Consider the following 57,671-nt stretch of genomic DNA (forward strand, 5'->3'; position numbering starts at 1 on the left):
CTCAAATTACCCAACATCGCCAGCTTTTAGATTTTGTGGTGGATGCGATCGTTAAACGTGCAGAAGGACATAGCCCCTTAAAAGCCGATGAAGCCGAAAGTCTGCGTCAAGAAATCCGGCGACAAGTTATAGACCGTTTAGATACATGGCAACATATTGCCGTGCAAGACCAACGCCTACAATATCAACGCAATGAAATAGAGATGGCGGCCCCTTTACTACTTGATGCCCTTGACCCCAAGGCGGACAAAGAAAGTAGCGATCGGCAAAAATTCAAAGCCCAACGCAGCTTGCGGGATGTCGAGCCAGTAGTGAAACTTTTTGTGCGTGACCCTGTTGGTTTAGAAATAGAGGAAGAAGTTTAATGAAAAAGTCAAATAATAAAATAAAACCACAAGCAGAAATCCGCCAAAGCCAGCTTTTATCAACCTTTGGCCCAGGAGCGATGGTAGATTTACCTAAATACTCAGTAGTAATTGGGGGATTGACCTACTGGAAAGGCGAAATGCAGCCCATTCGTGAAGACCGTTTGAAAGATAAAGTTTGCGAAATGCTGCAAGTTAAGAATATCGAACTATTTAGTCCACCAAGAGAGACTTCAGACCCTAATATGCCCCTCACTGGTGTGGATGCATTTATTTTTCCTGCTTGGTTTGTAGCTCAAGTCGATCAAACCATTCGCTTCAACGGGAAAGATTACCGTACCCGTCCCCTAGCTAACTGGCGAACAGTTAAGGAGGGATCAAAATTTGAAGGACAGCGCGTGTCATACGTACCAGTCCGCTTTGTGCAAGCTTGTATAAATGGACATCTAAGCGATATAGACTGGTACGCCTTTGCCCATAATGATTTTAAAACCACCTGTCGGGGACAACTGTGGCTAGATGAAGGTGGCTCTGGGAATGACTTTGAAGAAATTTTTGTGCGCTGTGATGGCTGTAAAAAAGCCCGTCGTCCGCTTTCCATAGCTAAAGCCAAAAATTCCAAAGTTTTCGGACAATGCCAAGGGCATCGTCCTTGGCTGGGTGCTAAAGCTCAGGAACCTTGTTGGGTCTGTGTCCCAGATAAATCAGGTAATATTGTCCAAACCAACGAACCAGAACATAACCGTCTTTTGGTACGTTCTGCTAGTAATGCTTATTTTGCTCAAACCCTCAGCGTGATTTCGATTCCAGATGCTGATGAGCAATTGAAAAAAGTAGTGGATCGCCATTACTTACAGGACTTGGAATATTTGGAAGACTTGGATGAAGTGCAAAAAAATCTGAAAAGAAATCCTAAGTATGCTGACTTAACTAAATTTGGAGCAGAGGTGGTTTGGGCAGAAATTCAACGCCGTCAAAGTGGAAGAAGCAGCGATTCTAAAACCATCAAACAAGTAGAAATTGAAGCCTTACTTTCTTGTTCAGCAGAAATAGGTACTTCTAATGACGAGTTTTACGCTAGTAAACGCAAGTTAGACAATTTCAATCCCGCACTATTGCCATTTATAGAACAGGTAGTGTTGGTGCATCGTCTGCGAGAAGTAATTGCCCAAGTTGGCTTTACCCGTTTTGAGGCATCCATCCCTAATATTGAAGGAGAAATTGATGATTTAAGCATTAATGTGCGGCGTGCTGATTTGGATTTTGAACGTCAATGGGTGCCTGCGATTGAAAATAAAGGCGAAGGGGTGTTTATTGCCTTCAACAAACAAGCGATAAAAGATTGGCAGCAACGGAAGGCTGTTAAACAACAAGGGCAAAAATTAGAAAGGGGTTTCAATGTCTGGCGCGATCGCAAAGGCATTCCCCCAGAAAAAGCCATTTTCCCTGGACTTCCTTATATTATGCTGCATTCCCTATCACACCTCTTGATTACAGCAGTGTCTTTGGAGTGTGGTTATGCTGCTAGTTCAATTCGTGAACGCATCTATGCCAGTGATGCAGGTTATGGCATCCTTTTATATACTGGTTCTCCCGGTTCTGAGGGGACTTTAGGGGGACTTGTACAAGTAGGGAATCAACTTGAAGAACATTTGAATGTTGCCTTAGAGTTGGGAAAACTTTGTTCTAACGATCCAGTATGCGCTCAACATCAACCAGATAATGTACAAGAGGAAAGATTTTTACACGGATCTGCTTGTCACGGATGCCTACTGATCGCGGAAACTTCCTGTGAACGCCGCAATGAGTTTCTCGATAGAGCATTGGTTGTGGCTACTGTTGAAGGACTAGGAGCAGAATTCTTTCCAGATCAGGTACTTGTTTAATGGGTTTTCTCAACCTCAGTCGTCCAGCCCTTGTTAATTTGGCAGTAGCTTTAGAAACTGGCAGACTTTCCCCGCCCTTTTCTATATCCAATGTAGCTAACTACATCCCTGCGGCTTTAAATCGAGACATAGTTGATGAACTCAACCGCCTTAATGTTATGGGCGTACATTCTGAGCATATTGCTTACACGCTGCGACTGCTGGCAGAGGAACGAAGTACATCTCAAGCTGTGAGCGATGCCTACGGCGGGCTACGCCTACGCATTGACTTGGTTTGGACTGGCCCAGAAATTGCTGGTTCTCAAAGCCGCGATACTAGTGTTGTTGTGCGCGAGTTGTTTAGTACAGCCAAAACAAGTGTTCTGATTTCTAGCTTTGCTATTGATAAAAGACAAAAAGCACGAGAGTTATTTATGGTGCTGGCAGAACGAATGGATTTTAACCCAGAATTAAATGTGCGAATGTTTCTTAACGTTAATCGACCACACAATAATGAAGTACCAACATCTACTTTACTACGGGAGTTTGCCAGTAGTTTTCGCCAAGATATTTGGCCAGGAAAAAGACTACCTGAAGTATTTCACGATCCGCGATCGCTGACGGTGGGTGTGGAATCAAAAGCTTGTTTACACGCCAAGTGTGTTGTTGTAGATAAGGAGCGTGTACTTGTTACCTCCGCCAATTTTACAGAAGCGGCTCATGAGCGCAATATTGAAGCTGGTGTATTACTCAATGATCCAATAACTGCTCAAGCTTTACAAATGCAATTTGAAAGCTTGGTTATAAGAAATATCCTATGTCGAATTCCTGGAATCTGACTATTTTAAGCAAGATGTTATGACCTATTAGCTTTTTTAAGACAACCACAAATACTACTGCATCATTACATCAATAAAACAACTTCAACTCGGAATGCTAGCTTAGTGGATGAACTTTATTTAATGTTTAACCTAAAACTCTTATAAATGATTAACCTAACTACCTTTCATTCGTGTATTGCTCAATCTAATGCTCGTGGTTATGACCTGGATAACAAACAGAAGGAAGCTGTAGAGTATAGCGGAGGTTCTTTATGGCTGATAGCAGGGCCAGGTTCAGGGAAAAGTGAGGTATTGGTTACACGCACCTTAAAACTGCTTTGTGTAGATGGGATTAAACCACGCTCAATTTTGTTAACCACCTTCACTCAAAAGGCAGCGCGTAACCTTGAAGACAGATTGGCTACTTACTTGGTAGCATTACAGAACGCCGATTCTAGTCTTCGAGACGTAGACTTAGCAGAGATAAGGATAGGGACATTGCATAGCCTATGTAATGACATCCTCCAAGAATACCGTTATCCGAAATATCAAAATGTTCGACTTCTGGATCAGGTAGAACAGGATCTATTTGTTTATCGTCATGCTTCAATTGCAGATCATCAAGATTTAAACTTCTGGACACAGTTTGCTCATGCTGTTCGTGATTGGAGAGACAAAAAATATCCTCCTAACAAGTGGAAGCGTGCTAAGGCAGCAGTCACACTTTTTAACCATATTGTAGAAGATTATGTTGATGTCCAAAAAATGATTTTGGCTGGTGAAAACTGGGCAACTCTTGCAGGTTTTTACCAGCAATATACTCAAGCATTGCGGGATAAATATCGTTGTGACTTTGCTCATCTTCAAGCTTGCTTTCTTGAATTCCTAACCTCTTCTGCTAGTAAACGATTTTTAGAAGGAGATGGTCAAAATCAGCTTCCACTGCTGCACATACTCGTTGATGAATACCAAGATACTAATCCAATCCAAGAGCAGATATATCTTGCCCTTGCTAACCAGACACCACACAGTATTACCGTAGTGGGGGATGATGATCAAGCTTTATACCGTTTCCGAGGTGGAAATGTATCCTGCATGGTTAATTTTGACAAAGCTTGCCTAGCAGCCTTCGGTGTATCTCCTAAACAAATTCAACTAGATAAAAACTACCGTTCTCACTCTAGTATCGTTAATTTTTTTAACGACTACATCACTTCTTTTCCAGAAATGAAAACTTCTGGGGTACGTGCGCCCGGTAAAAATCCAGTCAATGCAGCATCTTCCATTACTGGCTCATACCCTGCTGTTTCTTGGATAACTCAGAAAAACGCAGGTAATTTACCAGATGCTGTTGCCAGTTTAATCAAAAACCACTTAATAGGTGATGGAATCATATCTGATCTTAGCCAGTGTGTTTTGCTGATGCGTAGTGCTAAAGACTCAAAAAACAACGCCGGATTGTATCTTGCTGCATTCCAGAAATATAATATTCCCGTTTATAATCCTCGCTCAAAGTCATTTATGGAAAGCGAAGAAGTGCAGTGTTTACTTGCTGCTTTGGTACAGGTGATTGATAGAAAACACACTTTTAGTTATAAATACAAAGATCCAACTGGAAAACCTTTATCATGGGTTGCAACCATTGATGAATGGTTTAAAACATTGGATATAGTTAGAAGTAAATCTCAGGTTGCCACACAACAATTAGATGACTACTTAAAACGTAGTAATGAAGAACTGCCCAAGTTGTGTGCATTCAACAATCAAAGTGTTTTTCTAAACCTTAATCTACTAGAAATTATCTATCGAATTCTCGCCCTAGAACCATTTCAAACATGGCAACAAGACCCTGTAAGAAATTTACGTCTTTCTAAGGTTAGTCGTCTTTTTGATGGATATCACAGTTTTAAATTAGATGGTTTGCGCTCAAACTCAGATGGAACTGATCTTGATCCAGGTTTTCTGCATCGTTTTTACAGCATGTTTATAAGCTACCTGATAGACGCTGGGATTGATGATGACGAAGATGAAGAAGTAATTGTACCCCAAGGGTATCTACCAGTAATGACTATTCACCAAGCTAAAGGTTTAGAGTTTCCTTTTGTCTTAGTTGGACAACTGGGTAAAAGAGGAGAGGTTGGAGCCGCACAAATTCTGGAGCGAGATTTAGAACCATTTAGGCAGGATATTTATCCTAGAAATACACGAACTCCAGAATTACTGGCGGTTGAAGATGATATCCGTTTACTATATGTAGCTTACTCACGCGCACAGCATGGTCTAATTTTAGTTGGCACACAAGATCATATTAAAAATCATGTAGCTGCACCTGGACGTAACTACACTAATTTTCGACAAAATACACTCGTAATTTGAATAAATTATTTATGACAAAACCATTTAAAGGGATTTCTGTACCTCTATCTAATAATACTGTGGTAAAACGCCGATACAGTGTTACTCAAGATGTTGTTTCTTTTCGGCGCTGCGCCCGTCAGTATGGTGCTTTTAATGTTCACAAATATGCACCTGCCCAGCAAACTCAAACTTACTTTGGTACTATAATTCACCAAGTTTTAGATCGCTGTCATGCCCATTATCATGGAATAGTTGATCCGTCAAACAAAGGCTTGCTTCCTGATAATGGACTTACTCTCAGTGAAGAAGAGATTCGTGACTATTTTAATGAAGTTAAAGGCGCACAGAAGACTGGGGAAGCAGTACCATCACCTCCAAGCGATATTATCAGGTATTTTATTCAGGTTGAGAATGGTTTGAATAGCAAAGGAATTCTGGCTATTAGATCAGATACGCGAGTTCAAGCTGTAAAGATTCTCCAATATTTCAATGCTCTCGAAGGCCCGACACTTTATCCACGCGTTAAAGACACAGAACATAGATTGCAGGCAGATCAGACTAATCATGTTCTTCATGGAGTTGTGGATCTGCTTGTAGATATAAGTGATGAAAACTTAGACCCTGCAAACTGTGAGATGTGGGACTACAAAGGTAGTAGTCGCGTTGGTTTAAAGCCTAAAGACTTAGAGACGTATGAATTCCAAATGCGAGTTTATGCCTATCTCTACCAACGCAAGCACGGCGTTTTGCCACGAAAAGCGGTTTTGTATTTCCTTAACGAACTTGACGGATCTACCTGCCCATCTAAACGTCCCGTTAATGCTCTTGTGGAAGTCAGTATTGAGCCTAGCGAAATTCAAGTGGCGATAAATGAGTTTACTAAGACGGTAAATCAGATTGAACAATCACGTTGTACTAACAAATGGGAGGCTCCCGCTCCGGGCGATATTAGTGAACAAGATTGTAAAAGCTGTGATTTACGTTGGTATTGCAAAACTCCTAATGGTGGCAAGGGGGTAAAACCTATATATCCATAGCTGAACTAATAAGAATTTAGCAATAAAAGGTGCAACTTGTTTGTTACCAATGGTTCAAGGATAGGGAGTAGGATAGCAGTTTATTTAGTTGATATTTTAGGCAATTGATGATAGTGCAATAGAAAAAAATAGTGAGATAGGAACCATATTTGATTTTTGAAAAAAACTCATTACACTTATACTCCCTTCTTCTCTATTCCCTGTTTCCTTCCTACGCAAGTAATTTCAAAAATCAAATCGGGCTGCTATATCAGAATGTAATAAGCAATGATGTATCAGCTTTTTCAAGGCAATCCAAATATTATCTCATCATTTAAAGTATCTGATTTTTTAAGTAAATACCCGGTTATAGAACTTGTAATAAAAGAGCAAAAATAGCCTATGAACATTACTACTATCCTTGACCAAATTGACATGGGCAGTATTGCCCTACCAGAATTCCAACGGGGTTACGTTTGGAATCGCGATCAAGTGCGCGGTTTAATGAATTCACTATATCGCAGGCATCCCATCGGTAGCTTATTAGTGTGGGAAACTAAAACTGAACAAGCAATTGACCATGCTCGTGGCGATGGGAAGCTTTCTACGGGTTCAGTTAAACTGCTACTAGATGGGCAACAGCGCATCACCTCATTCTATGGGATCGTGCGGGGCAAACCGCCTCAGTTTTTTGATGGCAATGTGGAAGCTTTCACTGGTTTGCATTTCCACTTGGAGGAAGAAATATTTGAATTTTACGCTCCCCTGAAAATGAAGGATAACCCTTTGTGGGTAAATGTCACTGAATTGATGCAACAAGGCGTAGGAATTTTCATTCAGCGGTTACTAAAAATTCCAGAGCTTGCTCCTCAATTGACCACTTATATCAATAGTTTGAATAAACTTGAAGGCATTAAAAATATAAATTTATATATTGAAGAAGTCAGTGGTGAAGATAAAACAGTTGATGTAGTTGTGGAAATTTTCAACACTGTCAACAGTGGAGGAACCAAGCTATCTAAAGGTGATTTAGCACTAGCAAAAATTTGCGCTCAATGGCCTGATGCTCGCAACGAACTCAAAGCACGCCTCACAAAATGGAAAAAAGCAGGGTTTGAGTTTCGTTTGGAGTGGTTGCTCCGGTGCATCAATGCAGTTATCACCGGAGAGGCAATGTTTTCCGCACTCAAAGATGTCAAGACTGTGACATTTCAGGACGGGCTATACAAGGCAGAAAAAGCTATTGATATGCTGCTCAACCTGATTTCTGGTCGGCTTGGACTCGACCACAATCGCGTACTGGGCGGCATTTACGCCTTTCCTGTCATGGTGCGCTACCTTGTTGGGCGTGGCGGACATCTTAGAGATCACAAAGAACGCGACAAGTTATTGTACTGGTATGTACATACTTTACTGTGGGGACGGTACGCAGGTTCAACTGAGAGTGTTTTAACCCAAGATTTACACGTATTGGAATCTGAAGATAACCCGCTAGACCAACTCATCGCCAACCTACGACAAAATCGCGGGGACTTGGAAATCAAAGCTATTGACTTTCAAGGCTGGGGTATGGGAGCAAGGTTTTACCCGTTACTTTATATGCTTACCCGCGTGCATCAAGCACAAGATTGGGATAGTGGCATTGAACTATCCAAACATCTTCTAGGTAAGCACAGCTGCTTACAAGTTCATCATATTTTCCCCAAGTCGCTACTTTACAAAGGCGGATACCCAAAATCCGAAGTTAATGCGATCGCTAACCTCACTTTTCTAACCCAAGAAACCAACCTTAAAGTCTCAAACCGACACCCTTCGGAGTATTTTGAGGCATTCGAGCAAACACAACCCGGTGCGATCGCAACGCACTGGATACCGATGGAACGCAGTTTGTGGCAAATTGAAAACTACCATTATTTCTTAGCCGCACGTCGCGATCTTCTAGCTCAAGCTGCCAATAGCTTTTTGAATAGTCTATTAGCTGGGGATATTCCAGAACCAAAAATGACAGATTCAATCTTAGAGCAAGAAGTCGTTGAAATCTCCACTGCGGTTGTACCACTGACTGACGAAAAAATTCTAGAAGAATGTAATGCATGGGTACAGAAGCAGGGATTGCCGATTGGTGAATTGATGTACGAAATTACTGATTCCACAGGAACAGTGAGTGCAGTACTTGATTTAGCGTGGCCCAATGGCTTGCAGTCAGGGAAAAGTCAACCAATTGCCCTGCTAATTGATGCAGATAAGGAAATAGAATCAGCTGCAAATCGTCTTGGTTATCGCTATTTTACGGACATAGACACATTCAAAAGCTATGTTATCCAAGAGGTTTTAGCTATTGATTTTCCGACAGTGGACGATTATAAGCAAGCTTTTGTAGCCATCAGGAGCCAACTGACGGATAGCCATAAACTTATGCTCAAAGCTCACTATTATGCACTTGGACAAACTATCACTGCAACTGGGTTATCACAGGCAGCTGAATATGAGCATTTTGGTGGTGCAAATCTCCAATACGCCAGAATAGCAGAACTGCTTGCAAATTACTTAAACTATTTGCCACCTGAACGTGACGACAATGGTAAACCGTTCTGGTCACTAATGTTGGCTTCTGGTTATTGGAAAACTCTGGAAGATACCGAAACTACTACTCAACGAGAATGGTACTGGCAATTACGTCCGCAGGTTAGTCAAGCTTTAGAGGATTTAGGTTGGGTATAAACCAGATATAAATCCTTCAGCGATCGCAGAAATTATCTAATCTTCTGAAAATATCAGTAACTAGGTTAATATCGGTGAACGAATACAACTAAGTAACGAATTAAAAAAGATTTTTGTCATTATCAGAAAATTCCAAAGGTAAATATGATTAAACGCTTAAAAGGATTCTTTTTGACTACAATTCTGACTGCTTCCTTGATTGGAGCAACTGCTACTCATGCAAAAGCAGATACTTACCGTGCTGGAGAATTTACCATTACTTTGGATGATGGGGAAAATGGCAAAACCTACAGAGGTTGTGATGTTCAGGGTAAATGTATCGACTTAGACTACGGAACATCCTGGCGTGATAACGGCTATCGAGGTATTACTTGGGAAAATGGCGATTATACTTATTCAGTTTCCTGGCGTGAAAATGCCAATGAAGGAATGTATTTGATTATTTATAACAAAGATAAGCAGATATTACGCCGTCAACTAGTAGCAATCACAGAAAATGTAGCAACTCTGAAGTGGGCAACTTCTTGTGATGTAGTGAATATTAAATCTGGGCAATTGGCACTTCGTGATAGTCCGAATGGACAATCTAGGGCAGGTCTTAATAATGGTAATAATGTTTTATTGAAGGAACAAGAAGGTATATGGGCTTATGTAAGTGTAATTCAAGGCCCCAATACTAGAGTTAATGGTTTGTCAGGATGGGTTAATTCAAATTATCTACATTGCACCAAAGAACCAATTGATTAGCCAACATTACCCTCTATTCATAAATGATTGCTCTTCAGTTTTTAAATTGGTGGGTGTAGTGGAAGTTAATTTTCACTTAAAAATGATTTGAAAAGCAATATCTCTCGCTGACTGCTTCAACACTTGCAGATAAGCAACAGCATCATCACGTCGGCGGAATCTTTTCACAACAATATTTTCTTGATTGGGAATATCACGGACAATACACCACGGTTTTAATTGCTCACAATAAGTCATATTCTACCCCTTAAAAATGCTGTAAAATAACCATGTTATGTACTTTGAAATCGCCAATATTTACCTTAAACGAGGAAGTATACTCAAAGACAGGTCAAATTGATATTGACAATTAGAATTATGTGTGTATTAGATTTATTGGACAGATATATAGCGTTCCGACTGGAATGAAATATTGTGTACTGAGTCTGAAAACCTTGCAGGGCAAAGTTTTTGTTTTAAAAACCTTTCAGTAATCAAACCGGATTGCTATATGTAGATAGAAATGTTATTGATATCAAGGCGAATGAGTCAGACATAGCAATTGCCAAAGTTGTTCGGGAACTTCTTCAAAATGTTCCAGTAAAAAGTCCATAAATGCCAAATGTCGTAAATCATTAGGCTGAGGATAGCGTCTAAATTTACCTTGCTTAAACCAACCTCTGACCGTAGAATCAGAACGACAGCATATTAAGGCAATTTGTTCATAACTCACATCCCATTTGGCATAAAATTCTTGTGGTTTCATACCAAATTCCCAGTGACTGTAGAGTGAAATTAGATGAATTTCTCTTGCCCCTAAAATCCGGGGGTTAGACATTGATACACCTCAAATATGTAAATATTGGAACTCATTTTTTACATCAGGTATTTGTCAGTCACAGAGTTTATAGACACACCAATAAAACCCGCTTAGATGGGTTTTAAACTCTTGATTCACCCTCAATCTGCGTAAGCAGATATAGTTAAAATAGTTACGTTACTTATAATCGCTAGAATACCGATTCAGGAATAGCCAGAAATAGTGGATAGGGTGCAATACGCTTGGGTTAAGCCTTTTTTCTCCCCCTGCTTCCCCTGCTCAAGAACAGCCCGCTCTAACAGATAAATGTCCTTAACTAAACGGTATTGGGATAGGGCGAGGATAGTGCTTCGGATCAAAAACGAAACGCCCTCTAACCACATTTTGCACGAGCTATACTGTGAGGAGGGCAATTGAGTTTTTGACTAATCTTCTCAGAAGAGTTTGATTGCAAATCCAACTTCAGTCGGACTCGGCAAGTTGGGATAGTTCACCAGCTATTTGATGTTTTAATATCTATAACAACTGGAATAGGGCTGAGAAACTTTTGGGCAGCAGCAACCATACAATTGTGTAATATATGGCTAACTTGGTCAACTTCAGTCTCTGGACATTCCAGTACAATTTCATCATGTCTTACACAGATGAGTTTTGTTCTGAATTTAGCTAATGGATTTGAAAGTTTTACCATAGCTAATTTGTTGATGTCGGCATTTAAACCTTGTACTGGATGGTTAAATAGCTCTGATAGTCGGGGCTTGTTTACCCATCTCCGTCGTCTATTTGCTAGTGTACGACTTTCCTTAATGCCTTGGATGTATTTACGTTTGATGTTTTCATGCCACCTAGCTATTCCAGGATAAGCTTCAAAGAATCTTTTCCTGAAAGCTTTTGCTTGTTCTAATGTCATTGCTACTCCATATTTTACTTGGGCGTAAATTTGGAGTTTGGCAGCGCCCATACCGAAAATTAATCCAAAGTTTATTGCTTTTGCTAATCTGCGGTCTTCCTCAGTCACTTCATTGATATGTTTTCCAGTTACTAAAGATGCTGTTAATCGATGTAAGTCAGCCCCCTGGCGATAGACTTGGCACATCTTTGTATCACCACTAAGCCGAGCCATAATTCGTAGTTCAATTTGGGAGTAATCGGCTTTGATAATTTTATAGCCAGGGGCAGCAATAAAGCAGCTACGAGCTGCTTGATCACGGGGAATATTTTGTAGAGGTGGTTTGCGGCAAGAAAATCTACCGGATTTTGCCCCTAATTGATAATAGTTGGGATGAATTCTCCCAGTTTTGGGGTGGATATGCTGGGGTAGTTTCTCGGTAAAAGTGCCGATAATTTTGGATAGACGGCGGTAATCTAGCAATGCTTGAATTATGGGATACTGTGCAGCTAAAGAAACTAATTTACTTTGATTAGTTGAGTTGATTTTGATACCAATAGCTTGGAGAGCAGCCAAAACTTGCTGAGGTGAATTCGGGTTTACTGCATCTGTCAGTTCTGGCAGCAATGACATCTGAGAGCTAGCAATACGGAGTTGCTTGAGTTGGCTTAAAGCATCTGTTTTTTCAGCTTCTAGTTTTGCACCCAGTATCTGCCATCGAGACAAGTCAAATAGCATCCCGTTAAGTTCCATTTGAGCTACAACAGGCATACACTGAAATTCCAGTTGGGCAATTTTGAGTAACTTTGCCTGTTTTAACTTCTTGAGGAGAATTGGGTAAAGGTCAAGTAATATGGCAGCATCTACGGCAGCATAGTGCAATTGAACCGATTTAAGAGGTTTACACCAATCGCTGATTTGTTGAGTTTTATCTAGTTGAATGTGTAGTAGCTTTTTAGTTATATTTTGTAAGGATGAGCTTGTTTTTAATCCTGCGGTTAGAACTTTATAAGCAAGTTGGGTATCAAAGAATTGACCAGAGGGTTGAAGTCCTGCGAGTGTGAGAAATTGCCAGTCGAACTTGGCATTATGAGCAATTTTGATAGCAGAGTTACCAAGCAGTTTTTTGAGCAGTTGGCGATCGCTTTTGGGAATAGCTGGTAAATCTATCAGTAGTACCTGATGGTTTGGTGCAGCTATTTGAATCAGTCTAATAGAATCAGTTAGAGGGTCAAGTCCTGTTGTTTCACAATCTATGGCTAAAACTTCTGCCTGAAACAGACCTTGGAGAGCAGAATTAAGAGTTGAAACATTGGAAACAAGAGTATATTTGGGGGTAAAAATACTGGAATTATTTGTATTTATTAAGCCTGTATTCATAATGAATTAAATTTTAATTTCTCACCTAGAAGCGATAGCTTGTATATCTAGCAACTTCAAAATATTTAGCTTTTTACAAAGATTTTAAAACCTATTAAAGAGAGGTAATACTATAGCGGTGTGCAGTTGAGGGAGATACAAAAACTTTGCTGAGAAGATTATACAGCAAGTACTTTTGTCTTCTCATCCGAGCGATAACCGCCATATCGATATTCCTCTCTTTATATGATTAACTGACTTTACGTTTACCTGTTTTTGCAATGTTAGAATGCTGAATATTCTCTCGAACAGATGTCAAAGCAGTAGGAGCCAATTCTCTAATAATGGGTGTTACAATTTCTGGTGCCAGTTCTAAACGATGCTTAATCTGTGCTTGCAACCAGGCTAAAGGAACACTTTTACTGTTGACTTTTTGTTTAATAATTAAGTCAGGATTGGATGTTGAAGCTTTTTTTATAGCAGTAGCAATTTTTCTGGCTGTCCGTAAATCAATTTTGTCTACATCAATGCTAATAAAGTTGTCTGGTTGAGGTTCTGGTTTTGATGTAATACGGTTAGTTGATTGATTTTGATTTTCCAACTTGAGAGATTTATTAATATCAATAGATTCCAGGTGTGATTTTTCAGATGTTGTGTTGTTGGTATGGTATTCGATGTTGAGTGTAAATTTCTGCCACAGATGGACTATTCCCACAACGAAATCAACGACCATCACAATGGCATATATGGCTGTAATTCCAATGATGAGATGATTTAAAACTTCTTGAATTTCTTGAGTATTCATGATGACTAACTTGAAAATTTATGTTCATAATTAAAGAAGCGATCGCTTCCATTTAACAGAAAAATCCTCAGATGAAAATTTGAATAGACTGAGGATTTTTTTTAAATTCAGAACAAGCTAATTTGCACAGTTGAATTTGATGAAGGTTTGGGAGTTGGAGTGCTTTGGGTCGAGTCTAAGTTAGACTTGGTATTGACATTACGCTTACCCCATCCCTCTTGTGCTGCGTGTTTAACTATGCTGCGTCGAATTGACCTGCTAAGATAGTTGAATTCATTTTTTACCTGATTAAAATGAATGATGTAATTATTGCTGGCATTGCTCGTATCACCATCACCTATAAATTCATAAAAACTCTTGCAACCCTTTGGTAATTTATCGTATTTGGTTAAAACTTCATTACCTACCCAAAGATAAAGGTCAGCGTAGTCCCTATGCAGAGGTGCTTCGTAAGTTGCTGGCATCATGTAGGTAAGAACTTCTGTGGCTGTGCTGAAAACACCAACCTGATTCTGTTCGTATTCAGTGAAGATAAGTTCTAATCGCTCCTGAATACAAGCAAACTTCAGCCATTGGGGAATCGTATCACTCCAAGGACTGCGATGAATTACCAATGGCCCTGCAAGGTAGCGAACATGGTGTAGGGAAAATTCAGCTATTTCCAAAAGACTTGCTAATAATTCTTTTGGTGTATTTAAACTTGCCATAATTTGTAGCATTTTTCGGGTGTTGTTTGGCAGTTTGGTACTATTAGCATTACTGATTTCTGCCATGATTTCTGGTGCAATTAAATTCATTTGCTCCATTTGTCATCTCGATATGAGCGCATCACCAAAAATAGCCAATCGGCTAAAAAATTAATGTCCAATAGGTGAAGGCTGATACTAGATAAATCTTTTTATGCTGGCATTGATACAGGTTTTTTAGGTAATGCCAATGAATAACGAACCCACAATTAACCAAAATCTTGATCCTGACGACAGTAGTAATTATCAGTCTGGCAGTGGCTATCAATCTTTATGTTACGGTGTTGAGCAATTAAGTTCTGGAGATAGTAGTAATTCCTTGCAAGCAGACCAATTTAGGGATGGTTATCAAGAGAATATTTTTGAAATCAATCTTGGGGATACACCTTACACTGAATCGGCTGCTAATCCCAATCCTCAATTATCAGGATATGGCTCTGGCTCCGGTTACAAGTCTAATAAAAGTCAACAGTCAGCATCCCCAGAGCTAGAGTTATAAGTCATATTTTCACTCTCTTCCTATACCCCATAAGCAACAATTAATTGGGTTTTTATTCAATAAATTACTTTGCTTGTTGGGGTATAGTTGCTGTCATTTTTAAAGCTGGGATTATGAAGATACCAAAAGCATGGATATCTCTTCTGATTGTCATTGCTTGTATTATTTATAGTATCGCTACACAAGCTACAATCAACACATTTGGTGATGGCAATTTACCGACTCGAATTGTAGAAGTTGCAAATCCTCAGTCTCGACTACCTGCTACTAAAGTTTTGCTGCCAGACTGGAGCCGCATTTCTCTGGCCCAGCTACCAGGTATCAGTCAATCCGGTGCAATTGATGGCAGTCCCTACAGTCAAACACTGGGTTATGACCTGAGTCGCACTTGGAATGTGGGTATGACTCCTGACCAATATTTGAAGTTAGGAGATATCAGTGAAGCATTGCAGGCAGAGGAGTTTTCTTTGCAGGCGATCCAGGCGATCGCTCTGGGCACAGTACCAGAGGCGAACACAGGCATTAACAGTATAGATTTAAACCAAATTGCCTTGAGTGAATTTCCCCTGATTGGGGAGCAGACATTGAGCCATTTAGCTCAGGTTGTTCCAGAATTAGCTAATACACGAGTAAACAATATTACACCTGTTGCAACCTTACTAAAATCAAAGGGAATTGCTGCATCTAATTTAACACTAGCTCAGGTACTAACACAGTATGAAGTTGGGCAAATGAAGCTGGGAGAAATCGACTTGTCAGAGTTTTCTATCTCTTCAATTCCTAACTTAGATGCAGTACAGCTACAACAATTTACAGGTTGGATGAATAGCAATGTTTCGGATATTCCTGGTTTGGGACAAGTACCTTTAGGATTAATGCCTAATCCCATCACTGAAATTGGTAGCTTAGTAATGCGGATTGATGTAGTTCATGGGCCAGCAGAAAACCGCCGTAACAATACGATTTCTGGTTCAGATGTGCAAGGATTTTCTGTGCCTTGTACTGTAAAAGACTGCGCTTACTTAGAATTGGATGATTTGGAAAATGCAGGTCGTAGCGATCGCAGTAAGTTAGAAGGAAAGCAGTGGATTTCTGGTAAATACCAAGAAGTCGAGGGCGGGCGGGGTATCCTGAAAGCAGTGAATAACGGTCGGGAACCAACAGGAAGGCTACCGTTTGGTAAAGCTTTTAAGGTGGTGATAATGGAGCCGGATGAAACTACTGATACGGTAGATACGGCGTTGTTCTTTCGGTTCTGTGCTTGGCGAATGGGTTGTACACCTTATTTTATCGGGCCTGTTCCTTTTTTCAGCTACAAGGTTAACTCCCTGATATTTGTAGGCAATTTGAGTGAACAGAGGACAAATACTGCATCTTTACCAACTGGAGCTACAAGAGAGCCTAAAGCTAGCACTACCAACCGTACCGGAGTAAGAGAGAAGATTAATCCATGCACCTTTAGTAGTGCTAGTCAATCGATAACAGATCAATCATTGTCCGGTATTGATTTGCGATCGCTCTCAAATGCGATCGCGGAAATTGAGAGTGCTGGTAGCGAGGATTACAAAGCAGTTGGCATACATACCTGTGCGGATGGGGGTTTAAATTGTGGTCGCGCTCTCGGTCGCTACCAGTTCATGAGTTATAACCCCTATGCAGTGCAGTTAATTGCTGCCAAGCCTGGAGGTCAAGAGTTTCTGAGTCAAGTGGAGCAAGGGCATCAAGCAACAGAGGCTGAACTATTTGAGTTTTTTCCTCCAGCTGACCAAGATAGGGCATTTATGGCTGATATGGCTAACAAAATTCAAGTGACACAAGAGCAAATCGATCCGGCTACAGGACAGCCATTTACGGGCGAACGCCTAATTGAACGAGTGGCTCAAAAGCATTTTGGTGGTGATTACAGCAAAGTTGATGGAAATGGCTCAGATGCCCTCGGTCGCCTCAGTCTCAAAGATTACGGCAAAACCGCTTTAGCTAGTTATCGCAACAGTAATAGCGATAATGGAACGCTGACCTGTTCTCCTAATGTAAATTCTAGCTACATCAGCACTGCTAAAAATACTGAAAATGGGAGGTAGAGTATGACAGATTTATCTAAAACTTCTATTACTTCACCCCATGAGATAAAAGAAATACTGGATACTGAGTTGCATTCAAAAATACACTTTGGGCAAACAGGGGAAGGAAAGGGAGTTTATTCTGACTCCGCCTCCCCTACTCAGTCTCAACCACTGAAGACAACTGCATATCAATTACCAGCACCTTCTATGAGGGTACGCTACTGGGTTCATTGGTTTCGCATTGGTTTGGGCATCTTTTTGTTGCTGTCGATTCTCATGAGCTTAGGGGGTTGTAGCTTAAATGCGGCAACTGTTACTTGGAACAAAGCTGCTAATGTTGTGCCTGCTTCAGTAATTGAACAGGTGATTGTAGAAAATACAGAGTTGAATACCAAAGCATCTGCTAAAAATATACTGGCTTGGAGTGTGGAAGGGAAAGACGGCAGGTTCGCAGTTTTCAACTTGAATACACCTGATGTCTGTGGTGCTTTGGGATGTCTGTATACTGGTTACTGGCTCAGAAAGGACAAACCAATTACTCAGGTATTCTTGAGTTACTTGAATCCCAATCTGCCACCAGGTAAGCATTTGTTGTCAGTGGGAGAGAACCGAGGTCAGGCATTACCGTGCATTAAAGTACTGCAAACCGAGCAAGAGCAGCTACGCCAATTGAATTTTTGTTTCAATGGCACTGGCTATCAACTTGCTGATAGTCAGCTTTTCACAAGTCGTAAAAATTCCCAAAGTTGATAACTCGAAAGCGGGGTGGCCGCCTTGAAGCGTTCGCTCGAGCGCCGTGTTAGGCTGTGTGGCCGGACGATGGAAGCGGACAGACTTCCATGGCTTGAATCAAGCCTTGTGCAATGGTGAAACGATGACCGACGTGCTCATCGGCAAGAACGGCTCCAGCCAGGTCGCGCACGACCTGATGCACTTCGACCAAGATACGCCCGGCCTCCTCCGGGTGAAAAGTCACCGGCTCCACGTGCGGGTTGATCTCGCTCCATTGCTCCGTCCAGTAAGCGCGGACTCCTTCATGGCCAAGGGCAGAACCGCCTTTGAATGCTTTCGGCCAGTCCACGTCCGGAGTCATGAGGGCGAGGGCGGCGTCAATGTCCCGCGCGTTAAAGGCCGCGTAGGCCGCGCGGAACAGTTCGATTAGGAGTGCCGGTTGATCTGGCATAAGCGGTGTGGTGAAGGATACGCAGTAGGGACTAACAATTGATTGACAGAAAGTTTCCGCCTAAGATCCGCAGTGGGCGGATAGACAGAAAGTTTCTGTATAATACTCCAAAGCCGCTGTTTAAGCCGAATCTTTCCGCATAATACGCTCATTTGGGTGTATAGGTCGAAAGTTTCTGCATAACATCCTACAGGGTAGAGGCTAAAGGGTAGAGGGTGGACTGGCTCTATCTACCTTCCGAACCGTTGGCTTGAACGGCGTGAAATCCAACACTCGTTGGGTTTTGTTAACGATCGCTTGACTTTTAAGACAGTCGCTACGATTCTGTGCGCCTTCAAAGAGAACTGGTATTAGCTACCCAACTATTACCTCACTGTTACTATCTACATAATCCGTACTTACAGTCACCTGCCGCCAAGCATCCAAATCCGTTTTGACCCCTGACAGTTTTTCCTGAATCAGGCTCATGGCATCGGTGCCTAATGCCAGTCGCATCGGTGGATGAGGACTTTCCACAGCTTGAATGATGGCTTGCGCCGCTTTAAGTGGATTGCCAGGTTGCTTACCATCCATCTGTTTGAACCACTGCAATGAAGCACCGCTCACGGTCGCATAGGCATCAATGGAAAGTTCTGCTGCTGCCAGAGAGCGTCCGTTGAAGTCCGTGCGAAACGCCCCAGGTTCAATTAAAGTGACTTTAATTCCGAAGGATTCCACTTCTTTAGCCAGGGCTTCAGACGTACCTTCCAGAGCAAATTTAGCGCCACAGTAGAGGCTGCTTCCACCAAATCCCACTAATCCTGCTGTGGATGACATATTGACAATGTGACCGCTGCCTTGCTGACGCATCACAGGCAAGACCGTTCGCATCAGACGGAGCGCCCCAAAGAAGTTGGTTTCAAAAAATCGGTGAATATCAACATCACTGACTTCTTCGAGTGCGGCAATGAGTCCATGTCCAGCATTGTTGACCAGCACATCAATTCGACCAAATGTAGCGATGGCGGTATCAACTGCTGCTTGTATGTCTTGAGACGATGTTACATCCAAACGTACAGCCTTTGCGGTTTCTGGATAGTGTTCAATCAAAGCGCGAAGTTGCTCTGGTTGGCGAGCAGTAGCTAGCACTTCGTCGCCCTTCTTCAACACCGCTTCTGCTAGGGCCCGTCCGAACCCTGTTGAACATCCTGTAATCAACCAAACTTTAGGAGCGACACGATTTTTGTCTCTTGTCATTTGTTTTCTCCAATACAAAAACGATGAGATGCGAGGATCGGCGCAACTGCAATTCTGTAACTTACTTTCCACATTAAGCAGCCTGAATAAATATGTCCAATATGATTTTTGTCTTAGACTAAGACTTAAAACGTATTAATTGACAATGGAACTTCGACACTTGCGTTACTTCGTGACTGTAGCTGAGGAACTTCATTTTGGTCGCGCCGCGCAACGACTACAAATCGCTCAACCGCCACTCAGTCAACAAATCCGTCAACTCGAACAAGAACTCGGTGTCGAGTTGCTGTATCGGACAAAGCGAACAGTCCGACTTACTGAAGCAGGACTTGCCTTCTTACAGCAGGCACGACAAATTCTAGTGCAATCTGAGCAAGCGATTGAGGTAGCCCAACGTGCAAGTCGAGGTGAAGTGGGTCGTTTAGCGATTGGATTTGTTGGATCTGCCACGTGTAGCCTGCTGCCTGCTGCCGTGCGGTCATTTCGCCGTCAGTTTCCTGATGTCCGTTTGATGCTGCATGAAATGACCACGAGCGAGCAAATTGAAGCACTGCATGACGATCGCATTCAGCTTGGCTTTATTTGTCCGCCCATCAACGATGACGAACTCAGCGTGGAAACGGTTTTACAAGAATCGTTCGTCGCTGTATTGCCAGAAGCACACCCACTTGCGACGCAAACACAACTGTCATTAGCATCCCTCGCCGAGGAGTCCTTCATTTTATCTCCACGTCATCTAGGAAGCGGCTTTTACGACCAGATTATCCGTTTGTGTCAACAAGCAGGATTTATTCCCCAAGTAACTCAGGAAGCAATTCAGATGCAAACCATTGTCAGCTTAGTGGCAGCAGAATTAGGAGTTGCGCTTGTCCCAGCTTCACTCCAGAATTTGCAACGAGCAGGGGTCGTCTACAAACCGCTCGAAGACCAAACGCTCTATGTCAAGTTAGCAATTGTTTGGCGAAGTGCAAACACCTCGCCCGTGCTACACCAATTTCTAGCGCAATCAAGAGCCGTTACACGATTTAAGCAATGCTGTTGAGGCTTATCAAAACGCTTGTACTCCCCCAATTCATAGATGCGCCCATTGGACTATTCCTCATCATCTAGTTCATCGTCTTCCTCCTCAAAATCATCATCGTCTAACTCAGCTTCCAAATCGTCGGTTTCATCGAGGAAGTCGTCATCGTCAATAAGTTGAATTTTGCGAGGTGGCTTGGTCGCTGGTTTGGATTTACGAACGCTTTGAGTTTTGTTCCTATTCTTATTTGGTGGCAATACTTCCACGTCTACAGATACCGATTCTCCTGGCAAAGCAGGTAGGGATTGAGGTTCATTAAAACCAGCGATCGCATCATGTTGTTGCCAAATTAGGGCTTTAGCTGTGGGCTGACCCAAATAAAATTGAGACAGATTTTCAACGGTGGGTTTGGTGTAATCTACAGTCTTACAACAGTCGTGTTTATTCTTACCTTCGCCCTCTTTGACAGCTTTGAACTCGACTGACAGCACACCTAAGCTACGCCACCTATCGTTTTTGCCGCTAAATGGCACTTGGAAATAGTCAGCAAAGGTTTTCTCCAAAGAACGGTAAAACTCCTCACGCACCGACTTAAAACTCCAGAGAGCTACATTCTTAAAGCGGACAACGACAGGAGTAGTATGCAGGGGTTGATTATCCTCATCCAGAAACACCAGTGCATGTTCTGAACACACATCCATTGTTTTCTTGTCAAGGTTATGTTTGTATTCATCATAAAGCCCAACAAAAGAACCACCCAAGTCTTCAACATCTGATTTATAACGGATATACTCTGGCACAAAAGCTAAAACTAGTAAACGTGCTTGAGTAATTAACAGTCCAGTAACATCTTCAGTTAGGGTGACAATAGTTAGGTCGTTTTCATCAGGCATATCAAGCCAGCCAGCCTTTTCTAGCTGGTCTTCTGGAATTAGAAGTCCGGCAGGTTTGTCATTAACGACAATGCCGTAGGGTAGTAAGGGTCGTCTAACTTGGTTATAACTGTCGCTGAGAAGTTCTGGGTCAATATCGTCAATATCAAGGTCTGACAATTGAGTGTTAGAAGCTTTAGATTTAGCTGCTTGAGCTTTGGTATTAGCTTTGGGATTAGAAGCAGCAGTTTTGGCAGTAGATTGATTGGAGCGATTAGAGTTGTTTGAAACCCTAGATTTAACCATTGGAGTACATAAATATGATTGCCCAACGCATGAGGCGTTAGCCTCAAAACTTAGTTGATCGCTTTACAAACTAAAAAAAATGGTTTGTGTCTATGGATGATTTTTTTATTGAAATACTCTAATAATATATAAACATCAAATATTCATATTGATTCTTGCACACTAATAGTTTTTGACCTTACTCCGTTTCCGTAAAAATAGAAGATGTAGCAGGAAATCTTTTTTTCTTCACTCAATAGCAGTTCGTGGTCTTGTAACTGCGACCAAGAATCATATTTGGTAATGATGATGGCAATCAAATAGCTCATATGGCGGTTCTGCCTCAGCCATTCTTCCATACTAGATTCATCTGTATTAGAAAGACGTGATGAACCTTGAGGATGTGAGTGAATAATACCTTTGAATTCCGCATCTCGAATTCCTGCATATAACTCCGGTGAGGGAGTGTAAGTATTATGATCCGTTCCAGCATGTTTATCTAATATAAAGCTGTCAATAATTGTTTCTTCTTCCGATCCAAGTAATGCACCTCCATATTCAATATTATTATCTATCGGGATAGCCTGGTCTATTTGGTGTAGCACTGAAGAAGATATATATATCAGATTTGGTGGATTAGACATAGTTACGCTAATAGAGATATTTAGTCTGAACAGTAATAACTTTAGCTACTTCATGCTCTGGTAATGGAGCCATTATTTACAGCACCCCTTGACTGTAACCTATCCTATAACTGCGATTGATTGTCTCCCAATTCTGCCAAAATACGTTTGTATGCCGGACAGGAGATATCTTTAATCAACAACTGATGATCTGCTCTAACAATTAGTTAGTTGAGTTCAACTAACATATCAAACTTTATCCTCTTTATTCAAACTCAGGATAAAAAATCTTTAAAAAGCTTCTCTTCCCTCTCTAAAAAAATGTCCAAAAGGTCAATCCCCTAGCTTTAACTTGGCAGGTAAAATTTCTGTTAAATCCATACTTAACGGCTATGAACCTTTACCACAAGAATCTACCAGACAACCAGATCACTGCTAACTCAACATTAATTGAAGTCTCATCCTTTCAAATACCTCTGGCTAGCATTGACTTTGGCAAGTTGTTTCAGCAGTATAACAATCCCCAAGGTTGGATGATGGTAGGTGGAATGCTCTTCGTTTTACTGTTGTTGCAAATCAGTGGTACTGGTAAAGGAAAAATCACCACTGGTAAAGTCTCCGGTATCAGCGAGAAACTAGCAGCAACTAACCTAGCACTCAAGCAAATCAAGGAGTGCAAACACAATAAAGTTACCCTGTGGTCTGGAACTCCTCGCTATTGGGTAAAAGGTAAATGGCGATCGCTAATTACTAATCTGCAAACAATGTTAGGTGCATCTCCTAGTGTTTGGTTTCCCAATGCCGAAAGGGGAACACTGGTAATAGGTGCGCCTGGGTCTGGTAAAACCTACTCTACCATAGACCGGATGTTAGAAAGTGCGATGCAGCAAGGTTTTCCGATTTTACTCTACGACAAGAAGGGCGACCAACTACGACTCCATGCACCCCTAGCTGCACGTTATGGTTACAAAGTACGAGTATTTGCCCCCGGTGAACCCTTTAGCGGTGTTATTAATCCTTTGGATTATATGCGTGATGCACGCGATGGGGTAATGGCAGGAGAAATTGGACAAGTGATTAACCGCAATGCTTCCAGTGGTGGTAAAAGTGATGAGTTCTTTGCTAAAGCCGGGGACTTGTTAGCTAAAGCACTTTTGCAGTTAGTTAAGGGTTCTCCTTACCCAGATATGGCGATGCTTTATGCGGTGCTGCGGTTGCCAAAACTTGTACAGCGTCTTGACCATGCGGTACAGTCAAAAAGGTTGGATGAATGGGTGGCGACTTCATTTATTCAATTTTTGAGTGCCAAGGATGCAGAGAAGACTATTTCGGGGATTTTGACCACAGCAGCAGGTACTTTCTCATCTTTCATTCAAGCTGATTTGCTGAGGGCATTTATAGGGAAATCGGATATTCCCACTAAGCTTGAAGGTAGAGAAATGGTGGTGTTCAAGCTAGATGATGAACGTCGTAGTGTGGTTGGGCCTCTGCTGGCAGCGGCAATGCACTTGATGATTGTTGGTAATTTGAGCCGTCCCCGCAAAGATCCATTGATTATTTCTTTGGATGAATTACCATCAATTAAGCTGGACAGATTACCACAGTGGATTAATGAATATCGTTCCAACGGTGCCTGCTTTATTCTAGGTATCCAAAGTTTAGAGCAACTTTACGATATTTATGGGGATAAAATGGGGAGTGCGATCGCTTCTGCTTGTAGTACTCATGTTTTGTTCAATCCTGGTAACTACAAAACGGCTGAAGATTACTCCAAACGCTATGGTGAGAAGGAAGTGCTGATTAAAAATCGTACCACAGGGCGATCGCTTGGCGGACAAATGAGCCGTTCAATTAGCTGGAGTGAGAATTTGCAAAAAATGCCTGTAATCAGTGCTGACGAAATTTTGAAATTTCCTCAAGGCAAGTGCGTAATTACCAGTCCTGGTTATAGTTCCGAGGGACAAGCTTCTATTCCTTATCCTTTAATTATTCCTGTGTCCAAAGCCGATGAAAAACGGGCGCATGATAGTGAGTCTCTTTGGGATACACAAGTTAAACCTGCTTTGTCAAGTCAGGTGACAATTCCTGATATTAAAACGCTAACACAAGCATTACATGAACGGATTGAGTCAGCAGCGCGGATGTTGCCATTACCAGAGGAAGATGTAGCACCTGCACATGAGTCTAGTAGCAGTGAAACTGATGTTTTAGAAAATTTCCCAACACGAGTTTATCAAACACCCGGATTGCAAGGATAAGAGGCTGGTAGCTTTTAAAAAGTGAAATATTGTTGAATATCTTGTTGATCGCGGTGTAGAATCCTCAGTGTTCGCTGCTGGATTTGGGCAGTCTTTTTTCGCTTGTTTAGGTTGTATTCACCCCCGTTTAACTCAGTGTTATAAGGTGTCGCGGCTGTAATTTTATAGAGCATTAAAGAGTTACCAATGTTGCAGAGCCTAAAAAGTGCAAGTTATACGCAGGATAGCTTATTTTTTCGGAAATTGGCGAATATATTGAAATCAAAATTTTACAAATTAATGCTGAATCTTAGCAAGACAATATCACCTTTTACCCTTAACTTTTTTCAATGCTGCTTGTCGTACTTCTGCATTGAGCAAATAACCAAAACCCACCTTTTCTAAACGCAGCACAAATTCCTCTCGTGTATTGCCTAATTTACTAGCTGTAGCATCCAAATTCCAATTATGCTCTGCTAACTGACTCAGCAAATAAACTCGGCGAGTCTGCATACCTGATAAGCGATAAGTTTTCAAATACTCCAATTCACCATTTTCTCGAATAATCGCTTCCCCAATATGATTTTCTTCGTTGGGGTTGAGGTCAGTAATAAATCGTTGTAACATGAACGAACCAGCAGTATAGACTTTTTGGGAAATTAACTTGCGTCCTAACAGTCCCTCGGCCATGAAACCCTGAAACGATGCCCAATCTGAACGCATATTTTGTACTGCTGCTCTCAAAGCTGTTAAATCATTAATTTTTGACTCATCTAAAGATACACTCATTGGAAAAGTAGTATCGTGCAGTAAAGCGTATTGGTACAATAACTCACCATAGAAATCTTCTAATAAGCTATTGTGCAAAAGTCGATAGTCCTCTGGTGTCGGTACTACAAAAGCTGATGCTAATGCTTCGGCAACAAATACTAATACCCCAACCTGTCGAGAGTGAATTTCAAATACCCGCAAAGCATCTTCAAGTCCAGCAATGTAACGTCCACTAAAAGAGCTTTCCATTCGGCTACCCAACCCATGAGAAAGGGCATACTTAGAATATTCACTCCAGGCAATATCAGGGCCAGAGAAAAACATAGATAAAAAGCCTTCCATTGCCAAGTGGAGTGGCAAAAATCTCAGTTGATTACTAGATTCCCGCTTCACCATCCGGTGCATCAACCGGACACTGGCACAACCATAGTTTAGCTGTTTACCATCTCTTTGAAAAAGCTGTCCCCCAAAAGCCCCCACAGGACTGCCGTCATTAGTCCAAGACAACACGAGTCCGTGAGGAACATAGGAAAAATATTTCATTCCTGCTGCTGTCATTTCTCCTGCTAAGGAAACAACTGCTAAATCTTCATCGTAGCTACGACGCAGCAAGCGCAAGTCGTTACGTACTTGATGGCGCAATAATGGCACAATCCGCACTGCTCCCCGTATTTGAGAAGGAGCAATTTCTAGTCCTTTAAGTGATATGTCTGCTAAGAGATTGCTTTTGGATGCCATAGGATGGTGGGTCTATTTTTATTAACTTTAAGCAATACTGTATCTTGAGCAATATCAGTTTCTCTTATGTTGTCCTGAATCCAGTTTTTTGTCTTTAATATCTACAATTTGATTTTGATAGTGATATTGTAGTGAGTGTAGCTATACTAAACCTAACACTTTCCGAACTTTACTAACTTTGATCCACAGCTTATATTACCAGGATTTATTGTTTTGATATTGTTATCCTGCCGCTTCAGATTCCCGATTACTTTAATACTCGCTAGAGATAATGCTATTTTTAGTAATTCTGTTTTTTGTTCCTCGCTTAATGTTACTGGATATTTCCCATTTACTTTGTCTTTTATCTTCAATTGAATATTTGATGTAAGTAATCCTAAATTAAACTCTACTCTATCGCCATTCTGAGAAATTGGCAAAAAAGAATACTCATCTTTGCTATCAAACCATTGCCTACTCACATAGGTATATTTTCCAGTATGTTGACCAAGAAAAGAGTACTTAAAATGTCTCTCCCATTGCTCAGATTTATTGTTTTTATAATCCTGTTGGAACTCTTCAGGTATTCCTTGCTGGTTATCCGGCCACTTAGCACTATGATCTACAACAAAAACTGTATCTAGCTGAATAGTATTTTTATTGGCAGCATCTCCACTACAGAAAAAAATATATGATCCTGCTGTGACATGAGAAGATTTTGATATAGGTTTTCTTCTTAATTGAGTAGCATGACAGTATGAATAAAGCCAGCTTTCTGAAAATACGAATGGGTCTTCGTTTCCGCACGGTTCATCCACCCAAACATTACCTTGCCAATCTGTAAGTTTATCATCCATCAAAACCTTAGCTTGGACTTCAGTTTTTTTTCTTGCGTAGTCAGGATGAAATATTAAATAATGTAGTGGTTTCATAAGGAATCTAAATTTAAGTAATCTAACTATTTTATGTTCCGATAATTGTGGGATAAACTTTACAGAGAATAAATTTTTTGGGCGACGGTATTTTATTTAAGCTATTGAAAATAAATCAATTTAATTGTTGCAAACTCTATACTCTACACCCTAACATTTGCTTGACTCGCTCTGCTAAATATGATTCTAATTCAGCTAAAGATGCAGAACCTTCAGCAAACCGGGCAAAGCCCAACATTGTAGGTAAATCTTCTGCATCTCGTAATCCTACTGTGGGAATTGCGGGACTAAGGGGGTGTAAAGAAAAGTCATCGGCGTTGTAAACAGGGTTGCAATGAATAATGGAAGTTTTTTGTTTCGGATCTAAACGATTACGATATACACGTAGAATTTCCGATGCTCCACTGGGGGGATCGTTTTCCCAACCATCGGTTACAAGTACTACTAAATCTGCGCCCCAGTCCAAAGCATCCAGTAGGGGAGTCGCTAGGTCTGTTTGTCCACGAGCTAGAATCAGCAGTGGATCGCTGGTTGATGCTGTCCAAAAAGCTTGGTATTCCTGGGATGCTGCTTTTAGTAAGTAATGAGTAGCTAAAGCTACCCCTAAAGGACGACGATGTTTTTCGGCTGAACCGGAACTGGAGTAGCTGCAATCTAAAACTGCGGCTACTCGTCCTAGTTTTAAGGGTGATTTTCTTAATGTGAAGGCAGCAGATTTCTCTAATGCTTGGTTTAAGATATCCCACTGCTGTTTGCGAGTATCCAATGGCAAAGAGAGGATATACAGCGCCAAACGAGTTAGAGGGAGACGACCTAAATTAATGTCGATTGCTACTTCTGTGCGGTTGGCTGAACCTTGAAAGCGCAATTTTTCATTCAAAGTCATTTGTTCTTGAATACGGGATAAAAAGACCTCTCGTTTAATTCCGTGTTTTGCTGCTAAACCTTCGGCAACTGTAAAAGGTAGTTGATAAACTGCTTGAGCGCTATAGTGTGCTTGGCGAAATGTCTCGAATAGCTCTGTTTGGTAAACTTGCTGTTTCCATTTACCAAAGAGAAAATTACCTAATTCGCCTGGTAGGGTGAGGTGAGCATGGGAAGCGATCGCTCGAAATTTGGAGCGATACTTGACAGCATCAAAGTTGATGTCACGTTTTTGCTGGAGATAATCACGAGCGATCGCTCTGCTACGACGATTATTGATACTTCTTTTCCGCAACTGTTGCAATACTTCCCAACCTCGTTGTGGTGGTAAGGCTGTTAATGCTGCGGCAATTAATGCACCTTCTTCTTGTCGATGTTCAGGGGGTGTATGTTTTCCTGTTGCTAGTAATTTGAGGATAATCTGCGCTTGGTTGAAGTGGTTAATTCCTGCTGCCAATGTCCGGGTATAGAGTAAACGGTAATTACCTAAAATATAGTCGTGCAAAAAGTCAATAGATACGCGCTGCCCGTAACCATCACCGTAGAACTCACGCTGTCCTGTGCAGGAAAGGCAGGCATTAATAAACATGACTAAATCTTCCCTTGCCACTTGCTGATGCTGGTTCGCCCGATTAATGTCCATTGTTGGCATAGTGGCTTTTTTGAAGGGGGTACTGTTCGGGGAATGACGACACGACAAGCTAGGATAGCGTTACAGGCTAGGTTCGGAAGTCGCACCAAAGTCCCGCAAACAGTATTAACGACTATTTTAAGTTCTAGATTAGAAAATAGCTATAGGAATCTGACTTAAATCTTACTAAGTATACTGAGGCTCTAACCTCTATGACGCAAGGCTTCTATTTTCTCAGTTTTTCAAAAATTAAATAGGAATCCTATAGTTGTTAAAGTAAGTCTGCAAATTCATGAGATACGTCCTGATTTTCCCCATACAGCACTTACGGCAGCTATGAGGTACATCTCCATATCTGAAAGCTTTGATAGGAGAGGGCAAAGAGAAAAACTGTATTGCATAATAGCCGGAAGCGCTGTATACAACTTGCATAGGTAACTTTGACGGCGCTAATAGACAGCAAGTGCTATTTTTCAACATTATTATTTTGCCATACCTCTTTGATAAACTTTTTGAACTCTTCTAGAATCAGAGGTAAATCACTATCAATTTCTTGGGTTTGTTGCCCATTTGTAATTGGACGAAACAGACGACGACCTCGACTATCAAAACCAATTTTATCCGCAACTGCCATAAAGATTGAGTAGTCTTTTGGTACTGGTAAATCTCCACCTTTGCGCTGAAGAATTAAAAAGCTGGTGATAATTCCTAATCCACATTCTACCTGAAAGTTTTCTGTAGGTAACTGAATGGAAGCAATTAGCAAAGCCATGTCTTTTAATAGCCATTGGCGAAAGTGTGCTTGGTTAGATGAAGACAGAATTCCATTAGATACCAAGATACAGACTATTTCACCAGGTTGCAATTGATTTAAACACTGTTCTACAAATAAACACTCTTGTTCTGCTTGGATTTTCAATTTGGATGTAATAACGTAGCTTCCATCTCCGTGTTGTATCCATTTATAAGCCATCTCAAATCGGGCTAGTTCTGAATCGGAAGCGAGATTAATTTTGCAATAGGGAGGATTGGCAAGTGCTACAGTAGGCAAGGAAATTGGCAGAGGAGGATTCCTGACACAATTTTGAAATAGTTGTTGCCACTCAGTAATTTTAATTTTTATCAAAATAAACTTCCTTGCAACATATTTTCTGCTTTAGTATTTTCATATTTGATACCATTAATCAGCAAACTATTATTTAGCTTAGGTTTAGGTGCTGATGCGGGAGCTTCATACTTTAAATTTGGTCGGATAAAAGAAATACCCTTGCCAGTCAGGGTGTTTCCGATAATTAAATCTCCACCCAAACAAGGAATAGGCAATGCCAAGTAGGGAGCATAAAGCATGAAGTTTAAACTTGCTATTTTCATTAGTAATGAATCCCACTCCCAGCCTGTCAAACTGATGGCATAATTGGACATTTCCAATGCTAATCGTCCTGTACCAAGTGCTGGTTCATATATATGAAATGGTGCTATTGCAGCAGAACTTTCAACTGCTGCAATAGCCATTGTCCTGGTCGTCCAAGTAGGAGTAGGATAGAATTTAGCCCTTGATTGTCCGTAACGATTAGCAGCCAACAAATGACCGAAGTAATCGAAGGGACAAGAAATCAAAAGCTTCAGTTCCAGTTCTTGAATAAGACGATTACTCGCACCGTTACATCCCTCTGGCTCATGAGGCAATTTAGCAACGCTGGGATGCCCTAGAGCATAAAGTAACCAATCAGTGAAATAGGGAATAAATCTTGAAGGACTGCCGCATCCACCTTTAGGAATAGATTGCAGACAGCTTGAGAGCATCTGTAAAACTTGAGGATGTCCTAAGTCTAAAAACTCAGTTTGTGGTATTTTTTTAGGTAGTTCTCCAGTTTCCATTGTGCATCGCCATTGCTCCCACCTACCTTGATATTCATCATCTAATTTCAGTAGTTTTGATAATAGCCATCTATGCTCAAAAGTTGATTTGAGTACCATTGGTGTTATCTTTAATAAACATTTGCTAATGGCAGAGGCATTAGCCTCTTAAATCTTGACTTCTGGAATAGCTTCTAAATTGACCATTGACGATAACTCAGGAATGACTATGTTTGATTGTGATTTGTTATCTGGAGATTGAGTCAGTAGTTTAATTAACCATTTTTCAGTCTGCATCTGATCCTTTTTATTCCAGCGTACATTTAATCTTTGGGCTGGTTTAACAGGATTTAATGCTAAAATTACGAGTTGTATTTGGTTAGGATTAACTGAGTATTGTCTAGCCGTAGTCCACAACTTTACCCGGTCTTGCCAGCTTAAATGTGGATGGCGTATAGCCCATTCATAAAGTCTGGGAATACCTTGTTTAAATGCTATATTTGTTAATACTTGAATAAAGTAGTTATCGTCATTAATTGCAAGAGGTGCAATAACTGGATTATCGACTAATAACTTTTTCCGAGATTGAAAAATTTCCGGTGCAAGTTCCTGTATTTGATCAACCCACTGAGCAATTTGAGGATAGGCATTTAATAAAGGTTCTACAGTCAGTCCTAAAAATAGTTGTCTCATCACCAAAGAGAAGTTATCTGCAACTATAGAGTCAAAGGCAGAGCGATTTGGATGATATTTTTGACTGGGGAATAGGACTTGTTGTTGTGTTTTAGTAATTTGTTGAATATCGGCAAGATTAATTACTGGCATGGTTGGGAGAATATAACATCTCTCCCATGCAGCGGTAAGCTGCAAATTAATTACTTCGATTAATTATGCTTCAATACAGATATACAGCGTATTGCCGGTTGCAGGAAGTCCAGTTGCAGGAAGTAGAAAATTTAGTTACAAAGCTACGCACCAATTGGGTTTTAATGTTGATAGTTGAAGGCTGATGTAATTAGGCAAGATAGCCAGGGCAAGCGTATGTTTAATAGGAGTAAGTTTTTTGATTGAGATTATTAGAGTTCGTGCTACACCGGGGCAAATTGAGCAGATGCTACAAGAGTTAAAGTTTTATATTAAGGTAGCGGTAGATATTGAACATCGGATTCTGGCTGGGGGAGGTGAAATGCACTTTTACTGTGAACAGGCGTTGCTAGAAGATGGTAGTAAGCAGAGTGATATTTGGGCTGCTAGTTTTAGACCTGATACACAACAGATAATCTATGAGTCTATGGTTAATCTCCGTCCCCGACAGAATCGTTCAATGGAAATTATGGACGTTAAGATTAGAGAACAGGTTGCCGCAATTATTATGGAGTTTCTGGGATGAATAGTGGCTTAACTTATGAGCAAGAAACCTTTGTGCAAGATAGTATCTCTGTTAGATTGGGAAAATTGGTAACTAATTTAGCACGGATAAGTCAAATTTTCAGTGACTCTACGCATGAGGATGTGGTCAAAAGCCTGATTAGAGAGACTATGTATTTTATTGAGTGGATAGCCCCAGATATAGATATTGACAATGCTTTTGAGTTAGCAAACTTAGGAAGGTTTCTCACACGCTGGCTGTTTAACTGGGAACAAGCCTGGAATAACACAGAAGCTAAAAACCAGATTATTCAAGAGCTTGGCACTTGGTCAGACAGTGTTTTGCAAATGTCAAAATTACCTGCTGTACAACAATCCTAATTGATAATGACTCAATCCCAACCTCCATTACCACAACCCAAACTCGAAGGATCTGGTATTACCTCTGACCAGTATTTTGAGTTTACTCCAGAAAAACTAGAACTGAGTAACGGATATTTGGGTTATGGTGGACAAGACCAACTTGGGTTTCATTTGTCTGTTCTCACCAACATGGGATTGTTGACAGCAGTTCGACATACAAATTTGTCGCTGTGGCTAGAAGCGCTCAAAGGTGTGGTAAGGGAAAAACTACCGACTGTCAACGCCCAACCAGAAGTAGCAGAAGCAATGCTCAATCGATTTAATCGGGCGATTGCAGACTTGGAGGCAGTGATTGAGTATCTGGGACATTGACACTCTCTTGACTGCGAAACTAACGCAAGCACTCAGTTTTACAGTCAGGAGAGTGTTAAACATCAGGTGTAGCGATCGCATCTAACAACAATAATCCCATTTGCTTCAATAAAGCAGTGTTACCATCAGGGCAACCATGTTGAATTAGGCACTTGGCACAGCCAGTATCACAATTACAATCTCGTGCGATCGCTCTAGCAGCACTAGCAAGTTTTGGCAGATGTTTAAACACAGCTTCAGCCGCACCATTACCACCATCACTGGTATCATAGAAATAGCCTGTGTAATTGTTATTTTCCCCTAACTCCTTCACTACTGTAAAATTCACCTGTTTTGGGTCAACTCTAGCCACCAGCTGTAACGCTCTCATAATTTGATGCCCAAAGCTATGGATAGCAATCAAGGGACTGGAATATTCCCACAACTGTTGATAGCCTGGTGGAATCGGTTCTCCACTGCGGGTTAAATTGGTTCTAGTTTCCAAGGCATTGTGCTGGAGGTATTCCCGCGCATTTGAGTTAACTGCTACTTTGACCATTGGTGCTGAAAAATGAGTACGGAAAGGCTGCTCAAACTTTTCTTCTGACAGGGTTTTCACAATTACAGCTTTGCGTGTGAGTTTGCTACAAAGTGGACAACGATGTTTTTTAGGTAGCGATTCCTTGTAGTTAAGACACCGCTTGTTCAAACAAGTCTGCTCATAGATTTGGGTCATTAAACTGTAACCACTGGTAATGTGCTTAACCTCACCAAAACTAAGTTCTAGGGTTAAGTATTCCTGACAGTCATTAACTTCACTGACTTGAGAAAACAGCAATGGTAACTTTACCGGATCTGTCAGCACTGTTAGGCTACTGGTTTCTGATTCCGTAACTGCAACTGTAAACAGTGAGCTATCTGCTGTCTGTTTTAAAATTGCTTGCTTGCTGTTCAAGTCAAGGGAGATGCACTGATAAGTCAGCATTCGTCCATTGGCATCTTGTCGTTTGTAGATGGCTTGGGGATGGACTTCCCGGTGAGCAATATCTTCTGAGATTTCCTCTAGTTCTTCGCCAGATTCTGCATCTACTAGCTTGATAGTAGTTTGGGATAAGCCACCCCGAAAGTTAACATCTTTATGGGGATAACCCTTTGCCCACAGTCCATTACGACCTTTATTTAGATGCCCTTGGGCTAACAGGAGTTTTGCTACCTCATAAGCTGCTGTGCCAAAGTAGTGCTTGATTTTATTAGTAGGAATACCAGTTTCTGCTGCTGCACACATCAAATGTTTAGCAGCAAAGATGGGATATTCGTCGTTAAAGAACACTTCCTCAGCTTCTGGCGATACCAGCATTTCTGGATGTTCTGCTACATAGCAGTCTATGGGATTGAGAGCATTGGGAAGCAGCACTGTCAGTCCAGACTGAGAACGTCCGGCGCGGCCACTGCGTTGCTGGTATGCCATTTTGGAACCAGGCCAGCCACGCAAAATGCAACATTCTAATTCTGGTAGGTCAATTCCAGCTTCTAATGCTTCTGTGGCAATAATCCACTTGATTGTGCCAGACTGGAGTTGGTCAACTACTTCTGCCCGACGCTCAGAAGTTATGCCACTGTAGAAGGCGGCTACTTGGTTTGATTTGAGTAATTCTGTTAGTTCCCGCACGCTGCGACGGGAGTTACAAAAGGCGATACCTGATTTACCTTGATTGAGTAAAAATTGAATTATCCGAGCGGTATCACCAGTTAGATTGTAACTGGGCTGAGTGATAATGATTTGTCTAGATGGTGAAGCGGCTCCACTTTTGCGAATCCAAATCAGGGGTTTGGGGTTGAGTTTAGTTGGTTTCAAACCAGAGATTTTCAGAGCCAGTTGTTTAGGATTACCACAAGTGGCACTCAGGAAGATAAATTGCAGTTTCTTGGAGTCACCACCGTAATGATCTACTGCTAGTTTAATGCGACGAATCAGCCAGGACATATTTGCGCCATAACTCCCTGAGAGGGTGTGAGCTTCGTCAATCAGTACATAGCGTAATCGCTGATAAAAGTTTGCCCAATGCGCGGATTTCCAGGCTTGCTTGAGTTGAAAGTGGATTAATTCTGGTGTGACACCTAATATATGCGGTTCACTCTTGAGGATTTGTTCTCGTTTTTCTGATTTTACATCTCCAGTGATCATTGCCAATATAGGTCTGGATTGTGTTGGCATACTTGAGAGTAGTTGAGAGATTTTATGGAACTGGTCTAGTGCTAATGCTCGCAGTCCATAAAATGCTAATGCTCGGTGTTCTTCATTTATGCAACCTTCCACAATGGCGGGGTATGTGCTGAGAGTTTTGCCACTGGCTGTGGGAGAGGTGAGGATTAAACTTTTACCTTGTCTAATTGCTTGTAAGGCTTGAAGTTGGTGAGAGTAAAGTTGGGTGATTCCTAATGAGTGAAGTGCTTTAATTAATTTATTTGGTAGGTCATTAGGGATATTCTTCAGATTAGGTTCTTTGGCAGGAATAGTCTGTTGCCAGAGTAAATCTTCACCTAGAAATTCAGCAATATCTGTTGGTTCAGTAGGATGGTTATTTGAGTTGGAATTTTCTGTAATGGGTGTACGAGGTGGTGTCCAAAAGCTTTGTAGTAATAGACTATAATTGGGCGTGTTCATAGCGGGATTTTTCGCTCATTGCCCTAAAAAATCCCCCATTGGGGGAGTGATATTAAGTTGACAGAAGTAAACTCAGAATTTATAACTTAGAACTGAGGTGTCTAAAATTTTTGAGGAATCGATTTATCGTCCATTTGGTGTTATTCGTCAGTAAGTGTGAGTTGATTTTTAGCTTTTTTGGGCTTCTAATCGCTCACGAAGACGAGCAGCGCGATCGCGTACAGATAGTATTTCAATACCAGCTACAACTTCTGCTTCACTAGCTAATTCTATAGCTTCATCTTTGTTACCTTCTATCTCAGCTAGTTCAGCCATTAATATCAATACATCAGCCATTGAATCAGTACGGTTAATCTCCTTACTAAGTTTAAGACTTTCTTTATAAAATCTTCTTGCTTGTTCATAATCCTGTTGCAAAAAGTGCCATTTACCCAAATTTAATAACGGGTTAGCTAAATAATAATAATTTCTATCTCTTAATTCAGGATATTTTTCTAGTAAAACATAGTAATTTTTTATAGATAGATCGAGTTGGTGATAACTTTCCTCAAAATTTCTTAACTCTAAATGAAGACATCCAATAACATTAGCTAATTCAGCTTGTTGAAAATCCCATTTATCATCATTCTCATATTTTTGATGATTGGATTCTAAAATACTCCAAGCTTGATTGTAATAATTTAGAGCAAAATCTAGTAAATTTTGTCGATATGATAACACTCCTAAATATCGTAATAAGCGACATTCTCCTTTAATATCATTAACAAACTGATATTTAGTTAATGATTCATTAAAATATTGCTGGGAAGTTATAAAATCTTCCCATTCCATACAGATCCAACCGATTTCACTTAATAACTGAGCTTCTTTATGAACATAATCTAGGGATTTAGCAACTCTAAGCACAATGTTTCCACAACGAAAATAGTCATTCCAGTAGCACAAGAAAAACAATTTACCACTAGTTTTTTCCCAAGATTGATATAACAAGTTAAATGCTCGCTCGCTCTGACTATTTAATGGCAAACACATCTTTTGACATTGCTGTAAAAAACTAAATAGATTTGCTCTTTCTTCAATAATTGTTAAATCTACTATAGTCATACTTTAGCTACCCTATTGATTTTATATATCAAACTTTGATTTAGCAATTTGTTCTAAGTCTTGAAGCGATGGTTGCCAATTATCAACCAAACCATTACGTACACAGCTTCTAATCCAAGGATGCAAATCATATCTCAGATTGCTCTTTTTATCTGTTGTGTCTTCCACTAAATACCAACGTCTCAATTCAGATAGTGCTGTATTTAACTGCAAATCCGATAATCCTCGAAAAATAGATAACTCTGCTTGAGTAACACCTGCATCATTCTGACCCATATAACGCAGCACATCTTGTGATACTTTGTTGATACGTTGCCATGCTGTCTCTAAAGTAAACTTATAGAACTGTTCTACTTCTCCCTGAGCTTGTTCTAACCCAGCTAGGACTGGCTCAATTGCATTGTAATTTAAAATACTACTGACCACAAAATGCAGTGCTAAGGGAGCGCCGCAGGAAAGTTCATGTACTCTCTCAAGTTGTACATCACTTGCTTGTAGTAATACAGGCATATTATTATATTCTGCCTCATCCTTCAATAATTCACAGGACGATGTTGGGTCTAGTCCTTTAATTGGAACCAGCCCTACATAGGGTGGCTTGGTTTTTACACGACTGGTTAAAAGCGCCCGACTAGGATTAAGTATCTGGTTAAGTTGTGAAAGAATACTTTCTAAATCTGCTGTTTCAGCGTTGTCCAATATAATAAGTAATTTTTCTTCTTTGAGACGTTGACGAATTCCTTCTACTGGACACCTTAGTTGACCAGCTATTTCATGAAGAAACCTATTCCAATTTAGCACTTCATACTGATTTTGTTCGCTAATACGACCGTCCACTAATTCTGTTTGTCTAGCTGTTACCCACAGAACATCTGCAAAAATATTATCTTTCAGGGCTGTTTTAGCAATTTGTGTAGCAACCTCTGTTTTTCCATAACCTGCACTACCACTAAGAGAAAGAATAGATAGTTCTTGCGGGTTATACAAGCGAGACAAAACTTGGTTGACTAGCTCATCCCGCCCCCATAAGTACCGACAGCGAGTATTCGGAATATACAATCCACGTGGTTTATTTTCGCTAATAGTTGCTGCTTCACTTTCTATAGCTTCAGAATTAGGGATATGAGATGAGATATTTTCTTCCGACTTTAGTTCTACAGTCTCTTGCAATATATCTGAACAATCTGCATTGTTTAAATCAGCTACATCTTGCCATTCTAGGTCTAAACGTTTGCAAATTTCTATAAATATTAAGCGGCTAATTCGCTTAGCATTGAAAAATTTGGAAACTGTATCTCTGCTAATACCTAAATCTGTAGCTAAATCCTTTTGGGATGTATATTCACTTCGTGTATATGCAGCTTCGATATGATTAATCAAATTCGGATGAACCCAAAGAGACTTACCTGACATATTTAATACTCAATATATATAGATACATAGACAAGACTTATTTTCGCTATCCTAAATCAGTAACGCCTAAGTCAGTAACAAGTCATACATAAATCTTTAACCTTTCAGCATCAAGACATACACAGTTTCTACATATCTCAGTAATCCCTCTGTTTTAATAAATTCACGGAGATAAAAGTCCCGTAGTCAGCCAAATACTACAACCATCCATGATTTAAAGTTTTTTGGCTTTCCATAGGTATGATCCGTATTTAATTTGTGGAGAATTATGAAGACAAAAAGTCTAGCTGTAATTATCGCATTAGCAGCCATACTACTCCCTGGAGTAAGTAACCATCTGGCAAATGCACAGCTTACAAATAGGAGAGTACAGGGGTTTCCATGGGCAACTGGGCAAACCTGGAAATACAGTCAGGATTTACATGGCAGTATCAACAACGGTCTTGATTTTGGAACACCTAATGGTGTAGCAGGAGATGTATATTCTGTTGATAGTGGTACAGTTTATCGAGTAACTGATAATTGTACGATTATAATTAAACGTGCTGATGGACTTTACCACGGTTATCACCATGTGAAGCCAGACTCTACTATCACTGAAGGTAAACAAGTATCTTATCAAACTAAGCTTGGTACTACTGCACTTTGTGGTGGTTCTAATGCCCATCATGTTCATTTCTGGCTTTATGATCAAAATACAGTAAACAAACAAAAGAGTTTTAGTCCTATTGGCTTCTATTTTGGAAATTGGCAATTAACACAAGAGCAAGATTCAAGTGAACCACCTGGTAGCGGTAATTATCCTGTATCTGGATATGATTATGTTTTGAAGAACGGTACAACAATTGCTTGTGCTGGTACAACAATGCAATATGGCAAAAATATCTGCACCACTAACCAGCTAACGAATCAAATTACTTTTGTATCACCCAGCAGCAAGCTTACTGTTACAGCTTTAAATCTTGACCTCACTATCAGCGCTACCAATTTAAGCGGGAAAACTGTATATGTTCAAACTTGGCGGCCAGCTGTTAACGGATATCCAGCAAAATATTTCCCAGCACCACCATTAACCGCGACAGGAAACACCGTTACTTTTTACAACCTTGATGGAGACGGTTCAACTCTTGCTGGAGTGACTTATTACACCGTTGTATCACTAGAGCCAATTATAACAAATGAAGCTGAAAAACAACGAATTTCTTGTTTTGATGCTACAGGGGGAAAGTACCTTTGTGATGCAGCACGTCGCTAATTAAGTCTGGCATATCAACAACAGCTTTGGCAAATTAAGCCTTGGCTGCTGCCATTAATTAAAGATAAATATGAAAATTAAAAATAGATTTTTGCTAAAAAATATGGGCAAATTATTTTTCTCTTTATTTCTGGTTGATTATTACCCGTAATCCTCAATTTTTCTCCATAGTTACACCGCGAATTATTACTATTTAGGAATTAAAAAACTCTCTTTTGACTGACTTAAACAACTGATTTTGGATTTTAGACAGAAATCAAGTATCCAATCTAAAATCCAAAATTATCCGTCAAGTTTCTGTTGATAAAACTAACTTAAATAACCTACTAACACCAAGAATTACTGGCAGTAAATCCTTCGCATCAGCACCCCTCTTAATAGACATCTCTAAATCCAGCATCATAGTTACTGCCTTAGCTAAAGCATTGATGCTTGTATTTGCTACCTCCTGACGCAAATAGTAAATGCGATTAGGATTGCTGATACTGCACAGTTGAGCTAATTCACTATCTTTCTTAACCCCAGAAGCGTAGGCGTAGCCCGTCGCAGACATCGCTGATTTAACCCACAGCCAAGTTCTAAACTGCGTTAGGAGAGTAGCAACAATCACCATTAATGGTTCCGAGCGTGACAGTAAATCATCCAGCAGGTGCAAAACTTGATTGCTTTCTCCTTGGCGAATAGCAGATGCCAGTTGTAGGCTATTCTGAGTCTGACATGGCACTAACTCTTTTACTTCTGCAAGCTCCAGTTGTCTGCCATTACCATAGATATACAGTTTGCGTAACTCTGTGGCTGCACGAGTCATATCGTTACCAATTGCTTCTGCTAGATATTCCACTGCATCCTTTGACAGCACCAGCTTGATTTTTTTAGCCTGAGTACTGATCGCCTTCTCAATCAAATCAGTACGCCAAGGTGGTATCAATGGAAACTCAAATAACTTGGCATACTTGACAAGATGTTTGTAAATCTTCAGGCGCTTATCTACATTGGTGGCGACAAACAGCAAAATTGTGAATTCAGGCACTTGAATAAGCTGCTGCAAAGTTGACAACTCAGTATCACCCCACTGCTTGAGGTGGCAATTTTCCACAATCACCAGTTTTTTACCACCAGTCAGGGAACGAGTGCGAGCTACGCTGATAGCTCGGTCAAGCTGATCGGCTGGAAATCGGTGATAGCAAAGTGTGAGCCATTGGGAATCAATCTCTGCTTTGTATTGGTTTAGCTGTTCCTGAATAGCGTGTTGGTCGTCACCTGTCAGCAAGACAATCATGCTTTTACCCTCCCATTACTGCTCTTGTTGGCAGTTTTAATTAACACAGTCATTGGTTGTTGACTTTGGGTAGCTCGTTGCAGCATTTTAGCGATCGCTTCTTTATTACTCTCAAACTTATTCAGGTAAGCTGGTGTAACCTCTAAAATTGCCTTGTCACCTTGCAATTTAACGAGATGAGCATGAGCCAACAGCTTTTGATTACTAGGTTTAGCTATATCCATCACCTGCTGCCAAATTTGAGCCAGGTTAGTAGTTTGGGCTGCAACTGCTGGTAACAATTTGTCATCTACAGGTTTAGCTGTCACCTTATTTGTGGTGTATACTCCAACTGTTGGTAGCAACTTGCCGTCATTTACAGGTTTAGTAGTTAGCGTCTTGGTTGCACTGACAGGAAATAAACTGGGCATCAGGTTCAGTAAGCAAACTTCTAGCCATACAGCAGCATTTACTGTGTACCGAAGATAGTTTTCTGCTTTTTGTAACTCTGTTAGGGACAAATTCAGCGTCTCGAAATTCCAGTGATTTGCTAAAACCTTGAGTTGAGCATAGCTAACACAACCAGTTAGTAGGGATTGCTCTTTGGGTGCAGACTTGATAATCAGTAAATCTCGGTATGTTTGCAGTAAGTTGGAGAGAATCAATTTGGGCGTTTTACCAGAGTCCACTAGAAGTCTCGCTACTTGCAGCAAGTTAAAGGTGTTGTTGGTGGATATTGCCTGTAAAATTGACATTAATTCTGTTTCTGTCACACCACCAGCGATTTCCATGACATGATTGGCAGTGATATCTTCATCTAAAAGACTCACTTGACCCAGTAATTGCAGTGCATCTCTGAGTCCACCATCGCTGAGTCGTGCGATCGCTGTTAGTGCCTGATCATCAATAGAAATAGATTCTGCATCTGCTACAATACCGAGGTGCTTTACAATTGCCTGAACAGACAAAGTGCGGAAATTAAACACTTGGCAACGGCTAACAATGGTAGGTAACACCTTGTACAGTTCTGTTGTGCAGAGAATGAAAACAACATGAGGTGGCGGTTCTTCAATACACTTAAGTAAGGCATTGAAGGCGTTACCGGTTAGACAATGGCACTCATCGAGAATAAAAATTCGGTAACGTCCTGCAACTGGCGCTAAGGTACTGCGCTCAATTAAAGCACGGGCATCATCTACACCATTATTAGAAGCAGCATCAATTTCACTGACATCTAGGCTATTACTGGTTTCAATTGAACGGCAGGATTGACAAATACCACAAGGTTGGTCAGTTGGTTTTTTAGTGTTGAGGCAATTGAGGGATTTAGCAAATATCCGAGCAGTTGAGGTTTTACCTGTGCCTCTAGAACCTGTGAATAAATAAGCTGGTGCAATTTGTAGGTATTTTACAGCATTAGTCAGAGCAGTTTTGATGTAGGGCTGTCCAACTAATTCGGCTATTGTCTGGGGTCGATATTTTTGATGTAGGGCGACTGTAGACATAGGATTCATTAACCTTAATTTGTCGCCCTTACCCCTGTTAAGGGGGTGTAATTTTGAATCCAAAGTAGCCTGATTTGCTCAATTCCAGTAAGATTTACCGATACCAGAAGTTGAGTATGCCTAATTATTTAAACGTTGAAACAGGTGGAGAATTTTATGGGGTTTACAACCAAGCTATAGCACTTTTAAACTTCATCTCCTTGGCTCATAAAACGCTAATTTTCTCTTTTTTACCTGTTTCCTTAAGCAGTAGCGAATTCTGTTAAACCTCGTTTACTGGGATGGTGGAAACCCAAAACAATATCGGCTTGGGGTATTCCGGCTGATAGCAAATCATCAACAACGCATAAATTAGTTGCATCTTCTTCCACCCAAACTTTGCCGTTTTTAATGCAGAGATAGATGATAATATACTGGATTTGCTTTTTGTCATCCCAGCCAAATCGAAACCAAAGATATTGATCTCTTGTTTCATCAAAAGCCAAGCGATCGCTTACTTCAACTCCCGTATTTTTTATGACTTGAGTATTAGTAGTTTCGTAATACTCAGTTAATATCTTCTTAATAGCATTGCGGTATTGCTCTAGCTTATCCATTGCCGAATTTTCTCCTTCTCTGTATTTACAACTATTAACAGTAGGTGATTTTCATTGATGACTGCTTGTACAGATTTACGTTGAAAAAAGTTTTCATAGACAACATCATCAACAGCTAAATAAAGCTGAGTAATACTCTGATTGTAAAGTGTTTACCATATTGGGTAACGATTAGATTCTAAAACATACTTTTCTATCTTTCCTTCTTGCACCCTGCTTTGCTTCCTTTTTTCTTGATAAAACTGGATAAATTTAGCATTTTGGCGGCAAATAGTCGGATATTTGCCGCCAAAATGCACAGTTTCTATTTGTCAAAATCGAGGATTTTCGTTCATATTCTTAGTTTTGTCCAGAGTTCCTCAAATCCCCGTCTAAAATAAACACCACTCGTATCCAAAACACCCTACAAAACTTCAAGATTGCGGTTAACACTTATTAAGCATTTAGAGTGTACAGTGGCAATAAGAATTGACGCATTTCCATTTGCAGTTCTGGATTTGGTCTATCTCCATAAGGAACCAACATGGCAGGATGATCTGATTGTTGCAAGTGCATTTTGATAGCAGAACTGGGAATTGCCTTGGCTGCTTCTACTAAATACTTGAGGTTAAACTGAATATTCAATGACATTTCTGATGGTAGATGAGCAGCAATAACCTGATCGCCTTTGCCAAACTCCCGTTCAATTGATAGTCGTAGCTGCTGCAAACTTCCATCAAACTGTAAGTAAATACCTTTCTCTTTTTTATCTGTTAACACAGATAAGCGTTCTAATGCTTTGACTAAGAATGCTTTTTCTAGGATTACTTCTCGGTCAAAGCTAAATCTTGCCAATAGCTGTTCGCAGTCAGGGTAAGTTCCTTCCAAACATTGACATCTGAGGATAATATCTTGCCAAGCAAAACCCAAGCGATTATTTTGGGCATCATACAACAGATTAATAAATTCGACAGAATCATCCAAGTTACGTGCTAGTTCCTTGAGGACTCGACCGGGAATAGTAAATTGTATCTCTGAAGATTCTACTTGTTTGCGGGGTTTTCTACCAATTCCTTGAGTTGAAAGTTCAGTGGTTGCGACTCGATGCCCATCAGTACCAATAAACTTTAACTTCTCCTGTGTAAGTTGAATATGAACTCCGGTCAAGATATATTTATTTTCATCAGTGCTTACAGCATAAATTACACCTTTCAAACCATCTTTGAAAACTGTTGTTGGCAGAGCAATGGGAGTAGCATCAATTGTAGAACTAGGTGGAAATTCTTCAGCAATAATGCCTCTAATTTCATATTTTCCATCAGCATCAGATAAACTGAGAGAGCAAACTTTTGTTTGCTTCTCCTCATCAATAAGCTGTATAATCTGAGTCTGACTACTGAGGCTAATATTACCATTAGGGCAATGCTTAACTATCTCAAATAGCATTTCTACTGGCACAGTAATTTCACCCTTGAGCAACACCTGGGCTTCAAAACTTGCCTGAATTGTTAATGCTAAATCTGTAACAGTTAAATGTATCTGTTGTGTTTCGATATCTGCAATGATTAGAGCATTAGCAAGAATAGGATGGGTAGGTTTAGCTGGGGTAGCACAACTAACTAAAGAGAGTGCATCGTGAAATTTAGTTTGTGAGCAGATTACCTCCATTCCTGATTCTATAAGTGGTTGAGAGTTTAACTCTGATTTGGCAGAACGTTTATTAGTACGCTTATTTGAGATAGTTTCAGTTGAAGTATCAGCATCAGGAGATGTAGATTTTTTCTTTTTACCTGTAGATATTTCTGGGATATTTGCTGATACTTCATTTTCGCCTTTAGGATTAGCTACACTTGTTTGTTTTGTCTGATTTGCAGGCTTTAACCTTTGTTTCGATGCTGTTTGAGTCATGATGATTTATTTCTGGTTGCGTCATTGTTAGAAAGGTGACTGCGATAGCAGAAAATAAAGGCTGTGAAGCTGTGAAGCTTTGAATCAGATGCTTTTACTCTGTGAGACATACAGAAGTTTACCGATATATCCCATTTAACCGCTCTCAGGTAAGCCTTTATTCTGATCGTAGCTTTGGGAATATCTGGCTCTGCTCCTGAATTATTTCTACAAATGCCTCCAAAAGTTCTTTCCAATGCTTTTTAAACTGATAACTTTGCTATTATTAGCAGATTCTTCTGTAGTGTTATCAGCCAGCACAGAATCAGTTTCCAACAAAGAGTTCAGCAGTGATAGTTGATGTTCAACATCTGTCACATCGCGGTATATTCGAGACGGGTCTATTTTCATTCCTAAAGGTGTAGGAACTATTTTTAAATATTGGTTTAATGCCTCTAGATAATTTCTATTGGCAAATTGTCTTTGTGCTACATAAGGGCGCAAAATCTCCAGTAATTGGATAGCTCTTTTGATTTCTAGAGAATCAGAAGTACTATCAATTTGAGGTTGGCTTTCTCGGTAGCCTTTCATTTTCTTCTCAGCCACGAGATTGTGGAATTTAGAAACTGCTTGTTGATAATTACCAAAAGAGTGTACTTTTTGCTGAGATTTGTAGCCTACCCTACCCCACTCAACAGTTAGATTGCTTTGCTCAACTTTTGCACTCCAGAATTTGTTACTGTTCTGAGCCGCATCTACGAATATTAAGTAAATTTCCATATTTTTGACATAATTTAGAGTAAAGTATTGCCATGTCAAATGAATATCTCAACAACAGATGTTCATTTGACAAAAGCTTCAAATCAGTACTAATTTGGGAATACCTAATTAGTACGGAACCTAGAAGTACGAAGACCTTTCTTAGACACCTGCACAGGACTGGAAGCTGGTCGCGCAATCTTTGACCAAGACTGCATCCGCTCAACAGCAGCAGCATCTTGAACAGCTAAAGGGGTGATGTTTTGTTGGCAATTTTCTAAATCAGCCAGTGTAACCTGCTGAGGTCTTCCCTCATCAAAAGCCAGTAGTGCTGCTTCTGATGCCAGGGTTTCCAACTCAGCACCACTAAACTTGTCAGTAGCAGCAGCGATCGCCTCTAAATATTCCTGCGGAACTTCTATACCAAACCGTTCTAAGTGAATCTTAAGAATTTGGCAGCGTTCCAACTCAGTAGGTAGGTCAACGAAGAAATTCTCGTCAAACCGCCCTTTCCTCTTGAACTCAATAGGCAGCGCTGTTGGGTCATTACAAGTTGCCACCACAAACACCCCCGCCGTACACTCAGACATGAAAGTGAGGATATTTCCCAAAATCCTTTGTGATACTCCAGAGGTATCGCCATTAGCTGAAAGTGCTTTCTCGACCTCATCAATCCACAAGATACAGGGTGCGATCGCTTCAGCAGTCTTGAGTGCGCGGCGGACATTGCCCTCAGATTCTCCAACCAGGCTACCAAGCATTGAGGCAATGTCTAATTGCAGCAGTGGAAGATTGAGTATGGTTGCAATGTTTTTCGCCACTATCGATTTACCTGTTCCTGGTGGCCCTGCTAGTAACACACCTTTAGGTTGGGGTAGATTTAGCGATCGCGCTTCTTGGGAAAATAACCGGCGGCGGCGTTGCAACCAATCCCGCAACAGGTCTAGTCCACCAAACGGTATTGTTGCCGGTTTACCTAATTCAATACCCATTTGAGCCAGTAGGCGGGTCTTGTATTCCACAACCAAAGGGATGACAGTAGCATCAATTACTATACCTTTAGAAGTTAATCGCTCCTTAACAGTGAGCCGGAGAAAGTCGCTGATTTCCTCCAAGGTTAGCCCTAATGCTGCTCTTGCCAAGGTTTCTTTATCTTCAGTGGTGAGAGATACAGTAAAAGTTACCTCTTGCTCACTGGCAGATTCTTGCAAGTACAGTAAATATGATTCTAAGTGGTCTTGAATTTGCTCAATGCTGGGCAAAGGAACTTCACAGCAAGGAATTAGTCTCAGTAGGGATTCGTGCAATTGAATGTTTTGACCTAAAAACACAATTCGCTTTTCAGTCGGTTTGAGGCGATGGTACAAATTTTTTACTCTGGTGAGGATTTCCCAACTCAATTGCAGGGAGTTTTTACCGACAAAAGGGTGAACATCGCCCAGGATGAAAACCCCATTACCGCCGAAATTGTTGATGTACTCGAACACATATATTAAAGGGTCTATGTTATGAGGCTTTTTATACGTCTCGACTGATTTGAACACCAGTCCACCGTCGTCAGCAATCAGACATTGCTCCAAGCCGGAAACTCCCAAATTCCAGAAGTACACAGGACTGTTAAGTTTGTCCATCACTTCAGTAGTTAACCACTGAATGATAGTGGCTTCTTCGGGGGACAGAACATCTATTGCCACGATGGGTATTTGAGAGTCAATGGTGGTAATCAGGTTTGATAGTTTCATTGTTGCGAATTTTGATCGGGTACGGGAGAAAGTTTTTCGTGAGTGGTAACAAGATGCACGACTACTTCGTAAACTTCGGCATCGCCGTTAAACACTTCAGCAACTCCAGAAGAATTTGGATGAGCAATGGCGGAAATTAGGGCATTGACTAAAGCGCACAGTCCCTCCGCATTTCCTTTGATAATTACTGGTTGCCGCGCTCCTTTTGAGGGGTAAATATGGAGCATCGGATAATCTTCAGGTAGTTCGCTCATAGAAAAATTGTGCAGGGGGATTTTCCTCGTTCCCCCATCGAATGTTTATTGGTGCAGTCGTTGTTGATGAGTAATGATGCTACGAAGCTGTTGCTGAGATTCTGGTTTGTAAGTGCGATCGCCCTTTACCACACCCAAAGCTTCCTCAAAGGGTTGAGTTGCTTCTAGGCACGACAATCCCTCAAATCCCTCGGCTTCTATTTTCACTTCGCCTGTAACAGTGTCAAAATGTATCAATATTGCTCGTTCCATAAGTTACCTCCGTACTTGTTGAGTTTGCTGATGTGCTGAAAATGCGAGACGCAAAGTATGTACCTGACCATTGGTTTGTTCTGTGATGGTGCATTCTCCCAGATGTTCTTGTAACTGGGCTGCTTTAGCGCGAACCATCTTCTGTCCGTAGGCTTGTATTAAGGTGTGCGAAAAGAAGTCTTCTCCTAGTCGGGGTACAGTTTCATAGGCATCATGGATGAGTTGATACACCCCTGCCTCCTGATCCCACTTAAACCCGATATCTGCGCGGACACTTAAACTACGGCCAGGGACAACAATCTCAGCACTTTTCCCCTGGGAGTCGTCGTAATAACCTCTCAGGGATTGTGGTTTTTCATAAACTTGAACGGTAAGCTGCAAATCTTGTAGAGCTTGTACTAAACATTCACGGTTAGTTAGTTTTGTAGTGACAGTTGAAAAATGTGACATTTCCTACCTCTAAATACTGTGGACTGGTAAATTAATGGGAACAGTGGTGATAGACAAGGAAGCAAAAAGTTCCTTCCCCTCTCAGTTCCGTAGCAAGCTTGGGAAGTGTGGGCGTATTGTCTTCCTCTACACCCACACCTCGTTTTCGATCAACGACGATACAGACACGTTCTTGATTGTTTTTTCTAGCGAAGTTTGAGAGACATCGCTGTAGCTTTGGTTAAGCCCATACCCTCATCACTTGCTAATCGTTGGAGATGGCGTTGTTCATCCAAAAGCTTGGAGCAAATTTCATCCATTTTTTCCTGTAACTGAGAACGCCCTTGTGAATCCAGCTTTTTAGCATCCACAGAAGCGTTTTCGAGAACATTTTCTAGATGAGCCATCATTTGTCCAAGGCTGCTACCTGCTTCAAAACTGGCGTTAGCCAAAAGCATTTGGACTTTCTTGAAATGGCGTTCCATCTTCTTCTTGAAGTTGACAGGCTTTCGTCCTGGTTCCCAATTGCTCAAATCTTCGAGCAACTGGGCTGCTAGTTGTTCGCCTCCTGCGATCGCTGATTCCCTCAGTGTTTGTTCTAAATTTCTGTCATACTGTTCGATAAACCGAGTTATTTGCCCTAAGCATTCAGCTTGTTTCTCTGACAATTGTTCACTGATGGCGGGAATAATGACAGGACGACCAATTACTACTTGTAAATAGTCCTCTAGTTCCTCTAAACAGGGAAAAGCTTTGGCTAAGTTCTGCTTAACTTCTTGTTGTTGTTCTACAGATAACTGCCAAGCATTGAGTGAGAGAAATTTGTCAATACGTTCTTGATAGTCTGCGTACCCCTTTTCATACTCTTCTTTCAGTTGAGTGCGTAAAACAGGTGCAATATTATCTCGAATTACGATTAGTTGATTCCAGACCAAGGGCGCTAAGTCTATAGAACAAATCCAATCACCATTGTCATAATTCATCCATTCTTGGACTGAAGCAATTTCTTGCCTTAATTGGTTTGCTGCTTCGTCTAAAGCTTTGAAAACTTTGATGCCCTTTAAACCAAATTCTGAGGTTGTGACCTTCACTAAGTCAGATTCTTGTTCATCTTGAGAATATTTGAGAACATCTGTCCATTTTGGAGCATTACTCTTGGTTGTCTTCTTTAACTGAATCTTAAAACGGATGCGAGTTTTATTCAGCTTAGAGAGATTATATCTTTCAACAACAGCGTCTTTCAGAAAGGTTTCGCTTGAATTGGTAATCACTGCTTCTACCATATTTACTATGAAAAATAATGTTTTTTAACTTCAGTAAAATAAAGCGTAAGCTTTACCTTTTATTAGTTAAAATATTTAAAAAAAAGGCAAGATTTCTATAGTTAATAAGCAGTTATTAAAGTGAGCAAACGTTTAATAAGACATTATTTATTTCGATTTATTAATCTAGCAATCATAAGCTAATGGCCATTTATTTTTCCAGATTTATTCGCTTGTAGTAAGGCCTTAAGCCCTACTTTCATGCAATTTAAATGCTCATTAGCTTATTTGATTTGTAATTTTCACAAGGCACAGAACCCGGATTTATTAGATAAATAGGGGTTCTCATTGTTGACGAATGATTAATCGGAATTTGGCATTGAGCCGAGATTCACCCTGAAACGGAAATAGAAGCTGAAAAAGCTTATCCTATACAAATGTCAGGTTTTTAACTCTCCCATTTTACCCAAACATAAGAAGGCTACAAGCAGACATAGCTTAGTACAGAATTACTAATTAATCCAGTCAGAACTTAAATACCAACTTATGACCCTAAGTTAGCAAAATACCCAAGGTTCACGAAGCCTATATTGAGCCCAATTTGTTATCAAAACATTTCACTTATTATCAGCAAATTCCGAGCGAATGGGCACATAACCCGCTCGCTCTACTAATCTTTGACCTTCATCACTCAAGAGTAAGTTGGCATAGGCTATGCCTGCTTGTTCATCTACGCCGCCATTCTGTTTAATGACTATAAAGAGTTGGCGAGTCAAGGGATATGATTTTTCAATCAAAGCCTTTTTATTGATGGTTGTACAGACGACTTCGTTTTCACAGGGGGATACGAAAGGCTCAGAAGAATTGCTGGCTACAGGTAAAAGTTTTACTGAGTTTTGACCAATACTCCCTGTTATTGAACCAAAGCTTATACTACCTGGAGTTCGGGCAACACGTCTGACGGAATCTGTAGTGGTTTCCACTGATATGAATTTATGACTGAAGGTTTCGTTTTGTAATACTTGGGATTCAAACAATTGTGAGACCTCACTATAATTTGAAGAACGACCCAAGGTAGTAATTTTTAAATCGGGACCGCCAATTTGTTTCCAGTTAGTGATTTTCCCTGTAAAAATATCCTTTATCTGAGATAAGGTTAAACCACGGATAGGCAATTGATGATTGACGTATATGGCAATGCCATCAAGCGCAACAGGAATCTGTTTCAGATTGAAGTTTAGCGTTTTGGCTTTTTCTAACTCAGTGGGTTTCAATAGTCTAGAAGATTGTGAAAAACTTAGCTGACCATCTAAAAGCATTTTGATTCCAGTCCCAGACCCAGGTGCTTCCCCTTGTGATGGCTCGGTATAACGCAGCTGAAATTCGGGATGACTTTTCGTTATCTGTTCTTGTACAAACGACGATAGCAGCGGTGCAAAAGTTGTAGACCCTCCATAGTTGTAAAAACCAGCAGGGACGTTGGGCACATCAGCAAGTTTAGGGCACACGGTATTGCCAGGAAAAGGTTTATCTGAAGTACACGCAGTAGTTATATTATTTGTAATTATCTTCAACGGGTAAAGTATTTTTGTTACAGAGAAGAGCAAAAAGCTAATGCTAATGATAGCTAGAATTGTCCCTCCTCCTACAAGGAGCTTTTTTCTTGACTTATGTTTCTCTAATTGATAACTAGCTAATAGAAAATCATAATCTTGGTTGCTCAATTTTTTACCTTTTGCCCATTCATGCGCTCTTAGTAAAACCTGTCCTTGCAAAAGATATTTATTCTGATAATTGGAAGGACCCCAGAGTGCAATCGCCTTAGCATAAGGTCGTAAATCTGCTAAAGCCTGCTCAACCCATTTTTGATTAAAAATCTGTTCGTAAATCCGGTTGTAAACTCTTAAATGACCTTCTTGTTCTACTACTAAACCTGATAGCCGCATTTCAATCTGTTCGGGACTACCATCTGCTATAATTTCTTTTTGTTGCAGAATTTGTTGATACATTCCCAGTAGCCTTACAGCAGACTCTTCATCTCTCAAAATTCGCTTGCGTATTGTCCTTAAATGTTCTGGGTCATCTTGAGATTCCCAGTTTTCAATAATATAGCATTGCACTAAATTATCAATTAAGGATGGTGAATAGGGAACAGCAAAGAGCGAATTATTGGTTGGTTTGCCAATTCCACATTTACTATTTACTAATAGCTTACATACCTTTTGGGTGAGAAAGGGTTGTCCCCCTGTCCACTGCAAAATCTCTTCTAACACTGCTTGAGTATTCTCTACCTGTTCCACCAATCCCGCCGCTAAAGGAGTTGCTTCTTCTAACTTAAAACCACACAGTTGAATTGCTCTACCAATATTAAAAGGTGTGCGATTTTTATCACCGATCAAATCTGAGGGAGTTGCCACACCCAACAGTGCAAAAGTCAAACGTTGGTATTCTTGCTTTTCCGTGCGGTTGTTATAAAAAGCGCGGATAGCAGCAAAGAAATCATCTTTAAAACTGAATCCTAGTAGACTATCAATTTCATCAATAAAAATAACTATATTTTCAGAAATTTGTTGTAGCAGCACTTGTTCGATAAATTCTGCCCAACATTGTACGGGTGAAAGGAATTCTCGCTCTTTGCACCATGTTCGCAAGTTAAAATCTTCTGAAAGTAAAAAGCGGTTGACAAGATGTCTTATTAAACCACCATACCATTGTTGTGGCGTAACTTGTTGGGAACCAATGACGGTAATATCTATCGTCGCACAGCGAATCCCATCTTGTTCCAACCTTTGCATGGTTCGCACTCGTAAGCTAGACTTGCCCATTTGTCGGGAGTTTAAGACATAACAATACTCCCCTGCTTTTAGTGCTTGATAAATTTCTTCGTCTGCTTGGCGGTAAACGTAACTAGGGGTGTCAACAGGTAAGCTACCCCCTACTTGATATATTAATGTTGATTTGGTGTTCATATTAAATCAAGTTAATTTGAACATTATAGGGTGCGCCTTTGGGAGCTTAATGTACTATCGTTAGTTGTTGTGATTGTATATATTGGGTTACGGCTGCACCTAACTCGTCTTAAAAAATCACAAACAAAATTCAGGGAATCAATCCAAAGCGATCGCTAAAATATTTTCGATACAAATTACACCCAATTGTCACTTCATTTCCCCTAAGATGTACTAATCCCATACTGTGTAATTTATATGCCTGCATTGGTGGTAGAGGTACCTCATCAGTTGCCATTACCACTTCTTTCAGTGCTTCTGCCAATTCAGGATACTGTTCAATTAAGCACCAATATCGCCGCAGATGATTGCTATAAATACCTGCTTCACTAACGGCAGTTTGTAGCAATTTTTCTAGTGTCAAGTGGCGATTTACCTTAAGAAAAGAAAACGCCTCCCCTACTAAATAAGGATGTCCTCCTACCACTGTCATTAACTGATTTACCAGTTGCAAATCCCAATCAAGTCCATGCTGCTGTGCCAAATGATGGACTTGTTCGCTATTAAAATCAGGTAAATCTATTGGTACACCTACATTAAATGGGGACTCATTCACCTTTAGGGGAACATAAACTTCTGTAGAGTGAACAACTACCAACCGCAATTTTTTCCAGATATTAAAAATTCTCGCCTCTTCGTGCCAAGCTCGCAATAGTCCTAAAAAATCAGAAGCTACTTCTTGATAAGGGAAAATCCGCTCTACTTCATCCAAATATAAAACTAAGGGACTTGCTGATTTTGTTAAAAGATACTTTTCAAAGTATTCTTTACAGTTCATTTTGGGGCTTGAAAATTCCTCATCCCAGTAATCACCCAATCGGTTTGGCATCCCCAAGCTTTTACCCACACTGATACAAAACCATTGCAACAGTTTCTCTAGGTTAGTAAACAAACTTGTCTCTGCATAATGCAGATTTAAACACACAGTGCGATATCCCTTTCGCATCAACTGAGGAAGAATTTTCGCCATGAGTGATGTTTTCCCGCGCAAACCAGGTGCTTTGATCCGCAACAAAGAACCAGGTTGCAAAAGCGTCTGATAGCAAGTTTCTTCAATGGGAGGACGTTCAACATAAATAAAGCCCACCTCCTCTGAATCATTTTCTATCTGAACCAAATCTTCACACAAAAAGGTGTCTTCGCTCTCGTTGGAATTAGTATCCTGTATGGTTTTCCAATCTTGTCCCAACCTGTCACAAAGTTCTATAAAATTCAGATAATCCACAGGTCTGCCATTTAGAAAATTGCTAACAGTAGAGAGAGAAATCCCTGCATCTTCCGCCAAATCCTTACAGCGTGGATATCCTTGACGCTTAACGGCATTTTTAACTTTAGTAATAAATTGTTTAGCAACTCTTACTGAGCGTCCCATCGCAGGATTCCTATAGGGAGAATGCTCTTATCATACATTTGTATAAATGCACCATAGAGGAACTCAGTTATAAGTCAATCATAAGTCATATAAGAGAGATGCGGACTTAAGTATAATTTTTGACATAAAATAAAGAATAGCCTCAGTTCAAAAACGAACTGAGGCTATTTTTTCGTTGGTTAAATAAATTTACGCAGCCAGAGCATTTATTCTTTAGAGGAGGTAGGTGCCAAAAGTCCCGCCAAACCACCTAACGCTCCTGTTCCCAGTCCAATGAAAATTTCAGGAATTTCTTTATCCTGGGATTGCAACCAAACCGCACTACCGATGCATGATAGTATAATTAGTGCCAATGCGCTAACTACAATCCGATAAATCCAGCAGTCATTTTGCAGAGGCGTTCCCACATTTGTGACAGGCTCATGGAGATTCTCCTTATTTAAGTGTGCAGGTTCCGCATCTTGAGAAACTGGCTTTGATAGTACAGTCCCTGATGAATCTGCTGCTAGAAGTAGATTTTGGTTTGTGTCTACATTGCTGTCTGCTTTAATAATGTTATGTTTCATCACTCGGTTCCCTTTGATGTTTGATGAACTCTTAGGTCAAATTAGAACTATCGATGCTCAGATTTAAATCCGGCTACTCGTCTTGCGCCTCGGTTCATTTAATTTTGCTTAATTCCATCAAACAGTAGCGATAATTTAGAATAGACTGGGGATACTTCCGACTTAATTATTACTTGTGACCAGTTATCGATTTATTACTTACTTTCAACGCACTTCCTATGATGGGGTAAGATTAGCGAAGCTGACGTTTGCCACCACATACCGAATAAAAACCTTACCAATTTATAACCGAATGTTGGTAAAACGATAAGAATCGGGGATACTGGCGGTAACGCTAACCTTTGCTGCATCGAGTTTCGTCATATGTCTACACTAGATAGCTTACCCGATCTCTAATCACCGAAAGTTGGTAAAATGGAAAAAGCGAGCCTGCTGTCTTCGGGTGCAAGTCGCCGAATCAACGCAGATATGAGGATGTGCGATCGCGGAAATATCTCTTTCCCTGTTTGGCTAAAACAGAGAAGTAAAAAGCTAAACCTTATATAAGGTAAGCTTTTTCAGCCTCTATTTCCGTTTGATAGGGTCGAGATTCCTATACACCATTGTCACCGGATAACTAATATCCGTTGTCTAGCCCGTGAGCTAGAAACATAGTACAAACGATTAAACTCTCTAATCTTTGCCAGTACTGCCTTACTGTCATCTCCTCGTTCTGGATAAAGTCGCTTACTCAAATCTTGACCATCAATACCCGCTTCTAAGAAAGTGCTACCTTGACTATTGTGAACAGTTAATGCAAAGCAGTTTCTGATGTTGGCAAACTGCTCTAAATGTTTGTAGTACTGCTTCCACAGAAAGGGACTACGCTTGGCACTTTTGAGTAAGCGTTTGGTTTCTTGGTCAAATTGTTTTTGCTCATCTTCATGCAGAACATAGATTTGACGCACAATCCCTTCATCTGTCTCTACCTTTAACCTCCAAGTATCATAGTTGTTGTAACGATCCCCAAAGACATCTAAAACAGTAAACTCTGTAGATGTAGAAAGAATCGTAGTTTTACCATCAGGAGCCATCACAGGATCTCTGGTGATTAATCTTTCTCCAGGAATAAAGCGATTGAGATTTTCACCATATAAATTTGTGCGAATCTGATGATTGTAAAAGTCAACTTGAGTATTAGTCCAGGATAAAATTCGGAAACAATCTGGGTTTTGAGCAAATTCTCTCTTCATCTTTTTGCAGGCATAGCGCAGCAAAGTTTGACGTTTAACCATCAGCGCCCCATTACTTTTATCAGGCAGATATTTGGCATAAGGCTCAAAAGGAAACTTGCTCTTGGTGACTGCATAGCGAGAAGCAGTGACAAACTCTAATAAGGGACTACCAGTTCCTTGACGCACAACTTGAGTCAATACTGCTTTATCTGGCACTTGAAAACTAGGGGATTTTCCTTCATTAACTGGATTTAACTGTGCTGGATCGCCCATGAGAATAATTTTGATTTTTGTCCAGGTGGATGATTGGTTAGCAACATCCTCAATCCAGCGCCAGAGTTGTTTGCCAATCATGGAACATTCATCAATAAAGACAACATCAAATAGATTGATGTAAGAAGGCCCTGTTTGGTCAAGTACTTTCTCTTTACCTCTAGTTACCATACCCAGTCCTAACAACTGGTGAATGGTGAAGAATTCTACCCCAGTTACGCCATTTTCTGCCGCCATGCGTTGCAGCACACCTACAGCTTTATTAGTGGGTGCAGTCAGTACAACTCGCTTACCCGTAGCGACAAGAACTTTAACTAGTTGGAAAACAATAGTTGACTTGCCGGTTCCCGCATAGCCAACCAGCAGAAATAAAGCAGCCATCACGGTTGGCTGTATAAATGTCCACATTGCATCTAAAGCTTTTTGCTGCTGTTGGGTGAGTTGAAATGGAAAAGAACTTGTTGCAGCGAAAGTAGGAAGTGTTTGGATCATCATCGCTTCGCTAATTCCATTAATTGATCCACTCAATGCAGCGATAGCTGTTGGTTTTACTTCTCCGAAAAACAATACTCCTTCTGGTTTGAGGAATATATGTTTCTATATCCATTCGGCATCATCATAAATCAATATATTAAAAGTTTTGCTGTTGCTGAATCATGGGATAATTCCGGACAATTTAGAACAAATTTTCAATGGTTGAAACCGCCAATTAATGCCGCATTTATGCAACGCCAAAGTTTTTTAAGATTCAGATGATTTAGTGAAATCTGAAATTGCACATATATATTTTTCCATGAAGGTAAACATCTTCAATCTTAAAATTATTGCTACTCGGAAATCCTACTTGAATTCTTGTCATTACAAATTTTCGCGCATGTCACCATACATTAGACCTAATTACGCATTGATACGTATTTAAATATACTAAAAATTTTATTACACTGAAAATAGTTTTTAGCGTAGGCGTGGCCCGCCGTAGACATCGCTCATTTTTTAACCGGCCTCACAAAATCCCGTTGCTCCCATCTCTATGTTATTTATCAAACAAAAATACCTGCCCTACAGGATTGCATTTTTCAGTGTGGGAGTAACCTTGCTAGTAAAGCTGGGACTAGAGCATCTAACTGGAATCACAAGTTCTTTCAGCTTGTGGCTGATTGCGATCGCTATAAGTACTTGGTACGGTAGTATCATTTCAGGATTGACATCAGTGTTTTTGGCTACTTTAGCTAGTCATTACTTTTTTACAAACCCATCTTCTACTCTCGATGGTCTGGAATTTGTATTATTTGTTACTGAGGGTCTATTAATCAGTGCGCTAACTGCTAACTTTCAGTCAAGCAAACAGCAGTCAGATACTGACAAAACAGAAGCCCAAATTAATCTAAAAGATTTATTACAGAGTCAGCGTTCACTTCGTCAAGGTGAAGAACTATACCGAACATTAACCCAAAATCTACCCAATGGAGTAGTTTTTCTCTTTGATCGAGATATGCGCTTTATGGGTGCTGAGGGTACAGAACTGCAAATTTTTGGTTTAGCAAAAGAAGAGTTCCAAGGTAAAACGCTGCACGAAACTGTTCTCCCTGAGACTTACGAACTGATAGAACCAGCTTACCGTAGTACCTTACAGGGTACTCCAATGTGTATTGAAATCCCTTATAACAATCAAGTTTATCTAATACAAACTTTTCCAGTCAAAGATGAAAATAGCAAAATTATGACGGGTTTGGCAATCTTCCAAAACGTCACGAACCGCAAACAAGCAGAAGCAAAAATTATCAAGTTAAACCAAGCTTTAAATCGACGAGTTAAAGAACTACAAACTTTGTTAGAGGTGATTCCAACTGGCATTGGCATTGCAGAAGATCCAGAATGCCGCACTATTCGAGCTAATCCGGCTCTTGCTAAACTGCTTGGCATACCTGTTGACGCAAATGCCTCTCTCAGCGCTCCTAATGATGAACGTCCAACTAACTTTAAAGTTTACCAGTCAGGCAGAGAACTAGCTCCAGAAGAACTAGCTATGCAATATGCTACCACTCATGGTGTGGAAATACTAGATTCTGAGATTGAGGTGGTTCGTAATGATGGTGTGAGAATTAATCTCTCGCAGTATGCTGCCCCTTTATTTGATGAAGATGGAAAAGTGCGGGGGTGTGTAAGTATATTTCTAGATATTACCCAACGCAATCAGGCAGAAAGAAAATTGCAAGCTGCTAGAGTTCAGTTGCAGACTGTATTGGAGGCTGTACCTGGAATTGTATCTTGGGTCAGTTCCGATTTGTGCTATCTAGGTGTCAACAAGCACTTAGCTGATAGTTTTTATTTGTCTCCCGAAGCTTTTGTTGGTCAGGATATTGGTTTTTTAGCTAATGGTAATGGGTTTCGTGAGTTCGTGCAAAATTTCTTTGCTGGAGATCAATCTGAAGCACTATATGAGTTGAGATCCAT

The 57,671-nt window shown here is 40.5% G+C and carries 51 protein-coding genes (2 of these 51 cut by a window edge); 17 read left to right on the plus strand and 34 right to left on the minus strand.

The window, feature by feature from the left end:
• From drmA to RRG12_RS09260, 7 genes are all read left to right on the plus strand, one after another.
• A protein-coding gene (gene drmA, locus RRG12_RS09230; protein ID WP_420759040.1) for a DISARM system helicase DrmA crosses the window boundary here: on the plus strand, positions 1–365 show its 3' portion. Its footprint begins 3,058 nt before the window's first position; only the last 365 of its 3,423 coding nucleotides appear in the window; its start codon lies off the left edge, out of view; it ends in the stop codon at positions 363–365.
• Positions 365–2,251 carry a DrmB family protein gene (drmB, locus tag RRG12_RS09235; protein WP_420759041.1) on the plus strand — a complete coding sequence of 629 codons (1,887 nt, stop codon included), beginning with the start codon at positions 365–367 and terminating at the stop codon, positions 2,249–2,251. Before drmA ends, drmB begins: the two co-directional genes overlap by 1 nt.
• Positions 2,251–3,069 carry a DISARM system phospholipase D-like protein DrmC gene (gene drmC, locus RRG12_RS09240; protein ID WP_420759042.1) on the plus strand — a complete coding sequence of 273 codons (819 nt, stop codon included), beginning with the start codon at positions 2,251–2,253 and terminating at the stop codon, positions 3,067–3,069. The genes drmB and drmC overlap by 1 nt, the downstream gene beginning before the upstream one ends.
• A gap of 147 nt (positions 3,070–3,216) precedes the next feature.
• Positions 3,217–5,427, plus strand: coding sequence for an ATP-dependent helicase (locus RRG12_RS09245; RefSeq protein ID WP_094353456.1), 2,211 nt, complete (start codon positions 3,217–3,219; stop codon positions 5,425–5,427).
• An 11-nt stretch (positions 5,428–5,438) separates the two neighbouring features.
• Positions 5,439–6,446 carry a PD-(D/E)XK nuclease family protein gene (locus RRG12_RS09250; RefSeq protein ID WP_094353457.1) on the plus strand — a complete coding sequence of 336 codons (1,008 nt, stop codon included), beginning with the start codon at positions 5,439–5,441 and terminating at the stop codon, positions 6,444–6,446.
• Between the two features lie 381 nt (positions 6,447–6,827).
• A complete protein-coding gene (locus RRG12_RS09255) occupies positions 6,828–9,146 on the plus strand; it encodes a GmrSD restriction endonuclease domain-containing protein (protein WP_420759043.1) in 2,319 nt (772 codons plus the stop codon).
• A gap of 144 nt (positions 9,147–9,290) precedes the next feature.
• Positions 9,291–9,893 (plus strand): hypothetical protein, encoded by a 603-nt coding sequence (locus RRG12_RS09260; RefSeq protein ID WP_420759044.1) that lies wholly within the window; start codon positions 9,291–9,293, stop codon positions 9,891–9,893.
• Between the two features lie 72 nt (positions 9,894–9,965).
• Here RRG12_RS09260 and RRG12_RS09265 read toward each other — a convergent pair whose 3' ends face one another.
• The 5 genes from RRG12_RS09265 to RRG12_RS09285 all read right to left on the minus strand — a co-directional run bounded on the left by RRG12_RS09265 (position 9,966) and on the right by RRG12_RS09285 (position 14,551).
• Complete coding sequence (locus RRG12_RS09265; RefSeq protein ID WP_334769184.1) at positions 9,966–10,130, minus strand: hypothetical protein; 165 nt, start codon at positions 10,128–10,130, stop codon at positions 9,966–9,968.
• Positions 10,131–10,407: 277 nt separating this feature from the next.
• Positions 10,408–10,710, minus strand: coding sequence for a hypothetical protein (locus tag RRG12_RS09270; protein WP_420759045.1), 303 nt, complete (start codon positions 10,708–10,710; stop codon positions 10,408–10,410).
• A gap of 472 nt (positions 10,711–11,182) precedes the next feature.
• A complete protein-coding gene (locus tag RRG12_RS09275; RefSeq protein WP_420759046.1) occupies positions 11,183–12,961 on the minus strand; it encodes a bifunctional 3'-5' exonuclease/DNA polymerase in 1,779 nt (592 codons plus the stop codon).
• 229 nt (positions 12,962–13,190) lie between these two features.
• On the minus strand, positions 13,191–13,745 hold the full coding sequence (locus RRG12_RS09280; RefSeq protein ID WP_420759047.1) for a hypothetical protein: 555 nt from the start codon (positions 13,743–13,745) through the stop codon (positions 13,191–13,193).
• Positions 13,746–13,852: 107 nt separating this feature from the next.
• Positions 13,853–14,551 carry a hypothetical protein gene (locus tag RRG12_RS09285; RefSeq protein WP_420759048.1) on the minus strand — a complete coding sequence of 233 codons (699 nt, stop codon included), beginning with the start codon at positions 14,549–14,551 and terminating at the stop codon, positions 13,853–13,855.
• A 130-nt stretch (positions 14,552–14,681) separates the two neighbouring features.
• Between RRG12_RS09285 and RRG12_RS09290 the strand changes: the two genes are divergently transcribed.
• The 3 genes from RRG12_RS09290 (at position 14,682) to RRG12_RS09300 (ending at position 17,803) form a co-directional block, all read left to right on the plus strand.
• On the plus strand, positions 14,682–14,990 hold the full coding sequence (locus RRG12_RS09290) for a hypothetical protein (RefSeq protein WP_420759049.1): 309 nt from the start codon (positions 14,682–14,684) through the stop codon (positions 14,988–14,990).
• A 113-nt stretch (positions 14,991–15,103) separates the two neighbouring features.
• A complete protein-coding gene (locus RRG12_RS09295) occupies positions 15,104–17,071 on the plus strand; it encodes a M23 family peptidase (protein ID WP_420759050.1) in 1,968 nt (655 codons plus the stop codon).
• 3 nt (positions 17,072–17,074) lie between these two features.
• Positions 17,075–17,803 carry a hypothetical protein gene (locus tag RRG12_RS09300; RefSeq protein ID WP_420759051.1) on the plus strand — a complete coding sequence of 243 codons (729 nt, stop codon included), beginning with the start codon at positions 17,075–17,077 and terminating at the stop codon, positions 17,801–17,803.
• A gap of 49 nt (positions 17,804–17,852) precedes the next feature.
• Here the strand turns inward: RRG12_RS09300 and RRG12_RS09305 are convergent, their stop codons facing one another.
• Together RRG12_RS09305 and RRG12_RS09310 are read right to left on the minus strand one after the other, a co-directional pair.
• Positions 17,853–18,236, minus strand: coding sequence for a nuclear transport factor 2 family protein (locus RRG12_RS09305; RefSeq protein ID WP_322650435.1), 384 nt, complete (start codon positions 18,234–18,236; stop codon positions 17,853–17,855).
• Positions 18,237–18,590: 354 nt separating this feature from the next.
• Positions 18,591–19,472 carry an oxidoreductase gene (locus tag RRG12_RS09310; RefSeq protein ID WP_420759052.1) on the minus strand — a complete coding sequence of 294 codons (882 nt, stop codon included), beginning with the start codon at positions 19,470–19,472 and terminating at the stop codon, positions 18,591–18,593.
• Between the two features lie 145 nt (positions 19,473–19,617).
• On the opposite strand from RRG12_RS09310, the gene RRG12_RS09315 reads away from it, so the two are divergent.
• Positions 19,618–20,514 (plus strand): LysR family transcriptional regulator, encoded by an 897-nt coding sequence (locus RRG12_RS09315; RefSeq protein ID WP_420759053.1) that lies wholly within the window; start codon positions 19,618–19,620, stop codon positions 20,512–20,514.
• 50 nt (positions 20,515–20,564) lie between these two features.
• On the opposite strand, the gene RRG12_RS09320 is transcribed toward RRG12_RS09315, so the two are convergent.
• Positions 20,565–21,671, minus strand: a complete 1,107-nt coding sequence (locus RRG12_RS09320) for a DUF5895 domain-containing protein (RefSeq protein ID WP_420759054.1) — start codon at positions 21,669–21,671, stop codon at positions 20,565–20,567.
• A gap of 143 nt (positions 21,672–21,814) precedes the next feature.
• Entirely contained in the window at positions 21,815–22,294 is a 480-nt protein-coding gene (locus RRG12_RS09325; protein WP_420759055.1) for a Mov34/MPN/PAD-1 family protein, read from the minus strand.
• A 371-nt stretch (positions 22,295–22,665) separates the two neighbouring features.
• Here RRG12_RS09325 and RRG12_RS09330 point away from each other — a divergent pair, with 371 nt between their 5' ends.
• Positions 22,666–24,531 carry a type IV secretory system conjugative DNA transfer family protein gene (locus RRG12_RS09330; RefSeq protein WP_420759056.1) on the plus strand — a complete coding sequence of 622 codons (1,866 nt, stop codon included), beginning with the start codon at positions 22,666–22,668 and terminating at the stop codon, positions 24,529–24,531.
• A 14-nt stretch (positions 24,532–24,545) separates the two neighbouring features.
• Here the strand turns inward: RRG12_RS09330 and RRG12_RS09335 are convergent, their stop codons facing one another.
• From RRG12_RS09335 to RRG12_RS09365, 7 genes are all read right to left on the minus strand, one after another.
• Positions 24,546–24,704, minus strand: a complete 159-nt coding sequence (locus RRG12_RS09335) for a hypothetical protein (protein ID WP_420759057.1) — start codon at positions 24,702–24,704, stop codon at positions 24,546–24,548.
• A 130-nt stretch (positions 24,705–24,834) separates the two neighbouring features.
• Positions 24,835–26,019, minus strand: coding sequence for an ARPP-2 domain-containing protein (locus tag RRG12_RS09340; RefSeq protein WP_420759058.1), 1,185 nt, complete (start codon positions 26,017–26,019; stop codon positions 24,835–24,837).
• Positions 26,020–26,171: 152 nt separating this feature from the next.
• On the minus strand, positions 26,172–26,930 hold the full coding sequence (locus RRG12_RS09345) for a hypothetical protein (protein WP_420759059.1): 759 nt from the start codon (positions 26,928–26,930) through the stop codon (positions 26,172–26,174).
• 136 nt (positions 26,931–27,066) lie between these two features.
• Positions 27,067–28,497 (minus strand): hypothetical protein, encoded by a 1,431-nt coding sequence (locus RRG12_RS09350; protein ID WP_420759083.1) that lies wholly within the window; start codon positions 28,495–28,497, stop codon positions 27,067–27,069.
• A gap of 454 nt (positions 28,498–28,951) precedes the next feature.
• On the minus strand, positions 28,952–29,611 hold the full coding sequence (locus RRG12_RS09355; RefSeq protein WP_420759060.1) for a type I restriction endonuclease subunit M: 660 nt from the start codon (positions 29,609–29,611) through the stop codon (positions 28,952–28,954).
• Positions 29,608–30,462: a hypothetical protein gene (locus RRG12_RS09360; protein ID WP_420759061.1), complete on the minus strand. Its 855-nt coding sequence runs from the start codon at positions 30,460–30,462 to the stop codon at positions 29,608–29,610. Before RRG12_RS09360 ends, RRG12_RS09355 begins: the two co-directional genes overlap by 4 nt.
• 48 nt (positions 30,463–30,510) lie before the next feature.
• A complete protein-coding gene (locus RRG12_RS09365) occupies positions 30,511–31,167 on the minus strand; it encodes a hypothetical protein (RefSeq protein WP_323229706.1) in 657 nt (218 codons plus the stop codon).
• Between the two features lie 238 nt (positions 31,168–31,405).
• On the opposite strand from RRG12_RS09365, the gene RRG12_RS09370 reads away from it, so the two are divergent.
• The 3 genes from RRG12_RS09370 to RRG12_RS09380 are packed head-to-tail and all read left to right on the plus strand — an operon-like array spanning position 31,406 to position 32,445.
• Positions 31,406–31,732 carry a DUF5674 family protein gene (locus RRG12_RS09370; protein WP_084177611.1) on the plus strand — a complete coding sequence of 109 codons (327 nt, stop codon included), beginning with the start codon at positions 31,406–31,408 and terminating at the stop codon, positions 31,730–31,732.
• Entirely contained in the window at positions 31,729–32,091 is a 363-nt protein-coding gene (locus RRG12_RS09375) for a hypothetical protein (RefSeq protein ID WP_420759062.1), read from the plus strand. Before RRG12_RS09370 ends, RRG12_RS09375 begins: the two co-directional genes overlap by 4 nt.
• A gap of 6 nt (positions 32,092–32,097) precedes the next feature.
• A complete protein-coding gene (locus RRG12_RS09380; RefSeq protein ID WP_322683996.1) occupies positions 32,098–32,445 on the plus strand; it encodes a hypothetical protein in 348 nt (115 codons plus the stop codon).
• Positions 32,446–32,500: 55 nt separating this feature from the next.
• Here RRG12_RS09380 and RRG12_RS09385 read toward each other — a convergent pair whose 3' ends face one another.
• The 3 genes from RRG12_RS09385 to RRG12_RS09395 form a co-directional block, all read right to left on the minus strand.
• Positions 32,501–35,089, minus strand: a complete 2,589-nt coding sequence (locus RRG12_RS09385; protein WP_420759063.1) for a DEAD/DEAH box helicase — start codon at positions 35,087–35,089, stop codon at positions 32,501–32,503.
• Between the two features lie 168 nt (positions 35,090–35,257).
• Positions 35,258–36,193: a tetratricopeptide repeat protein gene (locus RRG12_RS09390; protein WP_420759064.1), complete on the minus strand. Its 936-nt coding sequence runs from the start codon at positions 36,191–36,193 to the stop codon at positions 35,258–35,260.
• Between the two features lie 21 nt (positions 36,194–36,214).
• Complete coding sequence (locus tag RRG12_RS09395) at positions 36,215–37,606, minus strand: NB-ARC domain-containing protein (protein ID WP_420759065.1); 1,392 nt, start codon at positions 37,604–37,606, stop codon at positions 36,215–36,217.
• Between the two features lie 268 nt (positions 37,607–37,874).
• Between RRG12_RS09395 and RRG12_RS09400 the strand changes: the two genes are divergently transcribed.
• Entirely contained in the window at positions 37,875–38,861 is a 987-nt protein-coding gene (locus RRG12_RS09400; RefSeq protein WP_420759066.1) for a M23 family metallopeptidase, read from the plus strand.
• A 289-nt stretch (positions 38,862–39,150) separates the two neighbouring features.
• Here the strand turns inward: RRG12_RS09400 and holA are convergent, their stop codons facing one another.
• The 15 genes from holA to RRG12_RS09475 all read right to left on the minus strand — a co-directional run bounded on the left by holA (position 39,151) and on the right by RRG12_RS09475 (position 55,784).
• A complete protein-coding gene (gene holA / locus RRG12_RS09405; RefSeq protein ID WP_420759067.1) occupies positions 39,151–40,140 on the minus strand; it encodes a DNA polymerase III subunit delta in 990 nt (329 codons plus the stop codon).
• The gene (gene dnaX, locus RRG12_RS09410) at positions 40,137–41,624 is read right to left on the minus strand and encodes a DNA polymerase III subunit gamma/tau (protein ID WP_420759068.1); all 1,488 of its coding nucleotides are present in this window, start codon (positions 41,622–41,624) and stop codon (positions 40,137–40,139) included. Before dnaX ends, holA begins: the two co-directional genes overlap by 4 nt.
• 242 nt (positions 41,625–41,866) lie before the next feature.
• Entirely contained in the window at positions 41,867–42,220 is a 354-nt protein-coding gene (locus RRG12_RS09415; RefSeq protein WP_420759069.1) for a XisI protein, read from the minus strand.
• Positions 42,208–42,354 carry an element excision factor XisH family protein gene (locus tag RRG12_RS09420; protein ID WP_420759084.1) on the minus strand — a complete coding sequence of 49 codons (147 nt, stop codon included), beginning with the start codon at positions 42,352–42,354 and terminating at the stop codon, positions 42,208–42,210. The genes RRG12_RS09415 and RRG12_RS09420 overlap by 13 nt, the downstream gene beginning before the upstream one ends.
• A 301-nt stretch (positions 42,355–42,655) precedes the next feature.
• The gene (gene dnaN / locus RRG12_RS09425; RefSeq protein ID WP_420759070.1) at positions 42,656–44,107 is read right to left on the minus strand and encodes a DNA polymerase III subunit beta; all 1,452 of its coding nucleotides are present in this window, start codon (positions 44,105–44,107) and stop codon (positions 42,656–42,658) included.
• A 207-nt stretch (positions 44,108–44,314) separates the two neighbouring features.
• Positions 44,315–44,866, minus strand: coding sequence for a WGR domain-containing protein (locus RRG12_RS09430; protein ID WP_420759071.1), 552 nt, complete (start codon positions 44,864–44,866; stop codon positions 44,315–44,317).
• Positions 44,867–44,970: 104 nt separating this feature from the next.
• Entirely contained in the window at positions 44,971–46,587 is a 1,617-nt protein-coding gene (locus tag RRG12_RS09435) for an AAA family ATPase (RefSeq protein ID WP_420759072.1), read from the minus strand.
• Positions 46,584–46,841: a hypothetical protein gene (locus RRG12_RS09440; protein WP_104902201.1), complete on the minus strand. Its 258-nt coding sequence runs from the start codon at positions 46,839–46,841 to the stop codon at positions 46,584–46,586. The genes RRG12_RS09435 and RRG12_RS09440 overlap by 4 nt, the downstream gene beginning before the upstream one ends.
• A gap of 45 nt (positions 46,842–46,886) precedes the next feature.
• Complete coding sequence (locus RRG12_RS09445) at positions 46,887–47,093, minus strand: DUF2997 domain-containing protein (protein WP_420759073.1); 207 nt, start codon at positions 47,091–47,093, stop codon at positions 46,887–46,889.
• Positions 47,094–47,096: 3 nt separating this feature from the next.
• Complete coding sequence (locus RRG12_RS09450; protein WP_420759074.1) at positions 47,097–47,543, minus strand: DUF1257 domain-containing protein; 447 nt, start codon at positions 47,541–47,543, stop codon at positions 47,097–47,099.
• 185 nt (positions 47,544–47,728) lie between these two features.
• Positions 47,729–48,805: a hypothetical protein gene (locus RRG12_RS09455; RefSeq protein ID WP_420759075.1), complete on the minus strand. Its 1,077-nt coding sequence runs from the start codon at positions 48,803–48,805 to the stop codon at positions 47,729–47,731.
• Between the two features lie 596 nt (positions 48,806–49,401).
• Positions 49,402–51,753 carry an AAA-like domain-containing protein gene (locus RRG12_RS09460; protein ID WP_420759076.1) on the minus strand — a complete coding sequence of 784 codons (2,352 nt, stop codon included), beginning with the start codon at positions 51,751–51,753 and terminating at the stop codon, positions 49,402–49,404.
• 130 nt (positions 51,754–51,883) lie between these two features.
• Complete coding sequence (locus tag RRG12_RS09465; protein WP_420759077.1) at positions 51,884–53,164, minus strand: AAA-like domain-containing protein; 1,281 nt, start codon at positions 53,162–53,164, stop codon at positions 51,884–51,886.
• Positions 53,165–53,370: 206 nt separating this feature from the next.
• Complete coding sequence (locus RRG12_RS09470; protein ID WP_322684220.1) at positions 53,371–53,730, minus strand: hypothetical protein; 360 nt, start codon at positions 53,728–53,730, stop codon at positions 53,371–53,373.
• 605 nt (positions 53,731–54,335) lie between these two features.
• Positions 54,336–55,784, minus strand: coding sequence for an ATP-dependent DNA helicase (locus RRG12_RS09475; RefSeq protein WP_420759078.1), 1,449 nt, complete (start codon positions 55,782–55,784; stop codon positions 54,336–54,338).
• A 463-nt stretch (positions 55,785–56,247) separates the two neighbouring features.
• Between RRG12_RS09475 and RRG12_RS09480 the strand changes: the two genes are divergently transcribed.
• On the plus strand, positions 56,248–57,671 hold the 5' portion of the coding sequence (locus tag RRG12_RS09480; RefSeq protein ID WP_420759079.1) for an ATP-binding protein. 1,273 nt of this gene lie beyond the right edge of the window; 1,424 of the gene's 2,697 nt are visible here — the first part of the coding sequence; its start codon is at positions 56,248–56,250; its stop codon lies beyond the right edge, outside the window.

This window comes from Nostoc sp. CALU 546 (assembly GCF_048836525.1).

Bases quoted from the DNA above. Each gene is read 5' to 3' on its own strand.
- drmB (WP_420759041.1), top strand. From the start codon at position 365: ATGAAAAAGTCAAATAATAAAATAAAACCACAAGCAGAAATCCGCCAA.
- drmC (WP_420759042.1), top strand. From the start codon at position 2,251: ATGGGTTTTCTCAACCTCAGTCGTCCAGCCCTTGTTAATTTGGCAGTA.
- RRG12_RS09245 (WP_094353456.1), top strand. From the start codon at position 3,217: ATGATTAACCTAACTACCTTTCATTCGTGTATTGCTCAATCTAATGCT.
- RRG12_RS09250 (WP_094353457.1), top strand. From the start codon at position 5,439: ATGACAAAACCATTTAAAGGGATTTCTGTACCTCTATCTAATAATACT.
- RRG12_RS09255 (WP_420759043.1), top strand. From the start codon at position 6,828: ATGAACATTACTACTATCCTTGACCAAATTGACATGGGCAGTATTGCC.
- RRG12_RS09260 (WP_420759044.1), top strand. From the start codon at position 9,291: ATGATTAAACGCTTAAAAGGATTCTTTTTGACTACAATTCTGACTGCT.
- RRG12_RS09265 (WP_334769184.1), bottom strand. From the start codon at position 10,130: ATGACTTATTGTGAGCAATTAAAACCGTGGTGTATTGTCCGTGATATT.
- RRG12_RS09270 (WP_420759045.1), bottom strand. From the start codon at position 10,710: ATGTCTAACCCCCGGATTTTAGGGGCAAGAGAAATTCATCTAATTTCA.
- RRG12_RS09275 (WP_420759046.1), bottom strand. From the start codon at position 12,961: ATGAATACAGGCTTAATAAATACAAATAATTCCAGTATTTTTACCCCC.
- RRG12_RS09280 (WP_420759047.1), bottom strand. From the start codon at position 13,745: ATGAATACTCAAGAAATTCAAGAAGTTTTAAATCATCTCATCATTGGA.
- RRG12_RS09285 (WP_420759048.1), bottom strand. From the start codon at position 14,551: ATGGAGCAAATGAATTTAATTGCACCAGAAATCATGGCAGAAATCAGT.
- RRG12_RS09290 (WP_420759049.1), top strand. From the start codon at position 14,682: ATGAATAACGAACCCACAATTAACCAAAATCTTGATCCTGACGACAGT.
- RRG12_RS09295 (WP_420759050.1), top strand. From the start codon at position 15,104: ATGAAGATACCAAAAGCATGGATATCTCTTCTGATTGTCATTGCTTGT.
- RRG12_RS09300 (WP_420759051.1), top strand. From the start codon at position 17,075: ATGACAGATTTATCTAAAACTTCTATTACTTCACCCCATGAGATAAAA.
- RRG12_RS09305 (WP_322650435.1), bottom strand. From the start codon at position 18,236: ATGCCAGATCAACCGGCACTCCTAATCGAACTGTTCCGCGCGGCCTAC.
- RRG12_RS09310 (WP_420759052.1), bottom strand. From the start codon at position 19,472: ATGACAAGAGACAAAAATCGTGTCGCTCCTAAAGTTTGGTTGATTACA.
- RRG12_RS09315 (WP_420759053.1), top strand. From the start codon at position 19,618: ATGGAACTTCGACACTTGCGTTACTTCGTGACTGTAGCTGAGGAACTT.
- RRG12_RS09320 (WP_420759054.1), bottom strand. From the start codon at position 21,671: ATGGTTAAATCTAGGGTTTCAAACAACTCTAATCGCTCCAATCAATCT.
- RRG12_RS09325 (WP_420759055.1), bottom strand. From the start codon at position 22,294: ATGTCTAATCCACCAAATCTGATATATATATCTTCTTCAGTGCTACAC.
- RRG12_RS09330 (WP_420759056.1), top strand. From the start codon at position 22,666: ATGAACCTTTACCACAAGAATCTACCAGACAACCAGATCACTGCTAAC.
- RRG12_RS09335 (WP_420759057.1), bottom strand. From the start codon at position 24,704: ATGCTCTATAAAATTACAGCCGCGACACCTTATAACACTGAGTTAAAC.
- RRG12_RS09340 (WP_420759058.1), bottom strand. From the start codon at position 26,019: ATGGCATCCAAAAGCAATCTCTTAGCAGACATATCACTTAAAGGACTA.
- RRG12_RS09345 (WP_420759059.1), bottom strand. From the start codon at position 26,930: ATGAAACCACTACATTATTTAATATTTCATCCTGACTACGCAAGAAAA.
- RRG12_RS09350 (WP_420759083.1), bottom strand. From the start codon at position 28,497: ATGGACATTAATCGGGCGAACCAGCATCAGCAAGTGGCAAGGGAAGAT.
- RRG12_RS09360 (WP_420759061.1), bottom strand. From the start codon at position 30,462: ATGGTACTCAAATCAACTTTTGAGCATAGATGGCTATTATCAAAACTA.
- RRG12_RS09365 (WP_323229706.1), bottom strand. From the start codon at position 31,167: ATGCCAGTAATTAATCTTGCCGATATTCAACAAATTACTAAAACACAA.
- RRG12_RS09375 (WP_420759062.1), top strand. From the start codon at position 31,729: ATGAATAGTGGCTTAACTTATGAGCAAGAAACCTTTGTGCAAGATAGT.
- RRG12_RS09380 (WP_322683996.1), top strand. From the start codon at position 32,098: ATGACTCAATCCCAACCTCCATTACCACAACCCAAACTCGAAGGATCT.
- RRG12_RS09385 (WP_420759063.1), bottom strand. From the start codon at position 35,089: ATGAACACGCCCAATTATAGTCTATTACTACAAAGCTTTTGGACACCA.
- RRG12_RS09390 (WP_420759064.1), bottom strand. From the start codon at position 36,193: ATGACTATAGTAGATTTAACAATTATTGAAGAAAGAGCAAATCTATTT.
- RRG12_RS09395 (WP_420759065.1), bottom strand. From the start codon at position 37,606: ATGTCAGGTAAGTCTCTTTGGGTTCATCCGAATTTGATTAATCATATC.
- RRG12_RS09400 (WP_420759066.1), top strand. From the start codon at position 37,875: ATGAAGACAAAAAGTCTAGCTGTAATTATCGCATTAGCAGCCATACTA.
- holA (WP_420759067.1), bottom strand. From the start codon at position 40,140: ATGATTGTCTTGCTGACAGGTGACGACCAACACGCTATTCAGGAACAG.
- dnaX (WP_420759068.1), bottom strand. From the start codon at position 41,624: ATGTCTACAGTCGCCCTACATCAAAAATATCGACCCCAGACAATAGCC.
- RRG12_RS09415 (WP_420759069.1), bottom strand. From the start codon at position 42,220: ATGGATAAGCTAGAGCAATACCGCAATGCTATTAAGAAGATATTAACT.
- dnaN (WP_420759070.1), bottom strand. From the start codon at position 44,107: ATGACTCAAACAGCATCGAAACAAAGGTTAAAGCCTGCAAATCAGACA.
- RRG12_RS09430 (WP_420759071.1), bottom strand. From the start codon at position 44,866: ATGGAAATTTACTTAATATTCGTAGATGCGGCTCAGAACAGTAACAAA.
- RRG12_RS09435 (WP_420759072.1), bottom strand. From the start codon at position 46,587: ATGAAACTATCAAACCTGATTACCACCATTGACTCTCAAATACCCATC.
- RRG12_RS09440 (WP_104902201.1), bottom strand. From the start codon at position 46,841: ATGAGCGAACTACCTGAAGATTATCCGATGCTCCATATTTACCCCTCA.
- RRG12_RS09445 (WP_420759073.1), bottom strand. From the start codon at position 47,093: ATGGAACGAGCAATATTGATACATTTTGACACTGTTACAGGCGAAGTG.
- RRG12_RS09450 (WP_420759074.1), bottom strand. From the start codon at position 47,543: ATGTCACATTTTTCAACTGTCACTACAAAACTAACTAACCGTGAATGT.
- RRG12_RS09455 (WP_420759075.1), bottom strand. From the start codon at position 48,805: ATGGTAGAAGCAGTGATTACCAATTCAAGCGAAACCTTTCTGAAAGAC.
- RRG12_RS09460 (WP_420759076.1), bottom strand. From the start codon at position 51,753: ATGAACACCAAATCAACATTAATATATCAAGTAGGGGGTAGCTTACCT.
- RRG12_RS09465 (WP_420759077.1), bottom strand. From the start codon at position 53,164: ATGGGACGCTCAGTAAGAGTTGCTAAACAATTTATTACTAAAGTTAAA.
- RRG12_RS09470 (WP_322684220.1), bottom strand. From the start codon at position 53,730: ATGAAACATAACATTATTAAAGCAGACAGCAATGTAGACACAAACCAA.